Raw genomic sequence first — 57671 nt, 5'->3', positions numbered from 1 at the left:
GAGAGGATCAGGCGACACGTCAGGTGTCGCGTAATCTATGGCCATTCTATGAGACCTGTCATACCTGTCAACTATATCTTTTAGTATTTTTTGAGGGGGTTGTTTCGCTGTTCGTTAATAAATTACATGGACCGAATTTCGGGCTGGTTTTGCAGCATTAAACAGCATAATTTAAAGGGGCGGTTCTATTGGGCAGGATAATTTCGCGCCTGACTTCGGGGGATGGGGTCTGGGCGTGAGAGGCTGATCTGAGCATCAAGGACTGCAGTTGTTGGGGAGAAAAATAATATGAGCGAACTACATGTGCTAACCACCGGCGAAGCAGCCAGGTATTGCGGCGTCAACTTCCGTACGGTGATTCGCTGGATAGAGCGCGGGCAACTCAAGGCCTACAAACTTCCAGGTCGCGGTGACCATCGTATTTGTGTGGAGGATTTCGTTGGTTTCCTACGTGATAACTCCATGCCTGTTCCAAACGATCTAGCAGTGCCCAGCCGTAAGGTACTGTTGGTAACTACAGACCCCGAACTGACCTCGTCGGGAATCCAAGCCTTAAAGAATATAGGCTGTGAGATCGAAGTTGCAGGTGATAGCTTCTCTGCTGGTATTTTGTTAGCTGATGCCAAACCCACTCTGTTAGTGATTGATGCGAGTTTGGTCGGCGATGGCGGCTTCCAGGTTCTGGATTATTTGAGAAGCCGTAGTGAGTACGCCAACCTGCGTATTCTGGTTGTGCCCTCTGACGATGATCTGGATAAGGCTCGTTGGTTGGATGCGGGGGCCGATGCCTTGTTGGCAAATCGCGAGGAGCGAGGAGAGCTGGCGGCTAAAGCGAAGTTGTTACTGGAAGCTGACGACTAAAGTATATCAAGCTGCGACTGGCTTAGTTTCCCACCCCTTCTGTACGGGACCTGCCTATAGGCAGTCCCGTGCTGAACGCTTAAATAGGTTTCGGGATTAACATAGACTCCTCTTCTCCCTCCTGGCGGTCGCGACCTTGCTCGGGGCAGTGAAAGCTGGCCATAACCTCATCACCATTCAGGCTGTTGAGATGTACATCAAAACCCCAGAGTCTGTGTAAGTGCTTGAGCACTTCAGTAGTTTCCTTACCCAGAGGGCGGCGCTGGTACTGGGTGTGATGTAAGGTCAATGAGCGATCGCCGCGAGTGTCTACTGAGAAAACCTGGATATTGGGCTCTCGGTTACCCAGGTTGTATTGGCCTGCGAGATTCTCCCTTAGTTGTCGATAGCCGCTATCGTCATGAATTGCGCTGACAACGATTTCATTCTCCTTGTCGTTGTCGCTGATACAGAAGAGCTTCATATCGCGCATTACTTTCGGAGAGAGGAACTGCAAGATAAAACTCTCATCCTTGAAATCTCGCATGGCAAATTGCAATGTTTCCCGCCAGTTACTTCCTGCGATATCGGGGAACCAACGACGATCCTCATCAGTAGGGTTTTCACAGATTCGCCTTAGGTCACTGAAAATACTGAACCCCAGAGTGTAAGGATTTATTCCACTGTAGTGGGGGCTATCAAAGCCAGGTTGGTAAATTACGTTGGTGTGGCTTTGCAAAAATTCCATCATAAAGCCTTCGGTCACCCTACCTCGCCGATATAGCTCTGTTAGCAGAGTGTAATGCCAAAAAGTAGCCCATCCCTCATTCATTACCTGGGTCTGGCGCTGTGGATAAAAATACTGGGCTAACTTGCGGACAATACGCACCAGCTCTCGCTGCCAGTTTTCTAAAAGTGGTGCATTTTTTTCAATAAAGTAAAGGATGTTTTCCTGAGGCTCTTCAGGAAAGCGCTTTTCCTGGGTTTCCTCGGTGCCTTCTCCAAGTTTGGGGATAGTCCGCCATAGATCATTGAGTTGCCGTTGCCGGTATTCTTCGCGCTCTTGCTGCTGGCGCTCCTCTTCAATTGCAGAGATGGGATAAGGCCTCTTGTAACGATCTACGCCATAATTCATTAAGGCATGACAGGAGTCGAGTACTGCCTCTACCTCATCAAGGCCATAGCGCTCTTCACAACGGGAGATATAGTTCTTGGCAAAAATTAAGTAGTCAATGATACTGCCGGCATCTGTCCAAGAGCGAAATAGGTAATTGCCTTTGAAGAAAGAATTGTGCCCGTAGGAGGCATGGGCAATAACCAATGCTTGCATCGTCATGGTGTTTTCTTCCATGAGATAAGCAATGCAGGGGTTGGAATTGATAACAATTTCGTAGGCTAACCCCATAAGGCCGCGCTGGTAATTATTTTCGACGCTGATGAATTGTTTGCCAAAAGACCAGTGGTGATACCCCACTGGCATCCCTACCGATGAATAGGCATCCATCATTTGTTCAGAGCTGATCACTTCGATCTGATTGGGGTAGGTATCCAGACCAAACTCTTCCGCTAGCTCGCTAATGGCGCAGTCATACTCCTGGATCAGTTCAAAGGTCCATTCAGAAGAAGTGGAAATAGGGCCAGAAGAATCAGATTTTTGTGAGTCGCTGCCGCTGGCAAATGTTTCTAGCATCGAGCGGTTACCTTTTGGCTAAACAACTGTCGAAAGACCGGATAGATATCCTGGACATCCACAATTTGTTCCATGGCAAAATGATTTGGGAATAGTGCGCGAACACTTTCATATTCTTCCCAGAGGGCCTGGTGATCTCGTGGGGTAATCTCTACATAAGAGTAATATTGAACATGAGGCATGATGTCATCAATCAGGATTCTATGGCAGGTACTGGAGTCGTCATTCCAGTTGTCACCATCAGAAGCCTGGGCACCATAAATATTCCATTCGCTAGCCGGATAGCGTTCGCGCATGATTCTTCGCATTAATTTTAACGCACTGGAAACTATAGTTCCGCCAGTCTCCCGTGAATAAAAAACTCCTCTTCATCCACTTCTTTGGCACTGGTGTGATGGCGGATAAATACGACCTCGGTATATTCATAACTGCGCTGAAGAAAAAGATAAAGTAATAGGAAGAAGCGCTTTGCCATATCTTTAGTTGCTTGATTCATCGAGCCAGAAACATCCATCAAGCAGAACATGACAGCCCTAGAGCGCGGCTTGGGCTGGCGAATTAGTAGGTTGTATTTAAGGTCAAAATCATCAAGGAACGGCACACGACTGATACGCTGGCGCAACTCGATGATTTCATTTTTAATTGCCTCTATCTTTCGTTGATCACGCAAGGCGGAATCTTTCCGTTCCTCCATATCCAAGGATTGCTCCAACTCACGTAGTACCCGCCTTTTATTACTGGTAAGAGCGATACGGCGTGCATGAGCAGCCCTAAGAGAGCGAATGACATTGAGCCGGCCGGGTGTGCCTTCATTGCTGATGCCGGCACGAACTATCTGGAAGGACTCATTACCGGCCAGTCGGCGCTTGATCATATTGGGCAGCTGTAGCCCTTCAAACATAAAATCGAGGAACTCTTCTTGAGATATCTGGAAAACAAACTCATCTACGCCCTCACCACTATCACTGGCACCACCTCCGCTACCATCACCACCTCTTTGGCTTTGGCGAGGGATTCGGTCACCAGTAGTGAACTCTTTATTACCTGGAAGTACCCGTTCAATATGCCCACCGGCACCGTGAGAGAATAGTGGTTCGCTGATATCCCTGGTCGGGATACTAATGCGTTCGCCCTTGTCCATGTCCATGATGGAGCGGCTATTCATGGCGTCTCCGACAGCTTTCTTTATATGGGCTTTGTAGCGCCTCAAGAAACGTTGACGATTAACCGTGCTTTTCTTCTTTCCATTCAGGCGACGGTCGATGATATAGCTCATATTTCTGCCTTTGGGCGGATAAACTCACCGGTCAATTGGCCTGGAATTTGTTCAGAAATATCCTAGTGGACTCGCTTAGTTCTGGGTAACTGTCGGATATTTTGTTAAGGCCAGCTGGCTTGGTTCCCCGTGTAAAGGTGAGCTTTCCTTGGGGAAAGCCCTCCCACTGTGCTTTGAGGTCACTGCGATTTACGGACACGCAGATACCATTCAGACAATAAGCGCACTTGCTTCTCGGTATATCCGCGCTCGACCATTCGAGCAACAAAATCCGCATGCTTACGCTTGTCATCCGCAGAAGCTTTAGTATTGAAGGAAATTACTGGCAGGAGATCCTCGGTGTTGGAGAACATCTTCTTCTCAATAACTGCACGTAATTTCTCATAGGATCTCCAGTCAGGATTTTTTCCTTGATTATTGGCCCTTGCGCGCAATACAAAGTTGACTATTTCGTTACGGAAATCCTTAGGGTTAGATATTCCGGCGGGTTTTTCCGTTTTCTCCAACTCCTCATTGAGCGCGCCTCGGTCGAGTATCTCGCCAGTCTCAGGGTCGCGGTATTCCTGATCCTGAATCCAGAAGTCAGCATAGGTGACATAGCGATCAAACAAGTTTTGGCCATACTCTGCGTAGGATTCCAAGTAGGCAGTTTGTATCTCTTTTCCAATAAACTCGACATATCTTGGAGCTAGGTACTCCTTGATAAATCCAAGATATGTTTCCTGGATTTCTGGAGGGAATTGCTCTTGTTCAATTTGCTGCTCCAATACATAGAGTAAGTGAACAGGGTTGGCTGCAACTTCCGTTGCATCAAAGTTGAAGACTTTGGAGAGAATTTTGAACGCAAAGCGTGTAGAAAGGCCGTTCATCCCCTCATCAACGCCAGCGTTGTCCCGATATTCTTGAATAGTCTTTGCCTTAGGGTCGGTGTCCTTTAGGTTTTCTCCATCATAAATCCGCATTTTGGAGTAAAGACTAGAGTTCTCAGGATTTTTGATTCGGGACAGCACGGAAAATTGTGCCAGCATTCTCAGAGTATCCGGCGCACAAGGCGCTTTAGAGAGAGAGCTGTTTTCCAATAGTTTTTGGTAAATTTTGATTTCTTCCTGGACTCTCACACAGTAAGGCACTTTGACAATATAAATTCGATCTAGAAAAGCTTCATTATTGCGGTTATTTCGAAATGATTGCCATTCGGACTCATTGGAATGTGCCAGGATTGTGCCATTGAAAGGTATAGAGCCGAGTCCCTCGGTGCTGTTGTAATTGCCTTCCTGGGTGGCGGTTAGCAAGGGGTGAAGCACCTTGATTGGCGCCTTGAACATTTCAACAAATTCCATCAATCCCTGGTTGGCGCGACAGAGGCTGCCTGAGAAGCTATAAGCATCGGGATCATTTTGTGGAAAATCTTCGAGCTTGCGAATATCTATTTTGCCAACTAGAGACGATATGTCTTGGTTGTTTTCGTCTCCGGGCTCTGTTTTGGATATTGCGACTTGATCCAGGATAGAAGGTCGAATTTTTACTACCCGAAATTTACTGATATCTCCCTTGAACTCATGCAACCGTTTAACAGCCCATGGGGACATAATGGTATTGACATATCGCCTGGCGATACCATAGTCCTCTTCCAGGATTCGACCATCTTCGCTAGGTGAGAATAAACTCAAAGGTGATTCAAATACAGGTGATCCCTTGATTGCGTAAATTGGCACCTGTTCCATTAGGGCCTTTAAGCGTTCAGCTAGTGACGATTTACCTCCTCCTACAGGTCCAAGCAAATAAAGAATTTGTTTTTTCTCTTCCAGGCCTTGGGCTGCATGTCGAAAGAAAGAAACAATCTGCTCTATGGCTTCTTCCATACCATAAAATTCGCTGAATGCTTTGTATCGCTTGATGACTTTATTGCAGAAAATTCGGGATAAGCGTGGGTCGCGAGAGGTATCTATTAATTCTGCCTCACCAATTGCCATTAACATTCGCTCTGCAGGAGATGCATAGGCGCTGCGATCAGTTTTACATAACTCCAGATACTCCTGGATGCTGAGTTCCTCATCTTGGATTGACTCATACCTTTCCAGGTAGTGGTTGAAAATTGTCACGGTATTTACCTCCCTGTAGCCTAGTGGGCAGAGCTCAGCGTCCTGCTTATCAATTAGAGTCAGTGCACTGGTTGTTTCTAAGGTTGCACCGCTTGTACACATATGGTGATCAATATGTGAAGCGGCATAGCAATCGCCTTGTCTGAGATAAGCTCGGCAAAAGCGCAATTGATTGTTGCCGTTACTATCCTTGTTCTTCCCTGGGGTATACGGAACTGACCCCAGCTATTCCAGCATAGCTTTCAGTCTCATCACGGCACGGTATTGTTATCTAGATGGGTTGAATATAACGGCAGTTTTAGGTTTTATTCGCACTCTTTTAGAAGTGGGTAAAGCTCGAAGGAAGTAAAATGGCGATTCTAGTGACTGGTGGTGCCGGCTACATTGGCAGTCACACATGCATAGAGTTACTTGGTGCTGGCTTTTGGCCAGTTGTTGTGGATAACCTATCGAATAGCAGCCGGGAAGTGTTGAATCGTGTCGAGATGATTTCTGGGCAAAAGGTGCTATTTGATGACTTTGATATTGGCGATCAAGAGAGGCTTCGGAAAGTCTTTTCAGAATGTGAGATTGAAGCTGTAATTCATTTTGCTGGTTTGAAGGTAGTAGGAGGTTCTGTCGAGCAGCCGCTACGTTATTATCAGAATAACGTAGCAGGTACCCTGGCTCTTATAGAAGTGATGGAGGAGTTTGACGTATTTCGAATGATCTTCAGTTCTTCTGCAACTGTCTACGAGGATCCTGACACGGTGCTGGTTAAAGAAGATTTTAAAACTGGAGCTACTAATCCCTATGGTGCCAGCAAGCTCGTTAAGGAAGGTATGCTGCGAAATATCTGTGTCGTTCCTGGGAGCTACTGGAAAGTAAGTTTGTTACGCTACTTTAATCCTATTGGTGCACATAAAAGTGAAAGAATAGGAGAGGATCCTCGAGGAATCCCCAATAATCTTTTGCCGTATGTATCTCAAGTTGCTGTTGGACGCGGTCCTTACCTACTGGTTTTTGGTGATAATTATGAAACTGTAGATGGGACAGGTGTTCGGGATTATATACTGATCTAGCTCTGGGACATTTAGCAGCCCTAGAACTACTTAGAAAGCCCACAACAGACCAGGGCTGCTTTATCCATAACTTGGGTACTGGCCAGGGAAGTTCAGTATTGGAAGTTGTAAAGGCATTTGAAGGGCCAGTGGTAGAGAAATTCCTTATAAAATTGTACCGCGTAGACCTGGGGATATTGTGGAATGCTATGCGGATACTGAGCTGGCTGAAAAAGAGCTAGGCTGGAAAGCGGAATATGACCTGATGCAAATGGTTGAAGATGCATGGCGTTGACAATCACAAAACCCGGGGGGATATAGCTCGTAATATCAACTCCCTGTAGAAAACCCTAACTGCTTGGTCTAACTTAACAGTTGAGGTTTGCTAATTTGCAGTAAAGTCGTAAGTATTTAATTTTTTATAGGCTGCAATCTAGGCAGAAGAACTCCTCATCATCCAACCGCATTGCCGTAAGGTAACCACCCCAAACGCATCCCGTATCTAGTGCATAGATATTTTTAGTATCGGCACGACCCTCCAGAGCTGCCCAGTGGCCAAAGATAATTTTTTCATTCTTACTTTTTCTGTTCGGAAAGCTAAACCAGGGCTTGTAATCGGCATGCGCGGCTTGAGGTCCTCGTTTGGTCACTAAATCTAAGGTGCCATCTGCTTTACAAAAACGCATTCGTGTAAAGTAGTTGGTTATGGAACGTAACCTTTCGATACCGATAAGATGGTCATTCCAGCAATGTGGTTCATTACCATACATCCCATAAAAATAAGCTTTTGCCATAGCTTCATCAGACAGGGCATGCTCAACTTCGCGAGCAAGCGCCGCTGCCTTGGTTACACTCCAAATGGGAGGAATCCCTGCATGAACCATGGTGTACCCCTTTTTGTGTACTAGAAGGGGAAGACCTTGAAGCCAGTTTAGTAGCTGGTCTGAGCCTTTGGCTTTCAGGATTTTAGCTAAGTCATGCTCTTTTTCAGAAAGATGTTTGGCTCCATGGGCCAGAGCTAAAAGGTGTAAGTCGTGGTTGCCTAGAACGGCGGTTACCTGATGACGGTACTCATACAAAAAGCGCAAAGTGCCAAGACTGTCGTCCCCACGATGAACAAGATCTCCAGCAAGCCACAATTTGTCACGATCAAAGCGGAAGTGGATTTTCTTTAGTAGCCGTTGTAATGGCTCAAAGCAACCCTGAATATCTCCAATGGCGTAAGTAGCCAAATTTTCGTCCCCTAAATTGGCTTGTTATTTTTTTGTTTTTCAAGCTGTGTACAGAAATTTGCTAATCGGACAAATTCTTCAACACCGAGGGTTTCAGGGCGACGGCTGGCATCTACTGGGAACAGATTTACATCCAGTTCTGGATATAGCGGTTTTAAAGCATTGCGCAGTGTCTTGCGACGTTGCTGAAAAGCTACATTGACAATTCGCTCCAGCAGCTTCTCATCCTCGGCAACGAACGGAAGTTTTTCATGAGGAGTAAGGCGTACGATTGCAGATTCTACTTTAGGTGCTGGTTGGAATGATTGGGGGGCACTGGAAAAAGTCCCTGAACACGGCAGTGATATTGCACCATGACACTCAGACGGCCAAAGGATTTGTTACCCGGAGTGGCGCTGAGGCGGTCGACGACTTCCTTTTGCAGCATAAAGTGCATATCCCGCACTTTACCTTTGAAGCTGAGTAAGTGGAAAAGTAATGGCGTAGAAATGTTATAGGGCAAATTGCCAACTATGCGTAAAGGTGAATCTGCTGCAAATTCTCCAAAGTCAAATTTGAGGGCATCCTGCTCAATAATTTTAAACTGGAGATAATTCCTAAACTTAAACTGCAGCAAGGGTATTAAGTCCCGGTCTAGTTCAACTGCAGTTAGGGAAGGGCATCGTTGGAGGAGAAGCTCTGTAATCGCACCTTGCCCGGGACCAATTTCTACGAGTTTGTCGGATTCTTTTGGGGCTATGGCGCGTACAATACGTTCAATGATGTTTTCATCGACTAAAAAATTTTGGCCAAAACGTTTACGGGCTTTGTGCTGGAAAAAACTGTCCATTAAATAATCTATTCTTGAAGCTTTTTTGGGTTGATATATACGACAAAAGGGAGAGCCACTTTGCAAATACTGCGAGGTAGCTCACCGAGTAGCCAATTCAATAGCTTGCGCCAAAGCTGCCTCCAAACTACCACTGTCGGCATCGCCAGTACCAGCAAGATTCAGCGCAGTACCGTGGTCTACTGATGTACGGATAAAAGGCAGCCCAAGGGTAATATTTACAGCTTTACCGAACCCCTTGAATTTTAACACCGGCAGCCCCTGATCGTGATACATGGCCAATACTGCGTCACAGTGAGTTAATTGCGGCGGTGTAAAGAGTGTATCGGCAGGTAAGGGGCCAAGGAGCTGGATGCCCTCTGCTCGCAAGCTATTCAGAGCTGGTTCTATCACCTCTATTTCTTCCATACCGAGGTGACCGCCTTCCCCTGCATGCGGGTTTAAGCCGCATACCCCGATGCGAGGAGATTCGATCCGGAACTCATTGGTCAGGCTTTTGTGTAGAATTTGAATGACCTGTGTGAGGCGCTCTCCTGTGATAGCTTTACTGACATCTTTTAGAGGGAGATGTGTAGTCACCAATGCCACGCGCAGCTTTTCAGCTGCTAGCATCATTACGACTTGCTCAATACCCGCTTGCTCAGCAAAAAATTCGGTATGCCCACTAAATGGGATGCCTGCATCGTTGATCACTCCTTTGTGTACGGGGCCGGTTACTAAGGCATTAAATTGTCCTCTCAAGCATCCTTTAGCTGCAGCCTCCAGAGTGCTCAAAACATAGGGAGCATTGGTAGTACTCAATTGACCTGGCTTGGCACTGCTGGCCATTTGGATTTCTTGAATATATAGGCAGCCGGGTGGAGTAGCCGATGCTGCTGAATCAGGAGAGAAGGGTAGTAATGTCAGTGGGAGACTGAGAATGCTAGCGGCCTGGTATAGTAGTTCTGGATCTGCAATAGCTATTATTTGTGAGCTGCTGCCCTGCTGTGCCACTTTAACTGCTAATTCTGGGCCTATACCTGCGGGTTCCCCTGGGGTTAGTGCAATTTTGGTGGTCATTTGGTGGGCCAATTCCTTGATCAATAAAAAACCGGGCGCTTAGGCCCGGTTTTGGGATTCTAAAAGGATGAGTGCTACTGTTGCTCTTTTTCGGTCGAGTCTTTGTTTCCATCCTGCAGCTTAATTTCAACATAAGCTTGATCGCGAATTTCACGGCGCCAATTTTGAAGTTCTTCTTCGTAGCGACGGTTACGTAACAAGTTGGCAGCTTGATTGCGGATATATTGATCAGTCATATCTTGCTTGCGCCGGTCCTCAACTTTCAGGATATGCCAGCCAAATTGGCTGCGAAACGGCAGACTGATTTCGCCAATATTAGTGGTGTCCATTGCCTGGGTAAATTCTGGTACAAATTGGCCAGGCATAGACCAGCCTAGATCCCCTCCGGCGAGCATTGAGCCTATATCTTCAGAGTTTTCCCGGGCTAATTTATCAAAATTATCATTGGCCATGGCTTCCTCGCGCATGGCGATCAGTTTGTTATAGGCCTCGTCATCGGTGAGGATGGCGGATGGCTTCAACAGAATATGACGAACTTTAGTCTGTTCCACCAGCTGTTCGTTAGCACCTTTCTGGGCGTGAATCTTGAGTAAATGGAAGCCGGCATCACTGCGGAAAGGCTCTGTTACATCTCCCACTTTCAGGCCGTTGAGCGCATCTGCAAACAGGGTCGGCAGTTCCACTGTCTTACGCCAGCCTAGATCACCACCGGCTAGAGCATTTTGCCCAGCGGAGTTGGCGATAGCCAAGCGACGGAAATCAGTACCCTCACGTGCTTGTTCAGCGAGCTCTTCTGCCTTTTCGCGAGCTTGGGTCACCTCACTGGATGGTGCGCTGGAGCTTATGGGAATCAGGATATGACCGAGCTCAAATTGCGGTGACTTCCAGAACTCTCCTTCTTTGGAGCGAAGGAAGTTGTCGATATCCTGATCTGTGATTTGGATTCTGCGGTTAACACTGCCTTGTTCTACGCGGCGAATCATCAACTCTTGGCGGACTTGCTGGCGAAAGCTCTTTATGGTCATACCATCTGCACGAAGGCGCTGGCGGAATTCTTCCGGGCTGACACTGGCATTCTGTTGAACTCGTGCGATGGCTTGATCAAGCTCAGACTCAGAGATAGTAACGCCTGCGCGCGAAGCCATTTGCAGCTGTAGTCTTTCGACAATCAGCTGCTCAAGTACTTGGCGGCGTAAAACTTCAATAGGGGGCGCCTGGACCTGCTGTGCTTGGATCTGGCTGGCAATAGTATTCAAACGCTGGGCCAGCTCACTGGCCATCACGACATCTTCATCGACAACGGCGACTACTCGGTCCAGGGTTTGCACTTGTGCTGTAACAGTACCGGCGATCAGTGCGCAGGCAGCCAGAACGGATGACAGACTCAATTTAGTCACAAATTTCTGCATTATTCTCATCACGGTTTCAGCTTTTCTCTCTGATCAAAGTTTGCAATGCCCTTGTAAAGCATCTGAGTTACAGTTGATCCGAACCCTGCCAGACCTTTTAGTTGCACCTCTAGGAAGATACCTTCCTCGTACTCCAAGTCCTCAGCGGCTACGACCCCGGCCAGGTCATTGTCCAGGGTGCGGCTCCATACCAGGCGCGCACGATAGCAGCAATCATCGTATTCGATGCCAGCTAAGTATTGCAGTTCCCGGTCCAGGGTTAAATCGTAGGCGGCGCTAGCCATTATAGAGGTATGGGTGCTGATAGGCAGGACTGCAGAGCTGTTGAGCTGCCGGGTAGAGGAGTCGTCATCATTGTCCACTTCGTTTGGAAATAGCAGTGCGTCATTCCGCTCATAGTAATAGCTGAGGTTGAAGATTCTGGCGTCATCGTCAAAGTATCGCAGGCTGAAATTGCCCCGGTTGATATTGTGCTCCGTGTCGTCGTAAACAAACTCACTGCCGATACGCAGGGACTGAATCGGTCGACTTTCTAGTCGGGCAGCGAGTTCAGAGCGGGGGTCTCCTCAATTAACTCCGTTAACCCAATTTGTGAGTCACTGGAATAATAGGCCTGGCCAATGCTGGCGGAGAACAGGTCACGCCCGCTGATCGGATCAATAAAGCGGGTAGTGAGACCTAGAGCGACTCGACTTGCATCATCTATACGGTCACTGCCCGCAAAACGGCTGTCGCGGAACAGCTGATCGTAGCTGAAGGTAAATAGCGAAGTATCGTAAAGCAGATTATTACTACGGGGATCAATAACAAGTATGTTATTAGGGTCGTAAGGGTAATTAACTTCCTTCCTGCTGATATCAAAAAAGTCATCCTGGTTGGCATTACTACTGATCAGTGTAAACAGCCGGGGTTCCAGGGTGTGAATAAAGTCCCTGTTGAAAATAAAACTATCCCGTTCAAAATACAGGCCCGTATCCAGGGTGAACTGGGCAGCGGCGGCATCGGGTGTGTCGTTGGCATCTTCGGGCAGGAACAGATCGCTCACCTGGTAGCCCAGGTAACGGCCGGCGATACCGGGTTTGAAATAGCCCCATAGCCATTCTTTATCCCAGGCGAGTTCGTAGTCGAGGCGCAATCTATCCGCAGTAATAAAATCCGTGGTTTTAGTTACCACGCTAGTAGGATCGTCAGTGTCCCCAATAGATGTGATTGTCTGGGTATCCTTGTGCCTCCAGGCTATGGCCTCGTTATGCATAGAGAGTCGCCAGTCCTCCCAGCGGTAATCACCGTTCACATCCAGGCGCGGCAGCTGAGCGAAGGTGTCGGGGAGGTCATTTTCCAGGACCTGGTAGTCCTGGGCACGTAAAGTGACTCGCCAGTTTTCTGTGCTTAAACTGCCTTGCGCTGCTTGGTTGACCTGGGTTTCCGCATTAATCCCCAGATTGGCAGTACTTAAATCCCGAAAATAGTCTGGATCACTGACTTTTGTAAAGTCGATATCGGTGCGCCAGATACTGCCACTGTAGCCGCCTTCCTGGTCAAGATTCACCAGCCAACGGTCCCTGCCTTTGTTGGGTAGCACCAGATCCTCGGGGAAGCCGCGGTCGATAAGTTTGCGGGACAGATCATCGTTGCCGCCTTTGTCATTTGGCAGATCAGCTACGCGGAGTCTGGTATTAAAGATAGGGCTCAAATGGCGAAATTCCACTTCCAGACCTTTGCCCCGGTATTGGATATAACGCGGGGTAAGGGTTGCATCCATCTGCGGCGCTATATTCCAATAGTAGGGAATAGCGAGGTCCCAGCCGTTCTTATCACTGTTGCTCAAAGAGGGAAAGAGGAAGCCCGACATCCGGGCATCTCCCACTGGAAAGCGGAAATAGGGAGCGTAGAACACCGGAACGTCCATGATTTCCAGGCGGACATTTCGAGCTGTACCCTGGCTTTCTACTTCATCAATATTGATTTCACTGCCAATCAGTCGCCAAAACTCCTTTCCCGGTTCACAGCGGGTATAAGTGCCGTCTGTTAGGGTGAGTTCACCACTGGTTTGGCGGGCTGCGTAGGCCGCGTCGCCATGGATGTATTCATCGTGAATAACGTAAGAGACATCATCAATCGATGCTGCCTCACTGTCTGTGTGTACCTCAGCCGAAGCCCCACGGATCAATAAATTCGGCTCACGCAGCTCTACGGCTCCGCTTAGGTAGGCGGTATGGTTTTGCTGATTGAGGTCAACCCGGTCGGCAAATAATTGGCGATATCCTTGGGTGATATGCACATTACCGCTTAATTCTGCGGTGCCATCATCAAGTACCTGTGATCTTTCGGCGGTGGCACGCAGAGGGGCATTCTCGGGAGGAAGATCCGCATCAGGATAGTTTCTCGGAGGGGGAATAAAGGCCCCTGAACATATAGCCGGTATCCTGGCCCTCTCTTCGGGGGTAAGCTCTGAGCGGGGTAGCCAGTCGAGGTACAAATAAGGGTTGTAGTTTGGGTCTTCGTAAGCATTACCCTGGTTGGCGTGTGCCCACAGGGGGGTTGCGGCAATTAAGCCGATTGCGAAAGTACGGGTGTGTGAATAATTAGCAATCGCGAGTGCTAGGCGACGCCACCGGGGGACTTCATGCATCAATCGATAGGTTCCGGCTATTCTTAAATGTTTCTTTATCGGTAGATGCGTGCGACAGCTATCGAGCCGGGGCGCGCAAAAATCTTCGCTCGATTCTACTTGAATGTAGAAATAGTTAATAGCCACAGCGCTGGTACGAGTGTAAGAGGAATTGTGCAGACGCTGCTGGACGCGACACTGCGTGGGGTTACAATGCGATCTTATACCTGGGGAATCAGCCCGGTAATTACAAGCCACAGGTGAAGAATTGAAGGTGTGTTGTGACTGATGACTCGCGAATTGAGGAGCTTAGCCGCTGGGTGGGGCAGGTTTTGGAAATGCACTCATCTACGGAGCTGCTCAAGCTTGCCGGCGATGCAGGATTTCGACGCTATTTTCGCACAGACACCAAGCCGAGTTTGATTGCAGTTGACTCCCCTCCGGAGTACACCAAGCCAGGCCACTTTGTGGCCATTGCTGATTATCTGCGCCGCAACGGTATCCATACGCCGATGGTGGTCTCGGCAGATACGACCAATGGCTATCTTCTCTTGGAGGATCTTGGCGATACCCAGTTATTTGGTGTACTTAATAACGATAGTGTCGAGGGCCTCTATGCCGAGGTGATGAGTGAGTTGTTGTGTCTGCAACAGATACCCAGAGACAAAACACTTTTTCCCAATTATGACGCAGAGTTGCTTCTGACAGAGATGCGTATTATGCCTGAGTGGTTGGCGGGTAAGCTGCTAGGTCATCAGCTTTCAGCAAAGGAAATGGAGCTGATTGAAGATACCTTCCAATTGCTATTGGATAATGCAGCCAACCAGCCACATACCCTGGTTCATCGTGATTACCACAGCCGGAATCTGATGATACGGGAAGGAGAGAGGCCGGGGATTCTGGATTTCCAGGATGCGGTTTGGGGCCCTATCACTTACGACCTGGTTTCGCTGTTACGGGATTGCTATATACGCTGGCCCCGGGAACGGGTTGAACGCTGGGTATTCGCTTACGCAGCTACTGCAGAAGCTGCCGGAGTGATGGAACCTGTGGACCCTGAAAGGTTCTTACGATGGTTCGACTGGATGGGGCTGCAGCGTCATATTAAAGTACTTGGCCTGTTTCCACGCTTGTCGCTTCGCGATGGCAAACAGGGGTACCTGAGTAATCTCTCCCTGGTTATTCGTTATGTACTGGAAACAGCTGGTCGCTATTCTGAACTGAAGCCCTTTGGCGATTGGTTTGCCGACCAGTTATTGCCGTTGATCGAACAGCAGCCCTGGTATAGTGACTACCGCAGTGCTGGGGACTCGCTCAGGTAAGCTGTAAAAATTGTATAGATTAATTTGATGACCCACCCAAAAGAGACCTCTCCAACTACCGCCATGGTCCTGGCTGCAGGCTTCGGGCGCCGTATGCGCCCGCTGACTGACCAGACGCCAAAGCCCTTACTACCTGTAGCAGGAAAACCGCTGATTGAGCACGCCCTGGAGCGCCTTCAAAGTATTGGTATCCAGCGGGTGGTTATTAATCTTGGTTATCTTGGCCATAAGATTAGGAGCTGCCTTGGTAGTGGTGAACGTTGGGGAATGGATATCCAGTATTCGGTTGAGCATGAAGAGAGGCCGCTCGAAACTGCCGGCGGTATTATCAATGCTATGTCACTCTTGGGTGAGGCCCCTTTCCTGGTGGTCAATGGGGATGTCTGGTGTGACTTCGATCTTTCCCAATGGATAACCCACCCTTTACCCAAGAGTTGCCCCGGGCGGTTATTGATGGTGCCCAACCCCCCATAATCCTGAAGGTGACTTTGGGATTGAGGATGGGTTGCTATCAGGAACTGCCAAGCCCCGCTATACCTTTGCCGGAATTAGCTGGTTGCGCCCGGAAATACTTACTCACTATCCAAAGATGCGTGAGTGTTTTGGCCTCGGGGAGGTGTTCACTTTTAACGAAGACAAATTACAGGCGGAGTTATATCAGGGGGACTGGTGCGATGTGGGGACTCCTGAGCGCCTGGATCGATTGCACCGCCGCTTAACCGCGGAAAACTGATTTACTTAAGGATATTGAGATGTCTGATTACAAAATTGCTCCATCCATTCTCTCCGCCGATTTCGCGCGATTGGGAGAAGAGGTGGACAATGTGTTGGCGGCCGGTGCCGACTGGGTGCACTTCGATGTGATGGACAATCATTATGTGCCCAATCTGACCATAGGTCCGATGGTATGCCAAGCACTGCGTAAGCACGGTGTCCAGGCGCCTATTGATGTACATCTTATGGTTGAGCCCGTGGACGATATGATTCGCATGTTCGCGGATACGGGCGCAACCTATATCACATTTCACCCCGAGGCCTCCCGCCACCCAGACCGCTCTCTGCAGTTAATTCGCAGTTTGGGATGTAAGGCGGGCTTGGTATTTAACCCGGCTACCAGCCTTGATGCCGCCAAATATGTGATGGATAAGCTGGATATGATCCTTTTGATGTCAGTTAATCCGGGCTTTGGTGGCCAGAAATTTATTCCGGCCACCCTGGAAAAGCTGCGTGAGGCACGACAACTGATCGATGCTAGTGGCTATGATATACGCCTGGAAATCGATGGCGGAGTTAACCGGGATAATATTGCAGAAATTGCCGCCGCAGGTGCAGATACTTTCGTAGCGGGCTCTGCCATTTTCAATACATCGGACTACGCTGAGGTGATCGGCGCTATGCGCAAGAGCCTGCCTTGATAAAAACCTGGCGGGTAACCCCTTGCCCGCCGCATACGGGATTTGTAAACTTGTGCGCCTGCACTGAGGGAATTTCCGTGAATCACACTATCCCCACAACAACCAGCTGGCGATGGCGCCACTGATCCGCTAAGGCCAATTTGGTAGCTGCTACCATTCCGGCCACCTTTCCTGTGGGCGCTATCTATACTCTGGCGCCAACCTAAAAAACGCAAAATAGACCGGAGTCTCTATGACCCCAAGCGAATACGCCCAACTTGTGTCTGCGGGCTACAACCGCATACCGCTGGTGCGCCGAGTACTGGCTGATATTGAAACACCTTTGTCCACTTACCTGAAACTTGCAGCTGGGCGTTACAGTTACCTGCTTGAGTCGGTGCAGGGGGAGAGAAGTGGGGACGATATTCTATTATCGGTTTGCCAGCACGTACCGTCCTACGAGTGAGTGGTAACGAAGTAACTATTGAGCGGGATGGCGAAGTAGTAGAAAGCCACGCCCCGGAAGATCCCCTGACGTTTGTAGAAGAATTCCAACAGTACTATCGGGTGCCGGAGCTACCTGACCTACCGCGTTTCAATGGCGGTCTTGTTGGTTACTTTGGTTATGATTGCGTGCGCTATATAGAGCCCCGTCTGGCGCACAGTATGCCAGTAGATACTCTGGGTAACCCGGATATTCTATTGATGGTCAGTGATGAGCTGGTAGTTTTCGATAACCTCGCCGGTGCAGTTATTTTTATTGTGCATGCAGATCCAATACAAAAAGACGCATATGAGTATGCCCAGAAACGTCTCGACCAACTTGTTACTCGCCTGGCGCAGCCTTTACCAAATACGGTACCCCTGGACCTGGATGGTAAAGGCATAGAGGAAAGTGCGTTTCACTCTCACTTTGGAGAAGAAAATTTCAAGCAGGCCGTAAGACGGGTCAAGGAATATGTACTGGCTGGGGATGTTATGCAGGTGGTGCCGTCGCAGCGCCTGTCTGCCCCGTTCGATGCGCCGCCACTGAACTTTTATCGCGCCTTGCGCAGCCTGAACCCCTCTCCTTATATGTATTTTCTGGACCTTGGCGACCATCAGGTGGTGGGCTCGAGCCCCGAAATCCTGGTGCACCTGGAAGAGGGGGAGATGACAGTACGGCCACTGGCTGGAACCCGCCGCCGGGGGCCTCAGAAGAGGAGGACCGGGCTTTGGAGCGGGAATTGCTGGCTGATCCTAAGGAGCGGGCGGAGCACCTGATGCTTATTGACCTTGGCCGTAATGATGTGGGCAGGGTGGCGGCAACCGGCAGTGTGCAGGTGACCGAGCAGATGGTTGTAGAGCGCTACTCCCATGTAATGCATATCACTTCTAATGTAACAGGCCAAGTGAGGGATGGTCTCTCAGGTATGGATGCGCTACGCGCGGCCCTACCGGCTGGCACTTTGTCCGGGGCGCCGAAGATTCGGGCTATGGAGATCATTGATGAATTGGAGCCTGAAAAGCGGGGTATCTACGGTGGTGCGGTAGGCTATTTGGCATGGAATGGCAATATGGATACCGCTATTGCTATCCGCACAGCGGTAATTAAGGATGGTCAGTTATTTATCCAGGCCGGCGCCGGTTTGGTTGCTGATTCCGATCCCCAGTCAGAATGGGATGAAACCATGAATAAAGCCCGCGCGCTTTTCCGAGCGGCGGGCATGGCTTTGGCCAGTAGTAGTAAAGATGTAAAGACCGAGAACAATGAGCGAAGTTAGTATTCCCCAAAAACCTAACCTGGCGTTACGTTGCCAGAAAATTGTCGAAGCCCCGCTGTTTAATCAGGTGATCATCGGCATGATCCTGCTAAACGGTATCGCAGTGGGATTAGAAACCTCAAATTGGGTAGTGGAACGCTTTGGTGCACTATTGGGGGGTATTAACCAGCTGGTACTTGGCGCTTTTATTCTGGAGGCGCTGATAAAAATTGCTGCCCATGGCTCGCGTCCCTGGCGTTACTTCTCCAGTGGCTGGAACTGCTTTGACTTCACTATTATTGCTCTCAGCTTAATACCTGCGGCCGGGCCGCTAGCTACCCTGGCGCGTCTGGTGCGGGTATTGAGAGTATTGCGCTTGGTCTCGGCCTTCCCTGAATTGCGCACTCTGGTGGATACCTTGTTGCGCAGTCTGCCAAGTATGTTGCACATAGCATTGCTGATGGGGATTATTTTTTATATTTATGGAGTGGCGGGTTATTTCCTGTTTCACGATGTGGATCCGACCCATTGGCGTAGCCTGCCGATTGCGCTGCTGAGTCTATTCCGCATTGTGACTTTTGAGGATTGGACCGACATTATGTATACGGCCATGGATGCGATGCCTTGGGCCTGGGTCTACTTTATCAGCTTCGTGGTAATGGGTGCTTTCGTAATGATCAACCTGTTTATCGGAGTGGTACTTAATAACCTGGAAGAGGCCAAACTGCGGCGTATGGATGAGCTGTGCCTGCCACCAAGCCAAACTGAAATCTTGCGCGAATTGCGCGCTACCCAGGCATCGCTAGCGCGTCTGCAAAAGCGTATGGAAGCGACTACTAATGTTTCTGAGGCTAAGGGAGCCGGACAATGATTTTAATGATCGACAACTACGACTCCTTTACCTGGAATGTGGTGCAGTACCTGGAGGAGTTGGGTGCAGAAGTCGTGGTTAAGCGTAACGATGAAGTCACTCTGGAGGAAATCGAGCAGATGGCCCCTGAGAAAATTGTTATTTCACCGGGGCCCTGCACACCCAACGAAGCGGGAATATCCCTTGAGGCGATCAGGCACTTTTCTGGACGCACTCCTATCCTGGGAATTTGTCTGGGCCACCAGAGTATTGGTCAGGTTTTTGGTGGCAGGGTAGTGCGTGCGGGTCAGGTTATGCATGGAAAAACCTCGCCTATAGTGCACAACAATCTGGGGGTGTTTCACGGTCTGTCCAATCCCTTCGAGGCGACGCGCTATCACTCCCTGGTTGTGGAAAAAAGCAGTCTTCCTGAATGCCTTGAGGTTACAGCCTGGACCGAGACAGAAGCCGGAGAGATTGATGAGATTATGGGGCTTCGCCACCGCGAGTTGGCGATAGAGGGTGTGCAATTTCACCCTGAGTCAATTCTCACCATGCATGGCCACGATATGTTAAGGAATTTTATTGAGTCCTGATATCTAAGGGCAAATGTCGCGGGGCCTTGGTCCCGATTGAATAAATTAGCGAGCAGGGCAAAGGGGACACCATGAATATCCAACAAGCCATAGCGAAACTGGTGGATGGAGAGCACCTCACCCGTGCGGAAATGCGCGAAACTGTGGGCCAGATAATGCGAGGCGAGACTCAGGAGGCACAAATAGGTGCGTTACTGATAGCCCTGCGCATTCGCGGTGAAACTGTTGATGAGATTGTCGGCGCAGTGGAAACCATGCGTGAGTTGGCAACAAAAGTAAACCTGAACCTGGACAATACGGTGGATATTGTCGGTACCGGCGGTGATGGTGCAAATCTCTTTAATGTATCCAGTGCCAGTAGTTTTGTGGCAGCAGCAGCGGGGGCCAAAGTAGCCAAACACGGCAATCGCTCGGTGTCCTCCAGCAGCGGTTCGGCAGATCTGCTGGAGCGGGCTGGAGTTTATTTGGAATTAAGCCCTGAGCAAATGGCGCGTTGCGTTGAGACTATTGGGATTGGTTTTATGTTTGCCCCTAGTTTCCACAGCGCTGTACGTCATGTCGGGCCTGCACGCAAAGCACTGGGTTTGCGTACTATTTTTAATTTGCTCGGCCCTTTGACTAACCCTGCAGGAGTCACCCGCAAGGTGATAGGTGTTTATGAAAAACGCTATTGCCGTTTGCTGGCAGAAGTTTTGCAGCGGCTGGGCTCCGAGCATGTACTGGTATTACATAGTGAAGATGGTCTGGATGAGGCCAGTATTGCTGCAGATACCCATGCGGTGGAACTTAAAGATGGCACCATTAATGAGTTTACCCTTACCCCTGAGAATTTCTCTATTGAGCGCCGCGATCTGAGTGGCCTGATCGTATCGGGTTCGCAGGAGTCTTTGGCGCTAATTCGCGATGCCTTGGGTAAGCGCGAAACCGAAGCAGGGCAGAAAGCTGCCGACATTATTGCCCTCAACGCCGGTCTCGCCATTTATGTGAGTGGTGTAGCCGGCAGTGCAGAACAGGGAATTGCCATGGCGCAGGATGCTATCGACAGTGGCCTGGCTGCGGAAAAAATGAATGATCTGGCCGCTTTTACCAGCGCCTTTCGCCCCGAGGAAGTAAAGTCGTGAGTACGCCAACAATTTTAAAAACCATAATTGAGCGCAAATGGCAGGAAGTGGCTGAGCGCAAATCTCAGTGCGGTCTGGAGACAATGCGGCTGAGAGCACAGGACCAGCCGCCGGTGCGGGGGTTTGTTGATGCTTTAGAGCGCAAAATTAATGGGGGCGAAGCTGCAGTGATTGCCGAGATCAAAAAGGCATCGCCCAGTAAAGGTGTTATCCGCGAGGATTTCCTACCGGCGGAAATAGCGACCAGCTATGAAAAAGGCGGGGCTGCCTGTTTGTCGGTGCTTACCGATATCGATTTTTTCCAGGGGGCAGACAGCTATTTACAACAGGCGCGTAATGCAGTGCGCCTGCCGGTGTTGCGTAAAGATTTTACTGTGGACCCTTTTCAAGTCTACGAGGCCCGGGCAATCGGTGCCGACTGTATACTATTAATTGCCGCTTGCCTGGATGACCAGCAGATGCAGGACTTGAACAGTTTGGCCCTGGAATTGGGCTTGGATGTATTGGTGGAAGTGCACAATCGTTTGGAGCTGGAACGTGCGCTGGTGCTGCCAAATCGCTTGATTGGTATTAATAATCGCAACCTGCATACGTTTGAAGTTCAGCTGGAAAACACGTTTAAATTGCTCGATCTGATTCCAGAGAATCGGATTGTGGTCACTGAAAGTGGAATTCACACCACTGACGATGTTGCGGCCATGCGCGGCCACAATGTCAATACATTCCTGGTTGGGGAGGCATTTATGCGTGAGCAGGAACCCGGGCGCAAATTGATGGAAATGTTTAACTGAAGTGTAAGAACGAATTGTGATTACACTCACATAAAAAAGGGCGATCTTTGGGTCGCCCTTTTTTATTAAGATGAGTAAGATTAACGTGTGCCGTAAACCACCATGGTTTTTCCTTTTACGGATACTAAACCTTGCTCTTCCAGGGTTTTTAGTACACGCCCAACCATTTCGCGGGAACAGCCTACAATCCGGCCGATTTCCTGGCGAGTAATTTTAATTTGCATCCCCTCTGGGTGAGTCATCGCATCCGGTTCATTGCACAGATCCAATAGGGTGCGTGCGACACGTCCAGTGACGTCTAGGAAGGCCAAATCGCCCACTTTGCGTGTGGTGTTGCGCAAGCGGCCGGCCATTTGAGTTGCCAGTGCGAAAAGGAATTCTGGGTGTTGGCGGGTGAGCTCCTGAAACTTGGTATAGGAGATTTCTGCTACCTCACATTCAGTCTTGGTGCGGACCCAAGCACTGCGGGTATCCTGATCGAACAGGCCCATTTCTCCGAAAAAGTCTCCATCATTCAGATAGGCGACGATCATTTCACGGCCTTCATCGTCCTCAATCAGAACAGTAACAGAACCGCGCATAATGAAATAAAGGGATTCACAGCGGTCGCCTGCATAGATAATCGTACTTTTGGCCGGGTAGCGACGCCGGTGGCAGTGGGCCAGAAAGTCTTCAATATTGCCGATAGTCATGGGGTCTTCGATAGCAACCGTCACGGATTTATTCCTCATTTTTTGTCTCGTGCCCTATCCCGGCTTTAGCAGCTGAGCACTATTGAATTATCGCGCGAAAAAAGAGTCCCCAACAGAGGCAGGCCACAGCAAAGTTCCGCATTGTGACCTGTGACACCCTGGCGCCGGTGGGATTGGACTCCAGAGCCGATCGGACGTTCACCGACGAGCTTTGAAATTGCACTGAAATACATTCCGCGCGGAGGCGTGGCTAACACTATACCGGAAATAGTAAGTCGTCGGGATAAACTTGTACGGTATGCTAAGCTTCGCGACTTGAATTTTTGTGGGAGTATGGCGATGCAGGGCAAGGTAACCTGGGTTAACGATTTAACCTTTGTCGGCGAGGCTGGCAGCGGTAATTCGATAGTCATGGAAGGTGGACGCACAAACAACGGCGTTCGCCCTATGGAAATGATTCTGCTCGGTGTTGGTGGTTGCGCCGCTTACGATGTGGTTTCTATATTACAAAAAGCCCGCCAGAACATTATTTCCTGTCATTGTGAGCTCAATGGAGTGCGCCCGGATACGACACCGTCGCCATTTGAGCGGATCGAAATGGAATTTGTGGTGCGTGGCCGCGGTTTAAAAGAATCCCATGTAGCGCGGGCGGTGGAGCTGTCCGCGGAAAAATATTGCTCAGCTTCTATTATGCTGCGAAGCGCGGGTGTGGAAATAGTACATAGCTATCGAGTTGAAGAGGAATAAGAGGTGTTTTTAATCGGTCTGGGCATGGCAGGCTGGTGACTGCTGCCACTCAATATCCAGCCGGTGAATTCACTGGGTTTTTACTAGTACCCAGTGAATGCCCATTAGATTTTGTAACTGGCAGAAGTCATTACTTTGGCTACCAGTGACATTGCGCCCTTAACCGGAGCCGGGAATCGTTTGCCCCCCGCTGCCAGGGCTGCATGGGCGTGCTCATCCTCATCAATCAGCATTTGTTCCACAACCGCACGACTTTTTTGTCCTGGGGTGGGAGTTGCTGCAAATGATTTCGCAAGTGTTTGCAAACCCGTTCTTCTGTTGCGGCGACAAACCCGAGGCTAATGCGGTCGCTAATTTTGCCAGCGGCGGCACCCAAGCCAAAAGACAGTCCGTACCAGAGGGGGTTAAGTAAACTGGGACGACTGTCCAGCTCCCTCAGCCGCTGCTCACACCAGGCCAAGTGATCAATTTCCTCATCGGCAGCGCGTTCCATCTCACCTCGTACCTCAGGTAGCTTGGCCGTGAGGGCCTGCCCTTGGTACAGGGCTTGGGCACATACTTCACCGCTGTGGTTGACACGCATCAGGCCGACAGAGTGACGGCGCTCGGTATCGCTGAACTCGCCCTCGGGCTCTTCTTTGGCTGGGGAGGGGCGTGTATGACAGGGTTCTCCCGGGCTCAAGGTGCGTAGTGCTCTATCAGCCTGAATGAGCAGGCGGTCGAGCCCGCTCAGGTTGCGTTCACTCATATTCTACTGCTCCGCTATGACGGCAACTGCTGAGACAGTCGCCGTGAGTGGCTTTTACTGCTTGTTACTAGCAGTGGCTTCTTCTCTTTCGACAGCGCGGTAGCCGATATCTTTCCGGAAAAATACGCCGTCCCAGTAGATAGCCCGAGTGGCTTCATAAGCGTTGGTCTGAGCATCGGCAACGCTCTCCCCCAGTGCTGTAGCGCAGAGAACACGCCCGCCACTGGTAACGATACGGTCGCCTTGCTGCGCAGTATGAGCGTGAAACACCTTGGTATTGTCGCTGTCTGCTCTGTCCAGTCCGCTGATTGCATCCCCTTTGCGATAACTGCCAGGGTAACCGTTGGCGGCTAGCACTATACCCAGGGCTGGGCGAGGGTCCCACTCGGCGGTCATAGAATCCAGCTTTTTATCCAGTGCTGCCAGACACAGATCTATAAGGTCGGACTTGAGGCGCATCATGATAGGTTGTGTTTCAGGGTCACCAAAACGACAGTTGTATTCAATAACTTTGGGGGCACCTTCGGGGTCAATCATTAGGCCAGCATAGAGGAAGCCGGTGTACGGGGTGCCCTCTGCAGCTAACCCTTTCACTGTAGGCTCGATCACTTCCTGCATAATGCGCTGATAGACACTATCGGTGACCACTGGAGCGGGGGAGTAGGCACCCATACCGCCGGTATTGGGGCCTGTATCGCCATCGCCAACGCGCTTATGATCCTGGCTGGTAGCCATGGGCAGGATATTTTCTCCGTCCACCATTACGATAAAGCTGGCTTCCTCCCCCTGCAGGAACTCTTCAATAACTACCCGGCTGCCCGCATTGCCAAAAGCGTTACCTGACAACATATCACGTACAGCTAATTCTGCTTGCTCTTCAGTTTCCGCGACGATTACCCCCTTGCCGGCGGCAAGGCCGTCCGCCTTGACTACGATAGGAGCGCCGTGCTCGCGGATATATTCAATTGCGGGCTCTATCTCTGTGAAATTGCGGTAGGCGGCAGTAGGGATCTTATGGCGCTCCAGGAAGTCTTTAGTGAAGGCCTTAGAGCCTTCCAACTGGGCGGCGTCTTTGCTTGGGCCAAAGATGGCCAGGCCGCGACCATTGAAGAAGTCGACGATACCATCAACCAACGGGCCTTCGGGGCCGACGATGGTGAGTTCTACACCATTTTCTTCGACAAAGTCTGCCAAGGCGGGGAAATTATCGACACCAATAGCCACATTTTGCAGTTTTTGTTCATGATAAGTACCGGCGTTGCCGGGTGCCACAAACACGGTGTTCACTGCTGGGTTTTTTGCAGCCTTCCAGGCCAGGGCATGTTCGCGGCCACCAGAGCCAATGATTAATACATTCATTCTTCTAATTCCCCTAAGTCGACCGTTTGGGTCAATTGGATAGCTATCAAGTGCGCTAGTTTAGCGCGGAATTAATGCGGAACGCTCTCAGTTCGCAACGCTATCACAAGTGTATTGATCAGATTCAAATGAGGACGGGGCACTGCTAGGTGCCTCAGCCCCTTGGATGTCGCGAGTCATGGAGAGAACTTCGCGGTGAAGATACCAGTCTTAATGGCGGAAGTGGCGCATGCCGGTAAATACCATGGCCATATTGTGCTCGTCCGCTGCGGCGATCACTTCTTCATCGCGCATGGAACCGCCGGGCTGGATGACCGCCTGGATTCCCACAGCGGCAGCATTATCGATGCCGTCGCGGAAAGGGAAGAAGGCATCAGAGGCCATGACGGACCCTGCAACGGCGAGACCGGCGTGCTCGGCCTTGATCGCGGCGATGCGTGCGGAGTTTACGCGGCTCATCTGGCCCGCGCCCACACCCACGGTGCGACCGTCCTTGCCGTATACGATGGCATTGGATTTTACGAACTTGGCCACTTTCCAGGTAAACAGCAGATCGCGGATTTCTTCTTCAGTGGGCTGGCGCTTGGAGACTACTTTCAGGTCGGCAGCGGTGATCAGGCCGTCGTCGCGGTCCTGAACCAGCAGGCCGCCATTAACGCGCTTGTAGTCCAGTGCCGGGGTGCGCTCGCTGCTCCACTGGCCGCATACCAGCAGGCGCAGGTTCTTCTTCTCGGCAACGGCCTGTTTGGCCTCTTCGGAAACTGACGGTGCGATAATGACTTCAACAAACTGTCGCTCGACGATCGCGCGGGCAGTGGCGCCATCGAGTTCCCGGTTGAAGGCGATGATACCGCCAAAGGCGGATTCGCTGTCGGTAGCGAAAGCCAGGTCGTAGGCCTTGTGAATATCTTCAGCAATCGCCACACCGCAGGGATTGGCGTGTTTTACGATCACGCAAGCGGGTTGTTCGAAGGACTTCACGCACTCCAGCGCGGCATCGGTATCGGCGATATTGTTGTAGGACAGCTCTTTGCCCTGCAGCTGGGTGGCAGTGGAAATACTGGCCTCAGCTGGGTTGGCTTCGGTATAGAAAGCGGATTTCTGGTGCGGGTTCTCACCGTAGCGCAGGTCCAGCTTCTTGATGAATTGGCTGTTGTAGGTACGCGGGAACAACTGCTTTTCTTCGCCTTTAATGGCGCCCAGGTAATTGGCAATAGCGCCGTCATAGCCCGCCGTGTGCTCAAAGGCTTTTACCGCCAGGTCAAAGCGGCTGGCGTGGCTCAAGGTGCCATCGTTAGCTTTCATTTCTTCGATGATGTGGCCGTAATCGCTGGCATTGACCACGATAGTGACATCTTTGTGGTTCTTGGCGGCAGCGCGAACCATGGTGGGGCCGCCGATATCGATATTCTCGATAGCGTCTTCGAGGGAACAGTCGGGCTTGGCAACGGTTTGAGCGAAGGGGTAGAGGTTAACCACCACCATATCGATCGGGGTGATACCGTGCTCGCCCATGATGGCATCATCGGTACCACGGCGCCCCAGAATGCCGCCGTGTACTTTCGGGTGCAGGGTTTTGACACGGCCGTCCATCATTTCAGGGAAACCGGTGTAGTCGGAAACTTCTACCACGGGAATACCCGCTTCCTTGAGCTGGCGGTGGGTTCCGCCGGTGGAAAGAATCTCAACCCCCATTGCGGAGAGCTGTTGAGCGAACTCTACAATGCCACTCTTGTCAGAGACACTAATTAGAGCGCGGCGGATGGAAACCTTGTCTGTCATTGCACTTGATCCAACTGGTTTTCGAAAAGGATGTTTAAAGGGTTTTAGCGGTTGTCCACTGTGGCAACAAAAACGCTGCCGGGAAAATAGCGAAGGGGGATGAGTTACCTCATCCCCCTTCAATATTTCGCTCGGTGGGAAGCTTACAGCAGGCCGTAGCGCTTCAGCTTCTTGCGCAGGGTGCCACGGTTGAGACCCAGTAATTGCGCGGCGCGGGTCTGGTTGTGGCGGGTGTATTTCATCACCACTTCGAGCATGGGCGCTTCGATCTCCGACAGCACCATGTCGTAGACATCGGTTACCATCTGGCCATCCAGGTGGCGGAAGTAGTTCTCCATTGCGTGCTCGACGGCATCGCGCAGGGACTGCTGCTGTGGCTGTGCCAGTTGAGTCTGCCCCCTGGAGGATACTTCTTCATTGCCAGTATCCGGAATCAATACTTCGTTATTCATGCCGCTTGTGCCCCTCTCGTTATTCGGCGTTCAAACCACTCGTGAACGCTGGCATGTTGTACTTCTGCACTCTCTATTTGGAAAAAGGTCTTGCGGAAGGACTCGCTATCCGCGAGCGTCTTCAAGTACCAGCCCACATGTTTGCGGGCGATACGGACCCCCATCACCTCACCGTAGAATCGGTGTAGTTCGCCCAAATGGGCGAGCAAAATATTCCTGACTTCATCCAATGTCGGTCCGGGTAGCCGCTCGCCAGTGGCGAGATAGTGGGCTATTTCCCGAAAAATCCATGGTCGTCCCTGTGCTGCACGGCCAATCATGACCGCTGATGCGCCAGTGTAATCGAGCACTTCTTGGGCTCTCTCGGCACTGGTGATGTCGCCATTGGCAAAAACCGGGATCTTCACCCTGGATACAATTTCGGCAATGGTATCGAATTCAGCCCGTCCGTGGTAGCCACAGGCACGAGTACGACCGTGTACCGCTAGAGCGGCAATCCCGGAATCCTCGGCCATCTTGGCTACAGTGACGCCATTGCGGGAATCCGGACACCAGCCGGTGCGGATCTTAAGGGTCACTGGGACGGAAACAGACTGGACTACAGCTTCAAGAATATCTGCAACCAGCTTTTCATCCCGCAGTAGGGCGGAGCCCGCTGCTTTTTTACACACCTTTTTTGCCGGGCAGCCCATATTGATATCGATAATCTGTGCGCCGCGACGCACGTTCTCCCGGGCGGCTTCGGCCATCATTTCGGGGTCACCACCGGCGATCTGTACCGATATCGGTGCCGTTTCTCCACCGTGGTCCAGGCGCAAGCGAGACTTGCGACTGTTCCATAAGCGTGTGTCCGAGGTCACCATTTCCGATACCACCAAACCAGCGCCGAGTTTTCGGCACAGCTGGCGGAAAGGGCGGTCGGTGACACCGGCCATGGGCGCCAGAATTACCGGGTTGTCGATAATATAGGGGCCAATGGCAGTAGACACGGTAGCTCCATTTGGGCTGTAAGAAGGACATCTCGGGCCCCGGCAAAAGAGCCGCCTATGATAGCGGCTGGCCCGATAATGGCAAAGCGAAAAAGCGGGCAATTTGATCGAACTCTATCCGTTTAGCCTGCAGAGTGTGCAATTTATGTGGCTTTTTGTGCCAGTTAACCTCTTTTGTTGGCGCACAATTATTTTTTACGGAGTGATTTTCATCTCATAATTTACTGCTTCAGCGCCTGGATCTACCACCTCAATAGCAATGTGTACAGGGCTGTCCTGAGGCATCAACCTGCGACCGGCCAGCTCCCCCTGCAAATATTCCAGGGGAGAAAATCGGCGGCTTGCGACATTACGATTTTTGAGGTCACTGAAATTCAATAGCAAGTTAGGGAAAGGCTGACTGTAATCAGCGGTATTGACCAATACTGCATCCACTATCAGTGCGCCTTCCAACTGAGGATGGCTGCGCACCATCAGGTTGGTGGCTTGGATGGCGTTAAGGTCTCGGAGCTGGGGCAGCTTGCAACCGAGCAGTGGACATGCGGAAGCATAGATATTGCGCCAGGGTTGTTTTTTGCTGAGGGTGTCAAACTTGAAGTAGGCAATCTGGACTAGCAATGTGGTGGTCAGCAGCGGTAGTAGCACCCACCAGACCCAAGATGGCATAACTTTCTTTTGTGGTGTCACTCCCCAGGACATCTCCAGGGGGCGGGCTGGATAGCAGATATCAATTGTTCCCGCTCGGGCTCTATTTCTGTGTTCGCATCGAGCTCCTCACCGGAAGCAAAAAAGGTTCACGACGTCCATCTGGGGCACTGTTTTGGGTAACCGGGTTTTCTTGTGCGGAGTCATCAGGAATCGTTGTTGGTCCAGGATCGAATGTATCCGCCCTCTCTGCTTGAGATTCGAGGGGGTGCTCCCACGGGTCGCGGTCCCTGAAATGATCGTTGTACGAAGATATATTGGAATTATTGCTGTTATTACTTACCGAGCGGTGATCGAAATCGGAGACATCATCCCAATCCGGCTTGAGGAAGGACTCTAGATCCTCTTCGGGCTCCTCATGAGCAGCCTCGTCCTGCAGTTCCTGCCACTCATTGTCGCCGAAGGCGTCACCGATCAGTGAATCGGAGTTCGGCTTCCTATCAGCATTTTGGGCATTATCTGCTTCTATCGCTTGGGGACTCTTGTCTGCCTTTCCTGCTGGAGTGGTCTCCAGCTCCTCGGGCGGGGACGGCTCATCGTCATCCAGTTCGATATCGTCGTGGATTAAGAAGTCGTCATCTTCCAGCAGAGCTTCTAGGTCGTTGCGGGTATTGGTGTTCTCGTCATTAAAGACGATGTTTTCGTCAGCGCGAAAAACCTGCAGGCAGGAGCCGCAACGCACTGCGCCGCGGGCGGCGCGCAATTGCTGGTCATTGATGTGGAAAGAGGTGCTGCAGTGGGGACAGCGGGTTACCAGTTGAGACATTCGACTATGGCGTAGTTTATTTTGCAGTCAAGTTTATCAGTCTGCCCGGCCCCCGCGTAGTGGTGGTTAGCCTATTTAACAGATACGGGTTCCACTCAAGCGCACCCAGCCTTCATGCACTCCGTCTTCATCAAATTCGACGTTTTGTGTATAGGCGGCTTTTACTTGCTCTGCTTGGGATATAAGAATGCCGGAAAGACAGATGCGCCCGCCGACTCTGGTTAATTTAACCAGCTCGGCGGCGAGCTCTACAAGAGGACCTGCGAGGATATTTGCCAGCATTACATCCACGTTTTCCTGTGGCATTTGCTCGGGTAAGTACACAGGAAAACGCTGCGGATCGATACCGTTGCGTTTGGCGTTATCGCGGCTTGCGATCAGGGCCTGGGGGTCAATATCTGTGCCCATTGCCCGCTCAGCACCCAGCAGCAAGGTGCCGATGCCAAGGATGCCGGAACCGCAGCCAAAGTCGATAATGCTTTTGCCCTGTAAAGGCTCCTGAGCCAACCATTTTAGGCAGAGGTAAGTGGTGGGGTGGGTGCCAGTGCCGAAGGCGAGGCCGGGGTCGAGTAGCAGATTAACTGACTCGGGGTGGGGTGGCTCACACCAACTGGGGCAAATCCATAAGTTGTCGCCGCACTGAATCGGCTTGTAGTGCGTCATCCACTCCCGCTCCCAGTCCTTATCTTCCAGTTGCTCCCAGCGAACGTTGGGAAGCAGCTCGCATAGATAAGAGGCTGCCTTGGCTTCGGTGACGGTAGTGTCGATTTCGGCGTCGAACAGACCGGTAATACGGGTCTGGTCCCATAAGGGTACTTCGCCCAGGCCGGGTTCAAGAATAGGCTGGTCTGCGTTGTCCTGCAGGGTGACGGAGACGGCACCGGCAAATAGCAGTGCGTTTTCAATTTTTTCCGCTTGTGCGCGATTGGTATCGACACGGAGTTGTAGCCAGGGCATAGAGGTTCCGTAATGAGTAACTGCTGTGGTGGGTGGTAAGTCCACCCGATCCCTGCGACGGATCGCCGTCCATGGCGCTTGGGTTCGTCGTCTGACGCAATTCTCTCCGACTTTATCCCTGCTGGCGAGGGTTAGAGTCCCAGCTTTTTCTCCAGATAATGAATATTGACCCCGCCTTTGGCAAAGGCCTCATCCCGAACCAATTCTTCCTGCAGTGGGATATTGGTTTTAATGCCATCAATGACCAACTCGGAGAGAGCTACTCGCATGCGCGCGAGAGCGGTATCCCGATCCTCCGCGTAGGTGATTACCTTGGCGATCATCGAGTCGTAATTGGGCGGCACCGAATAACCAGAGTAAAGGTGAGAATCCACACGTACGCCGAGGCCGCCGGGCATATGGAAATTATTCACTTTACCGGGGCTAGGGAAGAAGGTTTGTGGGTCCTCTGCGTTGATTCGGCATTCGAAGGCATGGCCGCGAATTACTATATCTTCCTGCTTCAGGGAGAGTTTCTCTCCGGCGCAGACGCGAATCTGTTCTTTGATCAAGTCGATGCCAGTAACCATTTCGGTGACTGGATGCTCCACCTGGATACGGGTGTTCATTTCAATAAAGTAGAAACGTTCGTTCTCGTAGAGAAACTCGAAGGTGCCAGCACCGCGATAGCCGATATCGATACAAGCCTGCACACAGGAATCCAGCACCTGTTTGCGTACGGCATCGGGGATGCCAGGGGCTGGAGCTTCCTCCAAAACCTTTTGATGGCGGCGCTGCAGTGAGCAATCCCGGTCACCCAGATGTATGGCATTCCCCTGGCCGTCGGACATTACCTGAATTTCCACATGACGCGGATTTTGCAGGAATTTCTCCATATATACAGTGCCGTCGCCAAAAGCAGCCTGGGCTTCGGATTTGGTGACAGCAATGGCATTGACCAGATTATCCGGGCTCTCTACCACACGCATGCCGCGACCACCGCCGCCCGCAGCAGCCTTAATGATGACGGGGTAACCGATATTCTGTGCGATCTCGAGGCAGCGCTCGCTGTTGTCTGGTAGCGGACCATCAGAGCCAGGCACCGTGGGGACCCCCGCTTTTTTCATTGCGGCAATTGCGGATACTTTATCGCCCATCAGGCGAATAACATCTGGATCCGGGCCGATAAAGGTAAAACCGCTCTTCTGCACCTGCTCGGCGAAGTCGGCGTTTTCGGCCAGGAAGCCGTAACCTGGGTGCACGGCCACAGCATCGGTAATTTCCATGGCGGAAATTAGGGCTGGTATATTCAGGTAGCTCTGCGGGGATGGGTTGGGGCCTATACAGACAGATTCATCTGCTAGGCGCACATGCTTCAAGTTGCGGTCCACCAGGGAGTGCACCGCCACAGTGGCGATGCCCATCTCTTTACAGGCGCGCAAAACCCGCAGGGCAATTTCGCCGCGATTGGCGATCAGGATCTTGTCGAACATTGTGCCTACCCCGCTCAGACGATGGTCACGAGCGGCTGGTCAAACTCTACCGGTTGGCCATCTTCCAGCAGTATGGATTCGATAGTGCCGGCTTTGTCAGCTTCGATCTGGTTCATCATCTTCATCGCCTCAACGATGCAAACTACATCGCCGATTTTCACTTGCTGGCCGACTTTCACGAAAGGTTCGGCACCGGGGCTGGGTGCCGCATAATAGGTGCCTACCATGGGGGATTTCACCGCATGACCGCTAACAGCGGGCTTGGATTCCTTTTCAGCTGGCGCAGTAGCTGCGCTTGGGGCGGGGGCTGCCGGTGCAGGAGCCGGTACAGCAGGGGCGCTGTACATCGGCATGACCTGCTGGTTCGCACTGCTCACTCCTCGACTTATGCGCACAGATTCTTCGCCTTCCTTGATCTCCAGCTCGCCGATATCCGATTCCTCGAGCAGTTCAATTAATTTTTTAATTTTGCGGATATCCATAGTTCATTCACTCGCAGGTTTGATTCATTGGTTTCGAGGCGCCATTCCCAGTTGGTGTATGGCTGCCTGTATTGCCAGCGTGTAGCTGTGTGGGCCGAAGCCGCACACCACACCGCGGGCTATGTCGGATAAGTAAGAGTGGTGCCTGAATTTTTCCCTTGCGTGGGGATTGGACAGGTGTAATTCGATAAACGGTATGGCAACGGCGGCTAGGGCATCTCGCAGAGCGACACTGGTGTGGGTAAACGCCGCAGGGTTGATCACTATGAAATCAACGCCAGTGGAAGACGCCAAATGAATGCGGTCGATCAGGGCGGATTCGCTATTGCTTTGCATGGTCTCCAGCTCGTGCCCGGCATCCTCGCACTGGCGCTCAGCTGCTTCATCAATTTCCGCGAGGGTGCTGGCACCATAGATGTGCGGCTCACGAATGCCGAGCAGGTTGAGGTTGGGGCCGTGCAAGAGTAGGAGTCTAGCCATAATCTGCCTTGAGAATTGTTGCCGAAAAGCCACGAAATGTGGTCTAAAGTTGGCTATCTTGCGGGCAAACTCGAATTTTGGCCTATTTGCCCGAGTGCATTAGGCGAGTGTGCCGCAAAAGTGACTCCCTGTCCATGCCTGTTGAGCAGTTTATCGAAGTTAGCGGCAGTTCGGCGATATTGGGCTAAAAATTAGCGCAAAATATCCAGGTTGTGGCCTTTTTACCCCAGCGAATGGCTACAAAGGCGGAAGTTTCCTCTATGGGATAGATGATGTGCTTAGCCCGCCCTCTGCAGCGGCCTCGAGCTCCATGAGCAACTCCTCACGGGAGAGGATCTGAGGCAGGATTTTGGCGTCACCCCCGCCGGCAGGATAGAGCAAGTACAGGGGTACACTGGTACGTCCGTATTTTGTCAAAAGGGCACTGATATGCGGATCCTGGTTGGTCCAGTCCCCCTTCAGCGCCACGACCCCGAGCTCCTCAATAGCTTTGCTAACTGCATCGCTTGATAGCACCACCTTTTCGTTGGCGAGGCAGGTAATACACCAAGCCGCGGTCATATTGGCTAATACAGCGCGACCCTCTCCTCGTGCGGTTTCCAGCCTTTCTGCCGAATAGGGTTGCCAGTAGTCACTGGTTTGCTGTTGGGCCAGGGGTGTTGTGCTGAGACGCGGTAACAGCATTACTGCGAAAGCGAGCGCGGCAATTGCTACTGTACCGCGTAGCCAATGCCACTGGGGGCGCGGCCAGAGCCAGAGGGCAAATGCGATGGCAACCGTACCTGTGAGAATCAGGGTTACTCCATCTCCACCAGTCTGACGGCCCAGCACCCACAAGAGCCATACCGCAGTCAGGTACATGGGAAATGCCAGCAGCTGCTTGAGTCTATCCATCCAGGGGCCCGGTTGGGGTAGTTTTTTGACTAGACCGGGAATATAGGTCAGCAAAAGGAAGGGGAACGCCATACCTGCGCCCAGGGAGGCAAAAACACTCAGGGCAACGATGGCCGGTTGAGTTACTGCAAATCCCAGCGCAGAGCCCATCAATGGTGCCGTACAGGGACTTGCTACCAGAGTGGCCAGGGCTCCAGAAGTAACGGAGCCGCGTAGACCCTGGCTGTTATTCAGGTTGCTGCCGATACCCATCAGGCCGGCGCCAAACTCAGTGACTCCAGACAAGCTCAACCCCATGATAAAGAAGAGGTAGGCCAGTCCTGCCACCAGCCATGGGGACTGAAGCTGGAACCCCCAGCCGATCGCCTCACCACCGGCGCGCAGCGCCAGCATCACTGCGGCGATAGCAACGAAGCTCAGGACTACTCCCGCGGTGTATGCCCAGCCATGATGGTGACGCTGGCTGTCATTCTGAGCCGCCTGGCTCACGGCCAGTAGCTTGATCGAAAGCACCGGAAAAACACAGGGCATTAGGTTCAGCAGCAATCCGCCGGCGAAAGCGAACAGCAAGGCCAGAGGTAGGGTGATCGAGCTGCTGCCAGCATTGGCTCCCTGGGGTGGGGCGCCGGCCGTCGGATCGGCGACATTGGAGAAGCCGCCTTTCGCCGCCTCAATACTGCCGTCCGAGGTGTTTACGGTGTAGTGGCGGGTCTGGGGGGTAACACAGCCCTGCATCAGCGCAGCCCTGGTAGTGCAACTCCAGTTGCGCAGTACCAGCCGTGCTTTTAAGGGCAATAGGGAACTCCAGCTGACCGCGGTAGACTTCTGTCTCTTTCTCGAAATAATCGTCCCAGATCACTTCTCCATTTGGCAGATCCAGGGGTAGCTGGGTCTTTTGTCCACCAGCGATTTGATAGAGGGCAAGTTTGTCACGGTAAAGGTAGTATTCGGGGGCTATTTCAAAGATGGCACTGAGCTGACTGCCGTTGAGAAGCAGGTCTTGCCTGTAGGCTTCATCTACTGGCAGGAAGGTGTTGTCCTGCGAATTGCTTAGACTCGCAAAAGGGTTGTCTGGGCTCTGAGCCAGGGCTTTGGCACCAGACACAAACAGCAGGATCGCCAGCAGGGCGAGGAAATTATTTCTGAAACTTTTGGTCATCACAGCCATAGATGAAAAAATTCATTATAGTCGGGCGCATAGTTCTGACTGCTGCACCGGACAGGGGTTCAGTTGCGCCAGCAGTATAGCGATGCCAGTGGTACAAAAAAACAACAGCGGGGGATTGCTTTGCCGTCATTTGAACGCCTTCACAGCCTTAGTGGCTGCCTGTTCATGATCCTGGTGCTGGGGGCCTGCAGTTCCAATCAGCCAGTTCCCGCTCCACCCAGCCCAGCGCCCAAAAAAGCCGGACCCTCAGCGGAGGCAGTAAGGCGGGGCAATGTGAATTTCTTCCTAAAGCGTGCTGAACAAGCCCTGCGCAAGGGGCATCTGACCCAGCCGGCTGGCGCCAGCGCCTATGACTATTACTTGAGGGTACAGCAGCTAGATCCCGGAAATCGCGGGGCGCAAACCGGCATACAGACCATTGTCGTCACCTATGTGGAGCAGGCCCGGGAGGCCCTGCGCCGGCGGGCGTTTGGCGAGGTGCAAACCCTCCTCAAGCGCGCGGAGATGCTTGCGCCAGGCAATGCTCTGGTAGCTGAGGTTCGCGAGAACTTGCTGCGGGAAAGGGGGCGGGCGCGATTAGACCTGCCAGAGGGAGAGAGTATCGGACTTCCGGCTGCAGAGCTGAATGCCAGGTCTAAACATCTCTCCAGTCAGTTGGATAAGATTGCGCAAAGAATCCGCAAAGAGCAGTTACGCGTCATTATTGTTGCCAGGGACGATGCTGAAGGGCGTTGGATTTACCAGCAGTTGCGCGAAGCTGTGCCTGGTTACCGTGTGCGGGGCGACATAAAGGTCGGTAGCCCGGCGCGACTAGTTCTTGTTAAACCCAGTGGAGGGGTCCAGTGAAAAAACCAGTTTTGTCCGTATGGATAATTGCTGTCGGTGTTCTGTTGTTTGTTAGCAGGGCTTACGCAATAGCCCTGCCTTTACAGGTAGAGGGCTATGCGCGTGAGACGCCCCCAGGTGCCCCAATGAGCGCAGCCTATTTGTCACTTCACAATACAGGAGAGCATTTGCTGTTACTCAAAGCTGTAGAGTTGCGGGGAAAGCAGGATATTGGTGTTGACCTACATACCACTGAGAGCAGTGATGGCATCAGCCGAATGCGTCCGCTAGAGCAATTGGCGATTGCCGCCGGCCAGAAGCTACAGATGGCTCCGGGGGAGTGCACCTGATGATCCATGGATTACAACTGCGAGAAGGGGAATTACTGCCCCTGCGCCTGGTCTTTACCAACGGTTCCAGTCTTGAGATTGAAGTACCGGTTGTCGGGCCGAATAAAGCAGACAAAGAGCATCATCATCACCATGGCTGAGCCGAACTAGTTTTTTTGTTGAAGTAAGGGGAGGAAATAATGAAAAAATTATTATTGTTTATAGGGGCCCTGTTTTTAGCTGGTTGTGCCCATAGCCCGTTGCAAATCCAGTTGGAGCCACACGTGCAAGTTGCTTCCGAGTCCTTGGGATCCGGCCATAGCCTGAGTGTGCGCGGAATCAATGAATTGCCCAACGGTGGCCTGGGTTCTTTGGGGGGGTTTATGCTGAGACCTCTCAAGTAAGTATCGGCAATGATGCGGGAGAAGCGATTGCCTCGGGTTTACGCCAGGGTTTTGCTAATTGGTCTTTTCGTATCACAGATACCGCCCCCGAAGTACAAGTGGTGGCAAAACTGGTAAAACTCACTTACAACAGTCCCAACACTGTCTACACAACCACTATCGATACCTCAGCTGAAATCCACCTGGAAGTGACTGCTGGAGCCGCCTCATATTTTGCGACTTACAGTACGTCGGGTAAGGATCGCAACCTGGTCAAGCCCAGTCGTGAAGAGGTACAAACCCGGGTTAACGGATTGTTGAGTGCCACCCTGCAAAAAATATTTGATGATGAGAAGCTTAAAAACTTCTTGCTAACTCATCTTTGAATGTGCAATTTAGGCGCCATGTAAGAATGGTGCGGCTGGGAGGCTGAATAATTGAATAAAATCGGCGATCTTGGACGACGATGTCGATATATTCCTTTAGTTTGTGGAAGGAACAACTCTGCAACAACAGAGTTGCCTGCCAAACTGCCTCGCCCGCTCTGGAAATATGGCTGTGACTCTGTTTGATCCAGGCTCTGCCAGGTATCTGGGGCCACTTGCCCAATTGGAAGAGCGCTTCAATCCCAGCGAGCAGGTGAGTCTGCAAGCGGCGGAAGCTGCTCTGGGCGAGATTGCCGATGGAGTGATAGTTACTGACCCCAGCGGGACAGTACTCTATGCCAATCCACTAGTCAGTGAAATGAGTGGGGATCTGGTTGGGTTGCTGCCAGGCCAGTCGTTGAATGACGGATTGATACTCTGGGATGAAAAAGGCGTGCCGCTTCCGCCATTGCTACCGGATTCTCCCGCTGACGAAGTGCCGAGTACCCAGGAAATCAGCGCTTGTATCCACCGACCTGGAGATAGTCGCCCGCCCTTAGAGGTTACAGTACAAGTAATGGCGCTCTGGGATGCCGGTGAATTGAAGCACTATGTACTTGTGTTACGTGATACCTCCGCTGCCCGACGTATTTCTACCCGCCTAAGCTGGCAAACCAGTCACGATACACTCACTCGCCTGCCAAACCGCCAGTATTTTGAGAGCGAGCTGCAAAAACTCCTGTCTCAATGCGTCGATAAACGCCAACACCACGTACTTCTTTACCTGGATGTATACCAGTTCAAGGTGATCAACGACACTCTCGGCTTTGTCGCCGGTGACCAACTGCTGGTTCAGTTGGTTACCCTGTTGCAGCGGGGTTTGTCCAGTTCCGATCTGTTTGCTCGGGTGGGTAGCGATGAATTTGCCATCCTGTTGAGAGATTGCACCCTGGAAGAGGGAGGGCGGGTAGTTGCGCGCCTGCGAGAATCCGTGCAGGAGTTTAGATTCCACTGGTTGGGCAATGACAACCGGGTGGCTATTTCCATTGGTGTGGTGGGAGTGGACCGCTTTACTCCCAATGCCAGTCAGCTACTTGCCACTGCCAATGATGCGTGCTGTTCAGCGCGGGAGCAGGGGCGTAACCGGGTTAAATTATTTGGTGACTCCCGCAAGTCGCTGGAGAAACGCCGTGAAACCACTTGGGTGGCAGAGATCCATGCGGCCCTGCGTGAAGATCGCCTGATTCTCTATAGGCAGCCGGTAGTCGCACTCCAGGGAGAGCGCAAGGTACACCATTTTGAGATTCTGGTGCGCATGCGTGGCCGGGATGGAGGGGTGATTTCTCCAGGCCTGTTTCTGCCGGCAGCCGAGCGCTACGGCTTGATCGAGGAGGTCGATCGCTGGGTAATCCGCAAGGTGTTCCACTATATGGCCCAGGAGCAACATATCGGGATTGCCGGCACCAGCTATGCAATTAATATCTCCGGTATCAGCCTGGGTGACGAGACTTTTGCCGATTTTGCACTGCAGGAGTTAGCCGATGCGGGAGTCACACCTTCAAGAGTGCAGTTTGAGATTACCGAAACCAGCGCAATTAATAATTTGGAGCGTGCGTTAATCTTTATTCACAAGCTGCGCGCAGCCGGTTGCAGTTTTGCCCTGGATGATTTTGGTCGCGGTGTTTCCTCCCTGGCCTACCTGCGCCAGCTGCCGGTGGACTACCTCAAAATTGATGGAAGCTTTGTGCGCAATATGCTTGAGGATGAAATTGATAGTGCCATGGTGAGCACTATCGATCATCTGGCCAAGCGTATGGGTATCAGTACTATCGCCGAATATGTGGAGAGCCCGGAACTGATGGAGCGGCTTTGTCAGATGGGGGTGGACTACGCCCAGGGCTTTGGTATTGCCGCTGCCACCGGGCTGCCCGAAATAGGGGATTTCCAAGGCCTTTGAAATAGAGAGGCGGCCATAAGGCCGCTTACCGATTACCATCCATAAAACAGCGAACCTTTTAAATAACTGCTGCGAGCAGTTCTGAGTGCTGTTCAGCCTGCAGGCGGGGACCATACTGGCTAACCACTTGCGCGGCGGCGCGACAAGCCAGTTCTCCCGCCTCTACAAACCCCATTTCCCGGTTGATCCCGTACAGGAAAGCACCTGCAAACATATCCCCGGCGCCATTGGTATCGATGGCATGGACTTCGGGGCTGGCCACGCGTTTAAGTTGTGTGCCATCCCACAGGAGTGCTCCATCGGCGCCGAGGGTGATAGCGAAGCTGCGGCAATAGTCACGCAGTGCTTCGGCGGCTGCATCCAAGGAATCGGTTCCGGTAAAGCCTAGGGCTTCATCGCGGTTGCAGAATAGGATATCTACGCCACCACCAATCATTTCCCGCAGGCCTTCGCCGAAGAACTGTACCATTGCCGGATCAGACAGGCTCAGGGCGGTTTTCACTCCAGCCTGTTGTGCCTGCTCGCGCAAGGTGATCGCTGCTTTACGGCCGGTCTCGGAAGAGACCAGGTAGCCTTCGATATAAGCCCATTGGGAGGATGCCAGAGCTTCATTGTCCAGTTCGGCCACAGACAACTTCTCGCTAATACCCAGGTAGGTATTCATACTGCGTTCGGCATCCGGGGTAATCAGTACCAGGCACTTGCCTGTGGTACCCCCATCGGCTTCCTGCAGGCTGGCAGGATAGTCGACGCCTGCGGCACTGAGATTATTGCGATAAAAATCGCCATTATCATCTGCAGCAACTTTACAGGAGTAAAAAGTGTTCAGTCCGAAATAGCTGGCAGCAATTACAGTGTTGGCGCCAGAGCCACCGCAGGCACGCTTGGCTGTGACCAAGTGATCCTGCAGGTCATCTACAAGCTGCTGCTGCCTGGCATCGTCGACCAGAGTCATGATTCCCTTTTCAACACCGAGGGCTGACAAGTCCGTGTCGGATACTTCAATTTCCGTATCCAGCAGGGCGGCGCCAATGCCGTAGAGATCGTATTGCCTCATATCTATCCTTTTCGGGGTATTTGTCTAGATTTCCGCCGCATTATGGCTGTGATTACAGCAAGTGCAAGGCGGTAGGTTTGACTTCAGCGAGGCATTGTTTATAAAGGCGCGTTAAGCCTCAATATGAACTAATAGGGCGTACTTGTGGTCAATCCACGAACAAGTGCGTAGCACTTCGATTTACGACCGGCCAGTATTTATTCTGGCGTGGGAGTCAGGTGGTTCAGGGATGTTCCCCAAAGGCACCGGTCCGGGTGCCGGAGGCAAGATACCAGTGGAGCTGCCACCAGCTGGTACCCTGCCAAAGATAGTGACTGGGCTGTCGTGCCCCGCTGTCAATTGATGTACTGACCTGGCAGCTGGATACCTCTTTTTATGGCCTCGACCAAACGCCGGCGCGGCAAAGCGTCACAACCGAAGAGACGATACCGCTGGCTCAAATTCCTGTTCCTGCTGGCTCTGGTGGGAGCACTCTCCCTTGCTGGTTATATGGCCTACCTGGATGTACAACTGCGAGAGCGTCTGGATAGCCGCCAGTACCAGCTGCCGGCGCGAGTCTATGCTCGTCCCCTGGTTTTGCGCGAAGGGATGGTGATGCATCCGGATGAATTAGCCTCCGAGTTTGCAGCACTTAATTACCGCAAGCAGGAAACCCTCAGCGAGCCCGGTTCCTGGTCCCAAAATGGCATGGATTACTCTGTTTGGCGTCGCGATTTTATTCACTCCAATGGCCGAGAGCCGGCGGCAGTGGTTTCTTTCCGCCTGCGCAACGATGAGATTAGCAATCTGCGCGATAGCGATGGGCAGCGCATCGCGGAATTCCGCCTGGATGCGGCCAATATTGGCTCCTTACTCGGAGGTGGTGATGATCGCAACCCTGTGAGATTTAGCGATATCCCGCCGCTGGTGGCCAATACTCTGATTGCTGTGGAGGACCAGGATTTCCTCAACCACTTTGGTATATCCCCTCGGGGTATTGCTCGTGCCATGGTTGCCAACGTGAAGGCCGGGCGTCTGGTACAAGGTGGTTCCACCATCACTCAGCAGCTGGTGAAAAATATATTTTTTGATCACAAGCCGAGCCTGCAGCGAAAAATTAATGAAGCGCTGATGGCAGTTTTGATGGAGATCCACTACGACAAAGGCTACATCCTGCAGGAGTACATCAACGAGGTTTGGCTCGGACAGCAGGGCGCCCGAGGCATCTATGGTTTCGGGCTGGCCTCTGAATTTTACTTCCAGCAGCCACTGGACACCCTGGAACCGCATCAGGTGGCATTACTGGTGGGTTTGGCCAAGGGCGCTTCTTACTACAATCCCTGGCGACACCCCGAGCGTGCACTCGAGCGTCGTAACACTGTATTGGAACTAATGCTGGAGCAGGGGTTAATTTCCCAGGCTGAGTTCGAACTCTATGCGGCCAAACCCTTGGGGGTGGTGAAAGGTGGAGTGACTGCGCAAAACCCTTACCCTGCTTTCACAGAGCGGTTATTGGCGGAATTGCGCCCCTACTATTCCTATGAAGAGCTGCGGACTGCGGGCTTGAGGATCTATACCAGCTTGTCGCCTTCGGTACAGAAGCTGGCCGAAGAGGCTATCAGTAATGGGGTCCTGCAGCTGGAAAAGGACCGGGGAATTAAGGTCAATACTTTACAGGCCGCCACCGTGCTGATGGACAACCGCAGCGGTAACGTGCTGGCTATGGTGGGAGACCGCGATCCGGATTATCCGGGCTTTAACCGCGCGCTTGAGGCCCGCCGGCAAGTGGGCTCGCTGATCAAGCCCGCAGTCTTCCTCACTGCCCTTGAGCGCCCAGAAGAGTACAATCTGGCGACGCTTATTGACGATGCGCCTGTGCGCATCGAAGAGGCGGACGGCGATGTGTGGATGCCGCAGAATTTCGACAAGCTAGCCCATGGCCAGGTACCTCTTTACGTAGCGCTTGCAAAATCCTACAACCTTGCCACAGCGCACCTGGGGCTGGATCTGGGGCTGCAGAATGTGCGTCAGACCATTCGCCGTCTGGGAGTGGAAACCAGCCTGCCGAAGGTGCCGGCGATGTTACTGGGTGCCGTTGAAATGACACCATTTGAAGTGGCTGGCATGTATCAGACTATTGCCAACGGTGGCGAAACTGTGGAGCCGCGCACTTTGCTGGCAGTCTCCGATGCCGGTGGCGGGCGTGTCCAGAACTTCCGCCGCCGTGCCCATCGCGGAGTTGATGCGGTACCGGCCTACCTGCTCCGCTGGGGTCTGGAGCAGGCTATGCGTGAGGGTACCGGACGCAGGTCTGCCAAGCGTTTACCTAGCAGTGTGGCATTTGCAGGTAAAACCGGAACTACCAACAATAACCGCGACAGCTGGTTTGCCGGTTTCTCTCCGGAGATTACTGCAGTGGTTTGGCTCGGGCGCGATGACAATGAGCGCACTCGCCTGACGGGGTCTACCGGTGCACTGCCAATTTGGACAGAGATCATGCGCAAGCTGCCCCATGAGCATGGGCCTGTGGAGCCGCCGCGGGGGGTGGAGGTCAAGTCGGTGAATGCACGCGGCGAATATATGGACCCGGACTACTGTCGTGGCGGATATGAAATTCCTTTCTCCTACGAGACGCGCCTGCAGCCGGCACCGGAATGTCGCGGGCGTGATCGTTGGCGCTGGTTTCGCAACCTGTTTGGCAATGGGCGCTCAGAGGCGGCACCGCGGGAGCAAATGACTCCCGGCTGGGGTGTAGATCCCAGCGAGCAGCAGCTGCGTGAGCAGCGTCGTCGCCAAATGCAGGAACAGTTGCGTGGTGATGATGCGGAAGAATTTGGTGTTGATCGGGGGTACGAAGAAGAGCCCGTCGAGCTCCCCGCAACCAATCTTTTGAATCGGGCCCTGGCGGCGCCCCCGTAGAGGAGGCTCAGCCGATAGGCCCGGCACTGGAAGACCAGTGGCCCTGACTTAAGTCGCATGACCGAGAGTCGCGCGCGATTCTTGACGACTAGCTCTGCAGCAGTCGTGCGGCCTCTTCGGCGAAGTAGGTGAGGATGCCATCTGCACCGGCGCGCTTAAAGGCGAGCAGTGATTCCAAGATAACAGCCTCCCGCTGTAGCCAGCCGTTCTCGAAGGCGGCACAGTGCATCGCGTACTCTCCGCTCACCTGGTAGGCGAAGGTGGGCACTCGCAATTCTTCCTTCACCCTGCGTACTATATCCAGATAGGGCATACCCGGTTTAACCATCACCATATCAGCACCTTCCTGCAGATCCAGAGCGCACTCGTGTATGGCTTCATCGGTATTGGCTGGGTCCATCTGGTAGCTGGCTTTACTGCCGCCTTTCAAATTGCCCGCTGAGCCAACCGCGTCGCGGAAGGGGCCGTAGTAGGCAGAGGCGTACTTGGCCGCGTAGGACATAATCAGGGTATTGGTGTGGCCTGCCCCTTCGAGAGCCTGGCGAATGGCGCCGATGCGACCGTCCATCATATCTGAAGGTGCGACCATGTCTGCACCGGCAGCTGCATGGGATAGAGCCTGCTGCACCAGTACTTCTACAGTTTCATCGTTGACGATATAACCGCTGTGGTCCATCAGCCCGTCCTGGCCGTGGCTGGTAAAGGGGTCCAGGGCTACATCGGTAATGACGCCCAGCTCAGGCGCAGCATCTTTCAGCTCACGCACGGCGCGCTGGGCCAAGCCATCGGCATCGTGGGCGGCACTGGCGCAGTCTGATTTTGCCGAGGGATCTACCACGGGAAACAGGGCCACTGCGGGGATGCCCAGTTGCTGCAGTAGCTTCGCTTTTCTCGCCAACAAATCCACACTCAGGCGCTCCACCCCTGGCATAGAGGCTACCTTTTGGGTTTCGTTGCGCCCCTCGATTACAAACAGCGGCAGGATCAGGTCATCGCAACTGAGCTGGGTTTCACGCACCAGGCGACGCGAAAAATCCTGGGCACGCAGGCGGCGCAGGCGGGTGTTGGGATAGGCACCGCGGCCGAGACTTTGACTCATAGGGCATTTACTCCGACTATCCATAAGGCTGCAGAAATCCTGCAGCCACAATTGGCGGCCATCATATCAAATTGCTTACTGCGGTGATTTCGGAGGCTCCATAAGTCCCCGCAGTTAGCCTCCATTCAGGGTTGAGCTGAGCGCAGATAGCGCACCAGTGATTTACCGGCGGCTTCAATATGTTGTGTCAGTAATGTTGTGGCTAGCTCTCTATCTCCCCTTTTCAGGGCTTTGAGGATGGAGAAATGCTCCCCCTGGCTAGTGTTTTGGTATTGCAGGCTGCGGGATTGGTAACCGATATAGCGTTCACACTGGCGGTGTAGTTGTTCCACTGCAGAAAAAAGCGTTGGTCGCTCGGCTGCCTTGTAAATGCAGGCATGGAACTGCCAATTCAGGTTGCCGATTAGTTCGGCGGACATTTGGGGGTTGGCCTCCATCGAATCGAGAATATCGTTGGCTCGCCCCAGTACTTCCCCACTGAGCTTATCTAGCGCCAGGGTCTGCAATAGGGGCTCGAGGCGCATACGCATCAGGTAGAGGTCCTCTACTTCGATAGGGTCAAACTGAGGCACTGCAACACCGCGCTTGCCGTGTGGTGAGAGCCAGCCTTCATTTCGAAGTTGATGCAGGGCATCCCGTACCGGGATACGGCTTACATCGTAGAGTTCAGCAAGTTCAACCTGCCTTAATACTTGCCCTGGGATGAAGCGCCCCCGCTGTAGATCTGCTTTGATTTTATCGTATAGGCCCATTGGAGCTTATGAACTCCTGCGGTTAAAAAGCCAGTAACAGGCGAGCCCGCCCAGTAGCCCCCAAAATGCGGAGCTGACACCAAACAAACTAATACCTGAAGCGCTGACTAAGAATGTGATGATTGCCGCTTCTCGATGTTCTGCTTCTGCCGTAGCACTTGCCAGGCTATTGCCAATGACCCCTATCAATGCCAAGCCCGCAAGGCCGGCGATTAATTCCTGTGGAAAAGCGCTAAATAATGCCACTACGCTGGCACCACACAAGCCCACGATTAGATAAAAGATACCGGCCGCAATACCGGCGGTATAGCGCTTGTCTGGATTGGGATGCGCCTCAGGACCGGTGCAAATTGCCGCCGTAATAGCGGCCAGGTTGAAGGCAAACCCGCCAAAAGGGGTCAGTAGTAGGGAAGCCAGGCCCGTACCGCTGATGACTGGGGAAATGGGCACTCTTCCATAGCCGCTGGCAGCCAGAGTTGCGGCACCGGGCAGATTCTGGGAGGTCATAGTGACGATAAACAAAGGCAGTCCAATACCGATCAAAGTGGAAAGGCGAAACTCCGGAGTAACCCATACGGGTTGTGCGGCTTGCCAGTGGATTTGATCGAAAGAGATCAATTGTAGCTTCCAGCAGGCAGAGACCCCGACCATGAGTACCAAAAGAATGGCATACCGCGGCGCCCATCTCCGCCCAACTATGTAGGTTAGGGACATAGCGCCAACAAGAATTGGCTGGGCTTGCAGGGATGTGAATACAGAGAGGCCAAATTGTAACAGTATACCTGCGAGCATGGCACTGGCGATGGGGGTTGGTACTAGGCGATTTACCCGGTCAAAGGCTCCAGAAAGGCCTACCAGCAGAGTTAATATGGCGCTGCAGACGAAAGCTCCAATAGCTTCGGCAATCGGAATCCCGGTGAGACTGGTGGCCAGCAATGCTGCGCCTGGGGTCGACCACGCAGTAATCACGGGAGCCCGGTAATACCAGGAAAAGGCGATACAGGTTAGCCCCATTCCCAATCCGAGGGCACCGATCCATGAGCCGGTCATTAGCTGGTCGGCACCGGCAGCCCGTGCGGCCTCAAAAACAATCGCTGCTGAGCTGGCCACTCCTACCAGAACTGTGATGAACCCGGCGCTGACAGTGGAGAGGCTGGTATCTAAAAGTGGCGATTTATTCAAAATGTATACCTTTTAAATTATGTATACATTTTTGTAGATGCTTTAACAATATACAAGACTTATGCGTCGAAGCGCGCCAATACCTGAGAAATGGTTGTGATTTGTGCGAGTGGTAAAATGGGATTTAGTGTTGGAGTGCAGCACCTGCGGGCGGCAGGTGCTGTAGCAGGGGCAATCAGTCGAGGCGTGCAAAGACTTTTTCTGCAGCGGCTATGGTTGCTTCAATATCCTCATCGGTGTGAGCCGCGGACATAAACCCGGCCTCGTAGGATGCTGGTGCCAGATAGACCCCCTCCTCGAGCATGCCGTGGAAGAAGCGATTAAAGCGCTCATTGTTGCATGCCATTACCTGCTGGTAATTGGTGACCTTTGACTCCTCGGTGAAGAAAAAGCCGAACATGCTGCCAACTTTGTTGGCCGTAACAGGAATACCTGCTGTCTTCCCGGCAGCGAGAATGCCTTCCACCAGGCGGTCTGTCCTGGCTACCAGTGGCTTGTAGAAGTCGCTCTCCTCTACCAAGCGTAGGGTTTCCAGGCCTGCCACCATGGCCACCGGATTTCCGGACAGGGTGCCTGCCTGATAAACCGGCCCCAGTGGCGCTATCTGCTCCATAATTTTGCGTTTGCCACCGAAGGCGCCTACTGGCATACCGCCACCGATTACTTTACCGAGGGTAGTAATATCGGCTTCGATACCATAAAAGCCCTGAGCGCCGGTCAGGCTCACGCGAAAACCGGTCATTACCTCGTCAAGAATTAACAGGGCGCCGTGCTGGTCGCAGACTTCCCGCAGGGTTTCCAGAAAGCCGGGCACCGGGGGAATACAGTTCATATTACCGGCTACGGGTTCGACGATAATGCAGGCGATCTGATCACCGAACTCTTCGAAGCAGGCGCGTACAGCATCTGGATCGTTGTAACTCAGGGTGATGGTGTGGTCCGCAAGGGCGGCAGGTACCCCTGGAGAGGAGGGCACGCCCATGGTCAGGGCGCCGGAACCGGCTTTTACCAGCAATGAGTCTGAATGGCCGTGGTAGCAGCCCTCAAACTTCACAATCTTATCCCGTCCAGTATAACCGCGTGCCAAGCGAATGGCGCTCATTGTGGCTTCGGTGCCGGAGTTGACGAAGCGCACCAGATCCATATTTGGCCATAGCCGGCAGAGTTCCTCGGCCAGCTCGGTTTCCAGCTCGGTGGGAGCGCCAAAGCTGAGGCCGGATTGAGCCTGCTCCACAACGGCCTCGATGACTTCGGGGTGGGCGTGGCCCAAAACCATGGGCCCCCAGGACTGTACATAGTCGATATAGCGCTTGTCATCAGCGTCGTAGAGGTAGGCGCCCTCGGCACGGCGGATAAATACCGGCGTACCGCCAACCGCGCGGAAAGCCCGTACCGGAGAGTTAACGCCGCCGGGAATGTACTGCTGTGCTTCTGCGAAGAGCTGCTCGGATTTACTCATAGAATTCATTCAGAAATTACGGAATAGGCCAAGAATCAGCGGACCATTATCGCGGCGACAGGCCTTGAGGACAATGTGGAGATCACAGGGGTGTGGATTTCGGGTTGGCCGGCGGGTCGCACCGATTTTCACACCGATGCGGCAAGTCACTTGTCGGGCAGGGAGAGGCTTTAGCGCTCACACCAGAAAAGGCGATTGGGTATCGGCCGCCCCATACCCAGGCGGCGGCTGTCGCGAATGGCGCTCCAGGCATACTGTTGGCTGCGACTGACAGCCTCAATGATGGTCAGGCCGTGGGCAATATGGCAGGCGATCGCTGTGGCCAGGGTTCCGCAGACCCCATAGGCCGCTGGTGGCAACCGTTCCCAGTGGAATTCCCGGATCAGGCCACGTTCGTCGTAGAGACGGTTTTGTAGCTGTTGCTCATGGGGTACGCCAGTAAGTAACAGATAGCGGCAACCGCTTTCAAGCAGCTCCTGGGCCATGGCGTCATGTGTATCGGCCTCTACCGCCATAGCGCGGGCTTCGCGGCGATTTGGGCAGACCATGGTGGCATAGGGGAGTAGTAGGGAGGCCATGGCTTCCCATAGTGGGGGGCCAACACACTTTCCTTATCCGCCAGTGTGGCATCGGGGTCGATCACTACCGGGATATCGGGGTAGTCCCGCAATACGCTGTGCAGTGCCCGAACATTCTCTACGGAGCCCAGGTATCCCACCTTGATTGCAGCTACCGGCATATCTTCCAGAACTGTGCGGGTTTGCTCTACTAGCAAGCTTTCATCTACTGGAGCAACCCCAAGCAGTTCGCCAGTGTTACACACACTGATGGCGGAAACCGCGGAGGCAGCATGGCAGCCCAGGCTGACAGCCGTCTCCGTATCTGCGGCTATTCCTGCACTGCCGCTAGGGTCATGGTGGGTGACGGTCAGAATAACGGGCTGCGGTGTATCCATAGAAAATCTACATGACTGCCAAAAGCTGTGCGCCTAATTTTAGTTGCTGGCTGCCCGATACAAAGAATGATTTTGCGCCAAATTAAAATGGCTTGACCACAGCCAGAATCACAATGGCAAACAAGGCTACAGTCGGAACCTCATTAAAAATACGAAAATAGCGTCCGCTACGGGTATTGGTACCCTGGGCAAACTTACGCACATAGGCTCCACACATATGATGATAGGCCAGTAACAGCACGACAAAGGTAAGTTTCGCGTGCATCCAGCCTGCGGATGTGTAGTAAGCCGGGTTTAGGCTGTAGAGCCAGATGCCTAGAGCTACGGTAGCGATCATCGCGGGAATGGCGATACCGCGGTACAGGCGTCGCTCCATAATGCAAAAGCGATCGCGACTTACGGCGTCTGTGGCATCGACATGGTAGACAAAAAGGCGTGGCAAGTAGAAAAGCGCAGCAAACCAGCACACCATGGCGATAATGTGAAAAGCCTTGATCCACAGCATTGAATATCCCCTCAAAAAGAAACGCGAAATTATTTTATTTCCGGTAAAAGTTATCGATCTGTAGCGGCAGAATAATGCCCGCGATGCGATTGTCCAGTGAGCCGCTCTGATGGCGATTGATATACAGGGCATCGGCTCCAGTGCTTTTCAGTTTTTGCTGGGCTTCGAGCAGGGTGGCGCACCAATTTAGTTCGGCCATTTGTTTACGCTCGCCAGGAATTTTAAGCAGGTCTATGAGGGGGGCTGCCCAGGTTTTTCCTCCTCTTGTTTTACTGTGGTTTCTGTATCCCCACCTTTTTCGGCACCCTGTAAAAATGTGGCCAGGTCGGCAGCACGCAACAATTGCGGAGCGGGTTCATCGGGCAGGTCGATCAAAATCCACTGGGGGTGTTGAGCGATTAACTCTCTCGCCTGATCAACTGGGATTTCCCTTGGTTCAACGACAAAGTTTCTGTCCATTTGGCTGGCTACGCCGACACTACTGAGCATTTGTTGGCGCCAGGTGGGGGTCCCGGCCTTGTTCAAGGCGCGTAAGGTTTCCTGGTAAATCCCCCGGGTGGCGAATACCTGTCTGCTAATAAGCATCGCTACTACGATCATCATCATGCCTGGGAACAGGACATTCGGATTGTAGGTCAGTTCGAGAATTGCCAGCAAAGCTGCCAGTGGAGCATTGAGCATTGCCGCCATCATTGCGGCCATACCCACCATTGCATAAAAGCCCGGGCTGGCGGTGTGTGGTCCCAGCCACATATTGGCGAGGCCTCCGGCGATCCCCCCAGGCAGGCACCAAGAATCAGGGCTGGGCCTATGACTCCTCCGGGGATACCCAGCCCCGAACCCAGTGCTGTTGCCACCAACTTGGCGGCAACAATTACCGTTAATGTGGCGATGCCCAATTCTCCCAGCATTGCCATTTGCAGGGTGTCGTAGCCACCACCAAGAATTTCAGGTACCCAAATGCCTAAGGTGCCGGTTACAAGTCCCACCAGTAAGAAGCGCAGTAGCGGGGAGCGATACTGTTGGCGTGTCAGGCTGCGGTGGGCCCAAATAAATAGAGCTGCCAAGAGTCCGATTGCGAGTGCGCAGAGAAATAGGATAGGCAGCTCTGCGAGGGAGTTAAGCTGGATAGCCGGAACGTTAAAGTCTGGCTCACGCCCAAAGGTAATTTGGGTGATGGCACTGCCAGTCACTGCAGCCAACATGACAGGTAAAAAACCCACCACTGAATACTCGAGCATCACCACTTCCATGGCGAACACCATCCCGGCCAGAGGAGTATTAAAAGATGCGGCGATAGCTGCGGCTACACCGCAGCCCAGCAGGCTGCGTGCCGAGTTATTGGGCAGGTGCAGTACACGTGCTAGCCAGCTGCCACTGGCGGCTCCAAGGTGTACAGCAGGCCCCTCACGTCCTACAGAGTGGCCGCTGATCAGAGCAATGGCGCCGGCAAAAAACTGCAGTAGAGCATTTTGTATTGGCATTTTGCCCTGATGGTTATAGAGGCGATCGAGAACATGCACCACACCGACGTCGTAGCGCTTGGGGCTGAGTAGCAGATAGATAATGCCGATCACCAGTGAGCCCAGCACAGGTAGGGCAAATCGCCAGAAAGGCGATAAGGATTCATAATTTTGGGGGACTGACAGGAAAAATGTTGTAGGCCACTCCATTGCCAGGCGGAAGAGAATAGTTACACCTCCAGCCAATAGCCCAGTAATTAATGCCATACCCACTAGTGGCGCTAAAGCCTCCTTGGCAGAGAGTTGCAAACGCACGTGTTCCAAGCTGTTTGTCTTGGGTAAACACCGAGCTAACGCGTTTTTCAGTAATTTCCTAGGGCGCTGTGACACTGCACATCCTTCAAGTGCTGGGGCTTATGGTAGAGTGCTTGGCTGGTTTTATGATTATCGTCTCAGTTGGCAGATTTACCGGGAGATTTTAGCAAGGTGATTAAGGTAGCAATTGTTGGTGGCACCGGCTACACAGGTGTTGAACTGCTAAGGCTTTTGACGACACATCCGCAAGCAGAAGTTACCGCAATCACCTCACGCTCTTTGAAAGGCACCCCGGTGGCGGAGTTATTTTCCAGCTTGCGAGGCCATTATGACTTGGCTTTTTGTGAGCCGGATATTGAGCAACTGTCCGCTTGTGATGTGGTATTTTTTGCCACTCCCCATGGGGTTGCCCAGGCCCAGGTGCCGGCGTTGATTAAAAGAGGTGTACGAGTTATCGACCTCTCCGCCGATTTCCGCCTCAAAGATATTTCCACCTGGGAGCAGTGGTATGGCCAGGAGCATGCTGCTCCCGAGTTGGCCCAGGAGGCCATATACGGATTACCGGAAGTAAATCGTGCCGAGATAGCTGGTGCTCAATTGGTGGCCTGCCCAGGCTGTTATCCCACTGCGATTCAGCTGGGCTGGATTCCACTATTGGAGGCGGGCGCTATTGAACCAGCGGGCTTAATCGCCAGCGCTGCTAGTGGTGCCAGCGGTGCGGGTCGCCAGGGTAAGACGGATTTGATATTGGCTGAAAACAACGACAATTTCCGCGCCTATGGGGCTGCTGGCCATCGCCACTTACCCGAAATTGAGCAGGGGCTACGACGGGTCCAACCCTGTGAGGCGAGCCCTGCCCAGGTGACCTTTGTTCCACATCTCCTGCCAATGATCCGGGGCATACACGCAACCTTGTTCGCGAAGTCCAAGACAGATATGTCACCACTGGAATTGCAGCAGTTGTTTGAAAGTCGCTATCAGAATGAGCCTTTTGTGGATGTTCTCCCCGCTGGCAGTCACCCTCAAACCCGTAGTGTGAGAGGTACGAATATGTGTCGTATTTCCGTGATGCAGCCCCAGGGTCGGGATACTCTGCTGGTAATGTCGGTAATCGATAACCTCGCCAAGGGCGCTTCTGCCCAGGCGATACAGAATATGAACATTATGTTTGGCCTAACTGAGACGTTGGGCTTGGAGAGCCCGGCGCTGCTGCCTTAGAATCAAAAAATACGACAATCGATAAAACCCGGTTAAGCCGTAGCGGATTTTTGGGAGCTCAGAGTGAAAGGCAGCAAGCAGTACCGTATGAAAGTGGTGCCCCATCGCCCCTTTTCAGGTGTAATCACAGCAGGTGGTGTCGCCCTGTTGGTACTGGTTACTTCTGCCAGCTCTTACTACGCCGGACAGTATCAACTGCGTAAAAACCTCGATGAAAAAACGAGGGAGTACACAAGGGTACTGGGGCGCCTTGAGGCGTTGAACAGTGAAAATGAAACTCTGCGCATGCGTGCAGCAACTGCTGAGCAGTCCCTGGCGATTGGTGAGCAGGCCAGTGAGACTGTACGAACCGAGCTTGTGCAGAAAGAAAACCAGATCGCAGAGCTAAAGCAGGAAATCTCTTTTTACCGCGGCGTTATGGCCCCGGCAGATGGTGGTGAGGGAGTATCTATAGGCCGCTTTATTCTTTCGCAGACGGCTGATGCGCGGAGTTACCAATACAAATTACAAGTCCAGCAGTCGGCGGTGCGACGCAACGTGGTTCAAGGCTCAGCCACTTTCACTGTGGTGGGGCGCCAGGATGGAGAGCTGAAAAGCTACCCACTAAAAGATTTGTCTGACCAGGTGGAGAGCGTATCCATTCCACTGCGTTTTAAATACTTCCAGAATATTGAGGGCGAACTGCGCCTCCCCGAGGGCTTTGTTCCTGAAGGGGTGGAGTTATCGCTTAAGTCTACCGGGCGCAAGGGATTCAATATCGAACAGCGCTACGGTTGGCTGGTACAGAAAAGCTAGCATTAATGCCAGAGGCATGAGGTTTTAGGGATTATGTTGAGAAAAAAGAGAAACAAGTAGCTATGGCCAGTTCCGGTAGTAACCACACGACCCTAATTGCGCGCCAGACAGAAGTATCTGGGGATATTCACTTTCGTGGCAATCTGGTCATTGAGGGCAAGGTAAAAGGCAATGTCACCGCTCATAGCGATAGTGATGCGCGCCTGCAGATAGTCGATGGCGGAATCATAGAGGGAGAGATCCGTGTTCCTCAGGTGGTGATTAACGGAAACGTGAATGGCGATGTGTACGCCACGCGCCACCTGGAGCTGGCGGCCAAGGCTATGGTGGAAGGCAATGTGCACTATAAGCTGATTGAGATGGTAAAGGGTGCCCAGGTGAACGGGGCCCTGGTTTCCAACGTGGATATTAGCTCCGCTGGTGAGACCCCCATGATCGGTTACTCGGAAGATGAGACTGTCATCGAGGCTTCCTGAAGCCCACTCGACAGGCCTGGCAGGTGAGTAGCACCAGAGCCTGTTGCTCGCAAATACTTGACTGGTTTCCTGGGTTTAAGCAAGATGACGCCCCCGTAGCTGCATTCTGCATAGCTTTTATGCGAGCTGCGAATGTCCCGATGAGTTGAGAGAGACTTATGTCAGAAGCTGTATCCTTTTCTCCTGCGCCACTGGTAGTCACCGATAAAGCTGTGGCCAAGGTAAAGAGCCTGTTGGAAGAGGAGGGCAACCCGGAGCTCAAGCTCAGGGTGTTCGTCACCGGTGGTGGCTGCTCAGGATTCCAATACGGTTTTACCTTCGATGAACTGGTTGCCGAAGACGATGCCATCATTGAGAAAGATGGTATCCAGGTACTGGTTGACGCCATGAGTTATCCATACTTGGTTGGCGCCAATGTTGATTACGAAGAGGGTTTGGCCGGATCTCGCTTTGTGGTGCAGAACCCCAATGCTTCCTCAACCTGTGGGTGCGGCTCCTCCTTCTCGATCTGAGCCGCACTTTAGGCGATTTGAGCGGTGTTTCAGGGGGAGTAAATGGCGCCCAAAACAGCCTCTTTTTTGCTCCTGTGACTCCGGGGCAGTTGCCGGGCAGGCCGAGTAGAGTCTGCCGGGCCAGCCAGGCAAAGCCCACAGCTTCGAGCCAGTCGGCATCGATTCCATAAGTGCCGGTATCGGTAATTGACCAGGTTGGCAGTCGTCTCTGCAGTCGAGACAGCAGATCTTTATTTTTGGCCCCGCCCCCACAAATCAGTAGTTCCCCCCATCAGCGAACAAATGCACAGCCTCGGCAATACTGGCGGCAGTTACTTCCGACAGGGTTGCCTGCACGTCTGCAGGAGACAGCTCCAGGCCAGCTAGCGCCTGCTCCAGCCAGCTGGCATTGAAGGTTTCACGGCCGGTACTCTTGGGAGGCTCCGCAGCAAAATAGGGATCTGACATCAGGCGATTGAGCAACTCGGGGTGGGCACGACCACCAGCTGCCCAGGCGCCATCCCGGTCAAACGGTTGCTTCTTATGTAGGTTCACCCAATAGTCCAGCAAGGCGTTGCCGGGCCCGGTATCGTAACCATATACACTGCCATCGGCTGTCAGCTCGGTGATATTGGCCATTCCACCGATATTCACCACGGCGCGATTGCCCTCGGTTTTAAAAGCGGCGCGGTGAAATGCGGGCATTAGCGGAGCACCCTGGCCTCCGAGGGCCATATCGCGTCGGCGGAAGTCCGCTACCGTACTGATACCAGTCAAAGCTGCGATAGTGTTCGGGTCCCCCAGTTGTAAAGTGAAGGGGGAGGTCACAGTGCCTGGCGGGCGGTGCCGCACAGTTTGTCCGTGGCTGCCAATTGCGGTTACTGCGCTGGCCTCAATACCGGCACGGGCCAACAGGGTATTGGTGGCCTCGGCAAAAGCCTGGCCGAGCTGTCGGTCCAACTGTCCGGCACGATCCAGTTCAGAGGGACCTGGGGCGCAGAGGGCTAGGATGGCATCACGCAGCGAGGGGTGAATCGGGTGGCCCAGAGCTGCCAGGATACGCGGCTTGATTCTCTCTTCGCCGCCAAAATCGACCAGTGCAGCGTCGATGGAATCGACGCTGGTGCCGGACATTAGACCGATAAAAAGATCGGGCATATTGAATGGCGCTTTATCAATTGTTTTCGTCAAGTTTGGCCAATGCTGGGCCCTGGTAGTTTTCCAGTTTTGCCAGCAGAGGTTGAGTCTGGTTTTTGAAGCGCGTCATTTCAGAGGACGGCACTGACTTGGCTTTGGGAAGCTTGCGCACAATTGTTGCAGGGTTCCGATGTCTTCCGTCCACCAGGAATTCGTAGTGCAGGTGTGGACCGGTTGCATACCCGGTTGAGCCTACAGTGCCTATTACTTGGCGCTGTTTTACTCGTTGACCTTTCTTCACTTTGCGTTTGGTCAGGTGTAGGTAGCGGGTAACGTAACGTTCTCCGTGCTGAATAAATACATAATTGCCGTTGGGCTTACTGTAACCGGATGCGATCACACGGCCATCCCCTGTCGAGTAAACCGGGGTGCCACGCGGGGCGGCATAATCTGTGCCGTTGTGAGGGCGGCGCGACTTGAAAACCGGGTGCAAGCGCCGTGGATTAAAGTGGGAGCTGATGCGCACTATATCCAGCGGCGTACGAATAAATGCCTTGCGCATGCTTTTGCCTTCAGGCGTGTAGTAATTGGCGTCGCCGCTACTGTCGATGTAGCGCACTGCACTGTAAGTGCGGCCCTGATTGGTAAAACTGACCGCTAGAATGGGGCCATTGCCAATTTTTTCCCCATCCAGGAATTTCTCTTCAAACATCACGCTAAAGGTGTCGCCCTGGCGTATATCCAATGCAAAATCGATATCGGAGCTGAACACATCAGCCACTTCCATAATCAGGCTATCACTCAGACCGGCCTCACTTCCGGCAACAAACAGGGAACTGTCAATTTGAGCCAGGCGATAGGCGGGGTGGCTGTCAGGCTGGCGCTGTACCAACGTATGCTGGAAGTCATTACCCTCCGCGCGGGTAAATTTGACTTGGTTGAGACGGTCTCTCTGTAGTTCCAGACTTTGCAGTTGGCCTTCGGAGTTGACCTTAAATGTCAGCTCTTCACCAGGAGTCAGACGCGCTAGTTTCTTAGCTTCCTTGCCGCTGCCAAGCAGCTGATACATTTCGCCTGCGCTCACTTTGGCACGCTTGAACAGATCGGAAAGGGTGTCTCCGTTGCGCACCGTGAGGTTCAGGGACTGTATTGCCTCTACCGTCGCACTCGCCAAGGGAATGCTCTGGCGGGGCGAGACAGCCGCCAGTTGCTTGTCAATTTCCAGCGTGTCTTCATCTAAGGAAGAGAGATTGACGTCCAGGGGCATGCGCTTGGCTTCTACCTCTGGAGTGGGAATAAATAACGCCAATACGAGTACGCAGGCAGCGACACCAGCTGTTAGTGCGTGTACTCGCGGAAAGTGTTTGGGCAAGGCGCCAATACGGACACGTGAAGTCGGTTTGCGATGATTTTGCATGGTATTAATGGGCGGCGCCGGCTGTGGTTGTTATCTGCGCTTGAAAATCAGGGTGTTTAAAAAACAGGCATTGAAAGGGCTTTATAGCAAAAAAGCCGCCTTGGTTCACGGGGTAATTGACCCGGCTATCCATGAGTAAGTTCCTTGGCAGTAGTTTTACAGGTCGTGTCGAGCGCTTTTGCCCGCTTGTATTTGCTGCAAACTTCGGTAATGTTGCAGCGCATTTTGCCGCCGTCCGGCGGTACTAATTTCAAGCCTGAAGATGAGGGGAAAGCATGGCTGGGGTCGACATGACACTGCTTGAAGACTTGGACCGCCGCGGATTAATCAATCAAGCGACTGGTGACGGCGAACTGACGCAGCATTTGTCGGAGAGTCGAACCCTCTATTGCGGCTTTGATCCTACCGCAGACTCCCTTCATATAGGTAGTTTAGTACCATTGCTGACTTTAAAGAGGTTTCAGGCGGCGGGACATAAGCCCATAGCGCTTGTAGGCGGTGCCACGGGCTTAATCGGCGACCCCTCTTTCAAGGCGCAAGAGCGCAGCCTTAATACGCCCGATGTTGTTGCAGGCTGGGTGGATAAACTGAAGAGCCAAGTTTCCCAGTTTATTAATTTCGAATGCGGTGGGAATAGTGCAGTTGTTGCGAATAACCTCGACTGGACGCGCGATTTGAACGTGCTAGATTTTTTGCGTGATGTAGGAAAGCACTTCTCTGTTAACAATATGGTTAACAAGGAATCCGTAAAGCAGCGTATCCAACGTGAAGGGGAGGGGATTTCCTTTACCGAATTTTCCTACATGTTGCTGCAATCAATGGATTTCTCCGAGCTGTATAAATTGCACAATTGCACCCTGCAAATTGGCGGTTCAGATCAATGGGGCAATATTACCGGTGGTGTAGATCTGACCCGTCGACAACACCGTGGTAAAGTCTTTGGCCTGACTCTGCCATTGGTGACTAAAGCAGACGGCACCAAGTTTGGTAAAACAG

Annotated in this window: 52 protein-coding genes and 7 pseudogenes (1 of these 59 running past the window's edge); 24 read left to right on the top strand and 35 right to left on the bottom strand. The window is 52.6% G+C overall.

Features of this window, described 5'->3' with window-relative positions; all coding sequences use genetic code 11:
- Window positions 1-288 precede the first annotated feature (288 nt).
- Complete coding sequence (locus P3339_RS20995) at window positions 289-861, top strand: helix-turn-helix domain-containing protein (protein WP_020411519.1); 573 nt, start codon at window positions 289-291, stop codon at window positions 859-861.
- A gap of 79 nt (window positions 862-940) precedes the next feature.
- Here the strand turns inward: P3339_RS20995 and P3339_RS20990 are convergent, their stop codons facing one another.
- The 3 genes and pseudogenes from P3339_RS20990 to P3339_RS20980 all read right to left on the bottom strand — a co-directional run bounded on the left by P3339_RS20990 (window position 941) and on the right by P3339_RS20980 (window position 5908).
- The gene (locus P3339_RS20990; RefSeq protein ID WP_020411518.1) at window positions 941-2530 is read right to left on the bottom strand and encodes a SpoVR family protein; all 1590 of its coding nucleotides are present in this window, start codon (window positions 2528-2530) and stop codon (window positions 941-943) included.
- Window positions 2524-3806, bottom strand: a pseudogene (locus P3339_RS20985) (YeaH/YhbH family protein). The gene P3339_RS20990 and the pseudogene P3339_RS20985 overlap by 7 nt, the downstream one beginning before the upstream one ends.
- Window positions 3807-3985: 179 nt before the next feature.
- Window positions 3986-5908: a PrkA family serine protein kinase gene (locus tag P3339_RS20980; RefSeq protein ID WP_026304895.1), complete on the bottom strand. Its 1923-nt coding sequence runs from the start codon at window positions 5906-5908 to the stop codon at window positions 3986-3988.
- 350 nt (window positions 5909-6258) lie between these two features.
- On the opposite strand from P3339_RS20980, the pseudogene galE reads away from it, so the two are divergent.
- Window positions 6259-7243: pseudogene (gene galE, locus P3339_RS20975) on the top strand (UDP-glucose 4-epimerase GalE).
- 124 nt (window positions 7244-7367) lie between these two features.
- On the opposite strand, the gene P3339_RS20970 reads toward galE, so the two are convergent.
- The 6 genes and pseudogenes from P3339_RS20970 to P3339_RS20945 form a co-directional block, all read right to left on the bottom strand.
- Window positions 7368-8180: a symmetrical bis(5'-nucleosyl)-tetraphosphatase gene (locus tag P3339_RS20970; protein WP_282951777.1), complete on the bottom strand. Its 813-nt coding sequence runs from the start codon at window positions 8178-8180 to the stop codon at window positions 7368-7370.
- A gap of 11 nt (window positions 8181-8191) precedes the next feature.
- Window positions 8192-9009 (bottom strand): annotated as a pseudogene (rsmA, locus tag P3339_RS20965) (16S rRNA (adenine(1518)-N(6)/adenine(1519)-N(6))-dimethyltransferase RsmA).
- A gap of 81 nt (window positions 9010-9090) precedes the next feature.
- Complete coding sequence (gene pdxA / locus P3339_RS20960) at window positions 9091-10068, bottom strand: 4-hydroxythreonine-4-phosphate dehydrogenase PdxA (protein WP_282951776.1); 978 nt, start codon at window positions 10066-10068, stop codon at window positions 9091-9093.
- A gap of 74 nt (window positions 10069-10142) precedes the next feature.
- A complete protein-coding gene (locus tag P3339_RS20955) occupies window positions 10143-11477 on the bottom strand; it encodes a peptidylprolyl isomerase (protein WP_020411510.1) in 1335 nt (444 codons plus the stop codon).
- A gap of 8 nt (window positions 11478-11485) precedes the next feature.
- Complete coding sequence (gene lptD, locus P3339_RS20950) at window positions 11486-11983, bottom strand: LPS assembly protein LptD (RefSeq protein ID WP_282953632.1); 498 nt, start codon at window positions 11981-11983, stop codon at window positions 11486-11488.
- A gap of 26 nt (window positions 11984-12009) precedes the next feature.
- Window positions 12010-14109 carry an LPS-assembly protein LptD gene (locus P3339_RS20945; protein ID WP_282951775.1) on the bottom strand — a complete coding sequence of 700 codons (2100 nt, stop codon included), beginning with the start codon at window positions 14107-14109 and terminating at the stop codon, window positions 12010-12012.
- A 260-nt stretch (window positions 14110-14369) separates the two neighbouring features.
- On the opposite strand from P3339_RS20945, the gene P3339_RS20940 reads away from it, so the two are divergent.
- The 9 genes and pseudogenes from P3339_RS20940 to trpC all read left to right on the top strand — a co-directional run bounded on the left by P3339_RS20940 (window position 14370) and on the right by trpC (window position 21904).
- Window positions 14370-15410, top strand: a complete 1041-nt coding sequence (locus P3339_RS20940; protein WP_282951774.1) for an aminoglycoside phosphotransferase family protein — start codon at window positions 14370-14372, stop codon at window positions 15408-15410.
- A gap of 27 nt (window positions 15411-15437) precedes the next feature.
- The gene (locus tag P3339_RS23670; RefSeq protein WP_353056856.1) at window positions 15438-15884 is read left to right on the top strand and encodes a nucleotidyltransferase family protein; all 447 of its coding nucleotides are present in this window, start codon (window positions 15438-15440) and stop codon (window positions 15882-15884) included.
- 31 nt (window positions 15885-15915) lie between these two features.
- Window positions 15916-16143: a nucleotidyltransferase family protein gene (locus P3339_RS23665; RefSeq protein WP_353056855.1), complete on the top strand. Its 228-nt coding sequence runs from the start codon at window positions 15916-15918 to the stop codon at window positions 16141-16143.
- Window positions 16144-16162: 19 nt separating this feature from the next.
- Window positions 16163-16825, top strand: coding sequence for a ribulose-phosphate 3-epimerase (gene rpe / locus P3339_RS20930; RefSeq protein WP_020411506.1), 663 nt, complete (start codon window positions 16163-16165; stop codon window positions 16823-16825).
- A gap of 232 nt (window positions 16826-17057) precedes the next feature.
- Window positions 17058-18567 (top strand): annotated as a pseudogene (trpE, locus tag P3339_RS20925) (anthranilate synthase component I).
- Entirely contained in the window at window positions 18554-19417 is an 864-nt protein-coding gene (locus P3339_RS20920; RefSeq protein ID WP_282951773.1) for an ion transporter, read from the top strand. The pseudogene trpE and the gene P3339_RS20920 overlap by 14 nt, the downstream one beginning before the upstream one ends.
- On the top strand, window positions 19414-19992 hold the full coding sequence (locus P3339_RS20915; protein WP_282951772.1) for an anthranilate synthase component II: 579 nt from the start codon (window positions 19414-19416) through the stop codon (window positions 19990-19992). Before P3339_RS20920 ends, P3339_RS20915 begins: the two co-directional genes overlap by 4 nt.
- 71 nt (window positions 19993-20063) lie before the next feature.
- Window positions 20064-21113, top strand: coding sequence for an anthranilate phosphoribosyltransferase (gene trpD / locus P3339_RS20910; protein ID WP_282951771.1), 1050 nt, complete (start codon window positions 20064-20066; stop codon window positions 21111-21113).
- The gene (trpC, locus tag P3339_RS20905) at window positions 21110-21904 is read left to right on the top strand and encodes an indole-3-glycerol phosphate synthase TrpC (RefSeq protein WP_282951770.1); all 795 of its coding nucleotides are present in this window, start codon (window positions 21110-21112) and stop codon (window positions 21902-21904) included. Before trpD ends, trpC begins: the two co-directional genes overlap by 4 nt.
- An 80-nt stretch (window positions 21905-21984) precedes the next feature.
- On the opposite strand, the gene crp is transcribed toward trpC, so the two are convergent.
- A complete protein-coding gene (gene crp, locus P3339_RS20900; RefSeq protein WP_051089460.1) occupies window positions 21985-22635 on the bottom strand; it encodes a cAMP-activated global transcriptional regulator CRP in 651 nt (216 codons plus the stop codon).
- Window positions 22636-22935: 300 nt separating this feature from the next.
- Between crp and P3339_RS20895 the strand changes: the two genes are divergently transcribed.
- Window positions 22936-23343, top strand: a complete 408-nt coding sequence (locus P3339_RS20895) for an OsmC family protein (protein ID WP_020411499.1) — start codon at window positions 22936-22938, stop codon at window positions 23341-23343.
- 104 nt (window positions 23344-23447) lie between these two features.
- Here P3339_RS20895 and coq7 read toward each other — a convergent pair.
- The 13 genes and pseudogenes from coq7 to P3339_RS20830 all read right to left on the bottom strand — a co-directional run bounded on the left by coq7 (window position 23448) and on the right by P3339_RS20830 (window position 35588).
- A pseudogene (gene coq7 / locus P3339_RS20890) lies at window positions 23448-24091 on the bottom strand (2-polyprenyl-3-methyl-6-methoxy-1,4-benzoquinone monooxygenase).
- Window positions 24092-24145: 54 nt separating this feature from the next.
- Window positions 24146-25450: a phosphoribosylamine--glycine ligase gene (gene purD / locus P3339_RS20885; protein WP_282951769.1), complete on the bottom strand. Its 1305-nt coding sequence runs from the start codon at window positions 25448-25450 to the stop codon at window positions 24146-24148.
- A gap of 210 nt (window positions 25451-25660) precedes the next feature.
- Window positions 25661-27232 (bottom strand): bifunctional phosphoribosylaminoimidazolecarboxamide formyltransferase/IMP cyclohydrolase, encoded by a 1572-nt coding sequence (gene purH / locus P3339_RS20880; RefSeq protein WP_282953631.1) that lies wholly within the window; start codon window positions 27230-27232, stop codon window positions 25661-25663.
- A gap of 143 nt (window positions 27233-27375) precedes the next feature.
- A complete protein-coding gene (fis, locus tag P3339_RS20875) occupies window positions 27376-27684 on the bottom strand; it encodes a DNA-binding transcriptional regulator Fis (protein ID WP_020411495.1) in 309 nt (102 codons plus the stop codon).
- Window positions 27681-28673 (bottom strand): tRNA dihydrouridine synthase DusB, encoded by a 993-nt coding sequence (dusB, locus tag P3339_RS20870; protein WP_444902292.1) that lies wholly within the window; start codon window positions 28671-28673, stop codon window positions 27681-27683. The genes fis and dusB overlap by 4 nt, the downstream gene beginning before the upstream one ends.
- A 195-nt stretch (window positions 28674-28868) precedes the next feature.
- Window positions 28869-29360, bottom strand: a complete 492-nt coding sequence (locus P3339_RS20865; protein ID WP_282951768.1) for a DUF3426 domain-containing protein — start codon at window positions 29358-29360, stop codon at window positions 28869-28871.
- Between the two features lie 61 nt (window positions 29361-29421).
- Window positions 29422-30144: an MJ0042-type zinc finger domain-containing protein gene (locus P3339_RS20860; RefSeq protein ID WP_282951767.1), complete on the bottom strand. Its 723-nt coding sequence runs from the start codon at window positions 30142-30144 to the stop codon at window positions 29422-29424.
- 75 nt (window positions 30145-30219) lie between these two features.
- The gene (gene prmA, locus P3339_RS20855) at window positions 30220-31101 is read right to left on the bottom strand and encodes a 50S ribosomal protein L11 methyltransferase (RefSeq protein WP_282951766.1); all 882 of its coding nucleotides are present in this window, start codon (window positions 31099-31101) and stop codon (window positions 30220-30222) included.
- A gap of 131 nt (window positions 31102-31232) precedes the next feature.
- On the bottom strand, window positions 31233-32573 hold the full coding sequence (accC, locus tag P3339_RS20850; RefSeq protein WP_020411491.1) for an acetyl-CoA carboxylase biotin carboxylase subunit: 1341 nt from the start codon (window positions 32571-32573) through the stop codon (window positions 31233-31235).
- Window positions 32574-32587: 14 nt separating this feature from the next.
- Window positions 32588-33055, bottom strand: coding sequence for an acetyl-CoA carboxylase biotin carboxyl carrier protein (gene accB / locus P3339_RS20845; RefSeq protein WP_282951765.1), 468 nt, complete (start codon window positions 33053-33055; stop codon window positions 32588-32590).
- 24 nt (window positions 33056-33079) lie between these two features.
- Complete coding sequence (aroQ, locus tag P3339_RS20840) at window positions 33080-33535, bottom strand: type II 3-dehydroquinate dehydratase (RefSeq protein ID WP_020411489.1); 456 nt, start codon at window positions 33533-33535, stop codon at window positions 33080-33082.
- 258 nt (window positions 33536-33793) lie between these two features.
- Entirely contained in the window at window positions 33794-34960 is a 1167-nt protein-coding gene (locus P3339_RS20835; RefSeq protein ID WP_282953629.1) for a protein-disulfide reductase DsbD family protein, read from the bottom strand.
- Between the two features lie 139 nt (window positions 34961-35099).
- Window positions 35100-35588, bottom strand: a complete 489-nt coding sequence (locus P3339_RS20830; protein ID WP_282951764.1) for a protein-disulfide reductase DsbD domain-containing protein — start codon at window positions 35586-35588, stop codon at window positions 35100-35102.
- Between the two features lie 72 nt (window positions 35589-35660).
- Here P3339_RS20830 and P3339_RS20825 point away from each other — a divergent pair, with 72 nt between their 5' ends.
- From P3339_RS20825 to P3339_RS20800, 6 genes are all read left to right on the top strand, one after another.
- Window positions 35661-36443: an N-acetylglucosaminyltransferase gene (locus tag P3339_RS20825; RefSeq protein WP_282951763.1), complete on the top strand. Its 783-nt coding sequence runs from the start codon at window positions 35661-35663 to the stop codon at window positions 36441-36443.
- Window positions 36440-36772 carry a copper chaperone PCu(A)C gene (locus P3339_RS20820; RefSeq protein ID WP_282951762.1) on the top strand — a complete coding sequence of 111 codons (333 nt, stop codon included), beginning with the start codon at window positions 36440-36442 and terminating at the stop codon, window positions 36770-36772. The genes P3339_RS20825 and P3339_RS20820 overlap by 4 nt, the downstream gene beginning before the upstream one ends.
- On the top strand, window positions 36772-36912 hold the full coding sequence (locus tag P3339_RS20815; RefSeq protein WP_282951761.1) for a copper chaperone PCu(A)C: 141 nt from the start codon (window positions 36772-36774) through the stop codon (window positions 36910-36912). The genes P3339_RS20820 and P3339_RS20815 overlap by 1 nt, the downstream gene beginning before the upstream one ends.
- A gap of 39 nt (window positions 36913-36951) precedes the next feature.
- The gene (locus tag P3339_RS20810) at window positions 36952-37155 is read left to right on the top strand and encodes a YajG family lipoprotein (protein WP_282951760.1); all 204 of its coding nucleotides are present in this window, start codon (window positions 36952-36954) and stop codon (window positions 37153-37155) included.
- Window positions 37098-37520, top strand: a complete 423-nt coding sequence (locus tag P3339_RS20805) for a YajG family lipoprotein (protein WP_353056944.1) — start codon at window positions 37098-37100, stop codon at window positions 37518-37520. The genes P3339_RS20810 and P3339_RS20805 overlap by 58 nt, the downstream gene beginning before the upstream one ends.
- Before the next feature lie 166 nt (window positions 37521-37686).
- Window positions 37687-39456, top strand: coding sequence for an EAL domain-containing protein (locus tag P3339_RS20800; RefSeq protein ID WP_020411484.1), 1770 nt, complete (start codon window positions 37687-37689; stop codon window positions 39454-39456).
- Window positions 39457-39514: 58 nt separating this feature from the next.
- Here the strand turns inward: P3339_RS20800 and P3339_RS20795 are convergent, their stop codons facing one another.
- Window positions 39515-40513: an adenosine kinase gene (locus P3339_RS20795; protein ID WP_020411483.1), complete on the bottom strand. Its 999-nt coding sequence runs from the start codon at window positions 40511-40513 to the stop codon at window positions 39515-39517.
- A 375-nt stretch (window positions 40514-40888) separates the two neighbouring features.
- Here P3339_RS20795 and mrcB point away from each other — a divergent pair, with 375 nt between their 5' ends.
- Window positions 40889-43411, top strand: a complete 2523-nt coding sequence (gene mrcB, locus P3339_RS20790) for a penicillin-binding protein 1B (protein WP_282951759.1) — start codon at window positions 40889-40891, stop codon at window positions 43409-43411.
- An 88-nt stretch (window positions 43412-43499) separates the two neighbouring features.
- Here mrcB and hemB read toward each other — a convergent pair whose 3' ends face one another.
- The 9 genes and pseudogenes from hemB to P3339_RS20750 all read right to left on the bottom strand — a co-directional run bounded on the left by hemB (window position 43500) and on the right by P3339_RS20750 (window position 51036).
- On the bottom strand, window positions 43500-44510 hold the full coding sequence (gene hemB / locus P3339_RS20785; protein WP_282951758.1) for a porphobilinogen synthase: 1011 nt from the start codon (window positions 44508-44510) through the stop codon (window positions 43500-43502).
- 125 nt (window positions 44511-44635) lie between these two features.
- Complete coding sequence (locus P3339_RS20780) at window positions 44636-45262, bottom strand: GntR family transcriptional regulator (RefSeq protein ID WP_020411480.1); 627 nt, start codon at window positions 45260-45262, stop codon at window positions 44636-44638.
- A gap of 6 nt (window positions 45263-45268) precedes the next feature.
- A complete protein-coding gene (locus tag P3339_RS20775; RefSeq protein WP_282951757.1) occupies window positions 45269-46444 on the bottom strand; it encodes a benzoate/H(+) symporter BenE family transporter in 1176 nt (391 codons plus the stop codon).
- A gap of 175 nt (window positions 46445-46619) precedes the next feature.
- Window positions 46620-47903: a glutamate-1-semialdehyde 2,1-aminomutase gene (gene hemL, locus P3339_RS20770; RefSeq protein WP_020411478.1), complete on the bottom strand. Its 1284-nt coding sequence runs from the start codon at window positions 47901-47903 to the stop codon at window positions 46620-46622.
- Between the two features lie 170 nt (window positions 47904-48073).
- Window positions 48074-48451: a bifunctional hydroxymethylpyrimidine kinase/phosphomethylpyrimidine kinase gene (locus P3339_RS23660; protein WP_353056943.1), complete on the bottom strand. Its 378-nt coding sequence runs from the start codon at window positions 48449-48451 to the stop codon at window positions 48074-48076.
- Window positions 48409-48858: a bifunctional hydroxymethylpyrimidine kinase/phosphomethylpyrimidine kinase gene (locus P3339_RS23655; protein ID WP_353056854.1), complete on the bottom strand. Its 450-nt coding sequence runs from the start codon at window positions 48856-48858 to the stop codon at window positions 48409-48411. The genes P3339_RS23660 and P3339_RS23655 overlap by 43 nt, the downstream gene beginning before the upstream one ends.
- An 82-nt stretch (window positions 48859-48940) precedes the next feature.
- A complete protein-coding gene (hemJ, locus tag P3339_RS20760) occupies window positions 48941-49363 on the bottom strand; it encodes a protoporphyrinogen oxidase HemJ (protein ID WP_282951756.1) in 423 nt (140 codons plus the stop codon).
- A 34-nt stretch (window positions 49364-49397) separates the two neighbouring features.
- Entirely contained in the window at window positions 49398-49562 is a 165-nt protein-coding gene (locus P3339_RS20755; protein ID WP_282951755.1) for a hypothetical protein, read from the bottom strand.
- Window positions 49563-49594: 32 nt separating this feature from the next.
- Window positions 49595-51036, bottom strand: a pseudogene (locus P3339_RS20750) (chloride channel protein).
- 276 nt (window positions 51037-51312) lie between these two features.
- On the opposite strand from P3339_RS20750, the gene argC reads away from it, so the two are divergent.
- From argC to erpA, 4 genes are all read left to right on the top strand, one after another.
- The gene (argC, locus tag P3339_RS20745) at window positions 51313-52359 is read left to right on the top strand and encodes an N-acetyl-gamma-glutamyl-phosphate reductase (RefSeq protein WP_282951754.1); all 1047 of its coding nucleotides are present in this window, start codon (window positions 51313-51315) and stop codon (window positions 52357-52359) included.
- A gap of 63 nt (window positions 52360-52422) precedes the next feature.
- Complete coding sequence (locus tag P3339_RS20740; protein WP_020411473.1) at window positions 52423-53154, top strand: DUF6776 family protein; 732 nt, start codon at window positions 52423-52425, stop codon at window positions 53152-53154.
- A gap of 62 nt (window positions 53155-53216) precedes the next feature.
- On the top strand, window positions 53217-53630 hold the full coding sequence (locus tag P3339_RS20735) for a bactofilin family protein (RefSeq protein ID WP_020411472.1): 414 nt from the start codon (window positions 53217-53219) through the stop codon (window positions 53628-53630).
- 158 nt (window positions 53631-53788) lie between these two features.
- The gene (erpA, locus tag P3339_RS20730) at window positions 53789-54142 is read left to right on the top strand and encodes an iron-sulfur cluster insertion protein ErpA (RefSeq protein ID WP_020411471.1); all 354 of its coding nucleotides are present in this window, start codon (window positions 53789-53791) and stop codon (window positions 54140-54142) included.
- 29 nt (window positions 54143-54171) lie between these two features.
- Here erpA and P3339_RS20725 read toward each other — a convergent pair.
- Window positions 54172-55279, bottom strand: a pseudogene (locus P3339_RS20725) (anhydro-N-acetylmuramic acid kinase).
- 16 nt (window positions 55280-55295) lie between these two features.
- Window positions 55296-56675, bottom strand: a complete 1380-nt coding sequence (locus tag P3339_RS20720) for a peptidoglycan DD-metalloendopeptidase family protein (protein WP_020411469.1) — start codon at window positions 56673-56675, stop codon at window positions 55296-55298.
- Window positions 56676-56950: 275 nt separating this feature from the next.
- Between P3339_RS20720 and tyrS the strand changes: the two genes are divergently transcribed.
- Window positions 56951-57671, top strand: the 5' portion of a protein-coding gene (gene tyrS, locus P3339_RS20715; RefSeq protein WP_282951753.1) for a tyrosine--tRNA ligase. The gene runs 584 nt beyond the window's last position; 721 of the gene's 1305 nt are visible here — the first part of the coding sequence; it begins with the start codon at window positions 56951-56953; the stop codon falls past the right edge of the window.

It is taken from the genome of Microbulbifer sp. MLAF003 (assembly GCF_030012965.1).
Lineage (GTDB): Bacteria > Pseudomonadota > Gammaproteobacteria > Pseudomonadales > Cellvibrionaceae > Microbulbifer > Microbulbifer variabilis.
Note: the sequence above shows the minus strand (reverse complement) of the source record. Positions and strands in the feature narration are given on the sequence as shown.

What these genes read in the sequence shown, in the direction of transcription:
- P3339_RS20995 (WP_020411519.1), top strand. Translation starts at nt 289, where the DNA reads ATGAGCGAACTACATGTGCTAACCACCGGCGAAGCAGCCAGGTATTGC.
- P3339_RS20990 (WP_020411518.1), bottom strand. Translation starts at nt 2,530, where the DNA reads ATGCTAGAAACATTTGCCAGCGGCAGCGACTCACAAAAATCTGATTCT.
- pdxA (WP_282951776.1), bottom strand. Translation starts at nt 10,068, where the DNA reads ATGACCACCAAAATTGCACTAACCCCAGGGGAACCCGCAGGTATAGGC.
- P3339_RS20955 (WP_020411510.1), bottom strand. Translation starts at nt 11,477, where the DNA reads ATGCAGAAATTTGTGACTAAATTGAGTCTGTCATCCGTTCTGGCTGCC.
- P3339_RS20945 (WP_282951775.1), bottom strand. Translation starts at nt 14,109, where the DNA reads ATGCATGAAGTCCCCCGGTGGCGTCGCCTAGCACTCGCGATTGCTAAT.
- P3339_RS23670 (WP_353056856.1), top strand. Translation starts at nt 15,438, where the DNA reads ATGACCCACCCAAAAGAGACCTCTCCAACTACCGCCATGGTCCTGGCT.
- rpe (WP_020411506.1), top strand. Translation starts at nt 16,163, where the DNA reads ATGTCTGATTACAAAATTGCTCCATCCATTCTCTCCGCCGATTTCGCG.
- P3339_RS20920 (WP_282951773.1), top strand. Translation starts at nt 18,554, where the DNA reads ATGAGCGAAGTTAGTATTCCCCAAAAACCTAACCTGGCGTTACGTTGC.
- P3339_RS20915 (WP_282951772.1), top strand. Translation starts at nt 19,414, where the DNA reads ATGATTTTAATGATCGACAACTACGACTCCTTTACCTGGAATGTGGTG.
- trpD (WP_282951771.1), top strand. Translation starts at nt 20,064, where the DNA reads ATGAATATCCAACAAGCCATAGCGAAACTGGTGGATGGAGAGCACCTC.
- crp (WP_051089460.1), bottom strand. Translation starts at nt 22,635, where the DNA reads ATGAGGAATAAATCCGTGACGGTTGCTATCGAAGACCCCATGACTATC.
- P3339_RS20895 (WP_020411499.1), top strand. Translation starts at nt 22,936, where the DNA reads ATGCAGGGCAAGGTAACCTGGGTTAACGATTTAACCTTTGTCGGCGAG.
- purD (WP_282951769.1), bottom strand. Translation starts at nt 25,450, where the DNA reads ATGAATGTATTAATCATTGGCTCTGGTGGCCGCGAACATGCCCTGGCC.
- purH (WP_282953631.1), bottom strand. Translation starts at nt 27,232, where the DNA reads ATGACAGACAAGGTTTCCATCCGCCGCGCTCTAATTAGTGTCTCTGAC.
- fis (WP_020411495.1), bottom strand. Translation starts at nt 27,684, where the DNA reads ATGAATAACGAAGTATTGATTCCGGATACTGGCAATGAAGAAGTATCC.
- P3339_RS20860 (WP_282951767.1), bottom strand. Translation starts at nt 30,144, where the DNA reads ATGTCTCAACTGGTAACCCGCTGTCCCCACTGCAGCACCTCTTTCCAC.
- prmA (WP_282951766.1), bottom strand. Translation starts at nt 31,101, where the DNA reads ATGCCCTGGCTACAACTCCGTGTCGATACCAATCGCGCACAAGCGGAA.
- accC (WP_020411491.1), bottom strand. Translation starts at nt 32,573, where the DNA reads ATGTTCGACAAGATCCTGATCGCCAATCGCGGCGAAATTGCCCTGCGG.
- accB (WP_282951765.1), bottom strand. Translation starts at nt 33,055, where the DNA reads ATGGATATCCGCAAAATTAAAAAATTAATTGAACTGCTCGAGGAATCG.
- aroQ (WP_020411489.1), bottom strand. Translation starts at nt 33,535, where the DNA reads ATGGCTAGACTCCTACTCTTGCACGGCCCCAACCTCAACCTGCTCGGC.
- P3339_RS20835 (WP_282953629.1), bottom strand. Translation starts at nt 34,960, where the DNA reads ATGCCCTGTGTTTTTCCGGTGCTTTCGATCAAGCTACTGGCCGTGAGC.
- P3339_RS20830 (WP_282951764.1), bottom strand. Translation starts at nt 35,588, where the DNA reads ATGACCAAAAGTTTCAGAAATAATTTCCTCGCCCTGCTGGCGATCCTG.
- P3339_RS20815 (WP_282951761.1), top strand. Translation starts at nt 36,772, where the DNA reads ATGATCCATGGATTACAACTGCGAGAAGGGGAATTACTGCCCCTGCGC.
- P3339_RS20810 (WP_282951760.1), top strand. Translation starts at nt 36,952, where the DNA reads ATGAAAAAATTATTATTGTTTATAGGGGCCCTGTTTTTAGCTGGTTGT.
- P3339_RS20800 (WP_020411484.1), top strand. Translation starts at nt 37,687, where the DNA reads ATGGCTGTGACTCTGTTTGATCCAGGCTCTGCCAGGTATCTGGGGCCA.
- P3339_RS20795 (WP_020411483.1), bottom strand. Translation starts at nt 40,513, where the DNA reads ATGAGGCAATACGATCTCTACGGCATTGGCGCCGCCCTGCTGGATACG.
- mrcB (WP_282951759.1), top strand. Translation starts at nt 40,889, where the DNA reads ATGGCCTCGACCAAACGCCGGCGCGGCAAAGCGTCACAACCGAAGAGA.
- hemB (WP_282951758.1), bottom strand. Translation starts at nt 44,510, where the DNA reads ATGAGTCAAAGTCTCGGCCGCGGTGCCTATCCCAACACCCGCCTGCGC.
- P3339_RS20780 (WP_020411480.1), bottom strand. Translation starts at nt 45,262, where the DNA reads ATGGGCCTATACGATAAAATCAAAGCAGATCTACAGCGGGGGCGCTTC.
- hemL (WP_020411478.1), bottom strand. Translation starts at nt 47,903, where the DNA reads ATGAGTAAATCCGAGCAGCTCTTCGCAGAAGCACAGCAGTACATTCCC.
- P3339_RS23660 (WP_353056943.1), bottom strand. Translation starts at nt 48,451, where the DNA reads ATGGTCTGCCCAAATCGCCGCGAAGCCCGCGCTATGGCGGTAGAGGCC.
- P3339_RS23655 (WP_353056854.1), bottom strand. Translation starts at nt 48,858, where the DNA reads ATGGATACACCGCAGCCCGTTATTCTGACCGTCACCCACCATGACCCT.
- hemJ (WP_282951756.1), bottom strand. Translation starts at nt 49,363, where the DNA reads ATGCTGTGGATCAAGGCTTTTCACATTATCGCCATGGTGTGCTGGTTT.
- P3339_RS20755 (WP_282951755.1), bottom strand. Translation starts at nt 49,562, where the DNA reads ATGGCCGAACTAAATTGGTGCGCCACCCTGCTCGAAGCCCAGCAAAAA.
- P3339_RS20735 (WP_020411472.1), top strand. Translation starts at nt 53,217, where the DNA reads ATGGCCAGTTCCGGTAGTAACCACACGACCCTAATTGCGCGCCAGACA.
- erpA (WP_020411471.1), top strand. Translation starts at nt 53,789, where the DNA reads ATGTCAGAAGCTGTATCCTTTTCTCCTGCGCCACTGGTAGTCACCGAT.
- P3339_RS20720 (WP_020411469.1), bottom strand. Translation starts at nt 56,675, where the DNA reads ATGCAAAATCATCGCAAACCGACTTCACGTGTCCGTATTGGCGCCTTG.